Genomic DNA, 56592 nt, shown 5'->3' on the forward strand with positions numbered 1-56592 from the left:
CGGGCCAACGCCCACTGATCATGGGAAGCCTTCGTGATCGCCCCCGCCCACCGCGACGACGACTCCGACGTCAGCTCCCGCTTACGGTCCGCCCACGCCTGAGCCGAATGCCCCAGCCCCGCACGACAACGCACCGCCAGATCCCGCGAAGCCAGCACACCCAGATGCGCCCCCACCCGGCGCAACACCTGCTCATCGCGCGCCGTCAAACCCTTGAGCCGATCACGGACAGCCACCCCGGACGGCCCGGCAGCCACGAACGACGCCGCGATCGGCCGCAACGCTTCAGCCATGCCCTGCCCCTAGCGCCATATGGGCCCCCTGCACCACGCGGGCCGACAAACCCACCGGCCAGCGACCACAACGGTGGGCGGACCACGAGATCGGCAAATCCACGCCATCACCCCACCGACGCATCCGGATCATCCGCCACCCACCCCAGATCTTCACCGAAAGTGACCGCTAGATTACCAGAAGTTGACCTGCCGGGTCGAACATGTGAGCGATGCGCAGTCGACACCTCGACGCACACGACCCCATCCACATCCACAAGCGCGCACTTGCCATACGACCGAGTTCGCGGCCTCCGAATCCGACCCCCGACCGTCGACAGCGATAAGTAAGCTACCCATTGCTAATAGTGACTGTATGGCGCACGGGCAAAGCTTGTTCAAGGTTCGCGAGGTAATCTTCGAAGATCAGCTCTACGGGGGAGGGGTTGGGGCCGGTGCCGTTCACGCCCAGTCACATTGCGGCGGTGCTTCCCCTGGTGTCGTCGCCCCGGTTCCGGCGGCTGGCCAACCCATGGGCGCTGGCGATCGGCGCGATGGTCCCCGACCTGCCGATCTTCCTGCCGTTCCTGCCCGACTACACCGACTGGCACTCCTGGCGCGGCGTCGTCACCATCGACCTGGCCGCCGTACTCATCCTGCTGGCCCTGTTCCACCTCTTCTTCCGCGAGCCGCTGATCTCCCTGCTCCCACCCGCTCTCGCCGGCCGCGCCGCGACCCTGCTCCCGCCGCGTCTCCGCGACCTGCCGGCCATCCTGGCCGGCGCCCTGATCGGCGCCGCCTCCCACGTCTTGTGGGACTCCTTCACCCACTCCACCGGCCCCGGCGAGTGGGGCCCCTGGCTGGGGGTGTCGGTGTTCGGGGTGATCAGGCTGTTCCGCCTGCTCCAGTACACTTCCTCGGTGGTGGGCCTGGCCATCGTCGTGTGGTGGGCCTGGCGCGGCCTCACCCGGATGGGCGCCGCGACCGTCCCCGACCGGCTGCGGCTCCACACGGGCGTACGACGGGCGGTCCTTGCCCTGTGCATGGCCGGCACCGTCGCGGGCGCCTTCCTGTGGCCCATGATCGACGAGCCCATCCCCGAACTCGGCATTGCCAGCGTCATCACCAAGGTGGGCGCGGGCACGCTCGTGGGCCTCTGCCTGGTGCTCAGCTGCTATGCGGCGGTCTGGCAGGTCATGCGCCTCGTGGCAGTATCTGAAGGTGCCTGACTACGTAACGGACCCCGCCGACCCACGCCTGACCGACTACACCCGGCTCAGGGACGTGGACCTGCGCAAGAGCCTGGAGGCGGAGCGCGGCCTGTTCGTGGCCGAGGGCGAGAAGGTGATCAGACGCGCGATCGGCGCCGGCTACCCGATCAGATCGGTCCTGACGACCGCGCGCTGGCTGGAACCGCTGGCGGACGTGCTCGGGGACGCGACGGTGTATGTGGTGAGCGACGAGACCATGCTGGGCGTCGCCGGGTTCCAGGTGCACCGGGGGGCGCTGGCGTCGATGGAGCGCCTGCCGCTGCCGTCGGTGGAGCGGGTGCTGGCGGGCACGTCGCGCACGGTGGTCCTGGAGGATCTCGTGGACCACTCGAACGTCGGCGCGATCTTCAGGTGCGCCGCCGCGCTGGGGGTGGACGGGATCGTCCTGTCCCCTCGGTGCGCTGATCCGCTATATCGGCGGTCGGTGAAGGTCTCGATGGGCGCGGTGTTCTCCATCCCGTACGCGCGGATGGACAACTGGTACAACGGGCTGGAGCAGATGCGTGACGCGGGCTATCAGCTGCTCGCGTTGACCCCTGATCAGAGCGCCACGCCGCTGGACGCGGTCAAGATGACGGATCGGGTGGCGCTGCTGCTGGGCTCGGAAGGCGACGGCCTCTCGTCGCGGTGGTCGCAGGAGGCCGATGAGCCCGTGTGCATTCCCATGAGCCCGGCGGCCATGGCGGCCGGTGTGGATTCGCTCAACGTGGTGGCGGCGGCTGCGATCGCTTGCCACGGCCTCATGCGGGGCCGTCCCTCTCGAATGCTCTGACCAGGGCTGATCGAAAGATCGGTATGGCTACCGATGAACATACGTATTGGCACGCCTGATCGCAGCGCTTAGCGTCTGGCGGCAGCAAGGTCAACGGTTCGTCCGCTCAACCCGCTCCCTCACCCACCCCCCTTTCCCGGTCGGTTCCGCGGCCCAGGCGATCCCTGAGGCGGCGTGGTCGGCGTGCGCGCGCACGCCGCGGCGTCCGGGAAACGCCGAAAGGAGCACCACGCGTGAAACGCACTGCCTTAGCCGCCGCGGCCGTGGGAATCGCCACTGCCGCGTCGATGGCTCTCGCCGTCCCCACCGCGTACGCCGCCCCACCCGGAGCCGGCAAGCCGGACTCCGGCGCGCAGGCACGAGCGGCGGCCGACCCGGCCTCCCTCGCGGCGGCGGTCGCCGACAAGGCCGTCTCCAGCGGGCTCGACAAGCTGGCCAGGGGATCTGACGAGGCGTACAGCCGCGTGTCGGTCACCCGCGGCACCAGCGACATGTACTTCGTCGGCTACGAGCGCACCTACAAGGGGCTGCCGGTGGTCGGCGGGGACGCGGTCGTCGTCACCGACTCGGCGGGGCACGTCCGCGACACCGTCGCGGCCGGGCCGAGCGCCCAGGACGTGCGGACCACGGCCACGATCAGCGCGGAGCGGGCCACCGAGGTGGCGAAGACCCGGCTCTCGCGCGTCGACGACTCCGCCGCCCCGCGCCTGGTGGTGCTCACCTGGAGCGGCACACCCACGCTGAGCTGGGAGGCCGTCGTCAGCGGCCTGGTCAAGGGCCGGCCGAGCATCCAGCACGTGTTCGTGGACGCCCGCACCGGCAAGATCGCCGACTCCTACGACCTCGTACGTGAGGGCAGCGGCAACGGCTACTACTACGGCCAGGTCACCATCAACACGAGCGGTTCCGGCAGCTCGTACTCGATGACCGACACGACCAGGCCCGGCATCCAGTGCGGCGGGCAGGGCGGCACCGCCTACACCGGCACCGACGACGCGTGGGGCAACGGCAGCGGCACCAACCTGGAGACCGGCTGCGTCGACGCGCTCTACTCCGTCCAGCGCGAGTGGGACATGCTGCGTGACTGGCTCGGCCGCAACGGCATCAACGGCAGCGGCAGGGGCTTCCCCGCCCGCGTCGGCCTGGCCGACGTCAACGCCTACTGGAACGGCAGCTACACCAACTTCGGCCACAGCCAGGACAACGCCCGGCAGGCCACCAACATCGACGTGGTGGCGCACGAGTTCGGGCACGCCATCTTCCAGACCACGCCCGGCGGGGCCGGTTCCGGAAACGAGAACGGCGGCATCAACGAGGGCACCGGTGACATCTTCGGCGCCCTGACCGAGCACTACGCCAACAACCCCAACGACCCGCCGGACTACCTGGTCGGCGAAGAGGTGGACCTCGTCGGCGACGGGCCGATCCGCAACATGTACAACCCGAGCGCGCTCGGCGACCCGAACTGCTACTCCTCCTCGATCCCCAGCACCGAGGTGCACGCGGCGGCCGGTCCGCTGAACCACTGGTTCTACCTGCTGGCCGAGGGCAACAACCCCGGCGGCGGCAAGCCGTCCAGCCCGATCTGCTCCGGTGGTCCGTCATCGGTGACCGGCGTCGGCGTGCAGAAGGCCGGCCAGATCTACCTGGGCGCCCTGAACCGCAAGACCTCCAGCTGGCGCTACACCAACGCCCGCGCGGCCTCCGTCGCGGCGGCGATCGAGCTGTTCGGCGCCAACAGCGCCGAGTGCAACACCACCAAGGCGGCGTGGAGCGCGGTGAGCGTGGCGGCGGCGTCGGGCGAGCCCGCCTGCGGCACCCCCGGCAACGACTTCTCGCTCTCGCTCAACCCGTCGACCGGTAGCGCGCAGCCCGGCCAGCAGGTGACCACCACGGTCAACACGCAGACCACATCCGGCAGCGCCCAGACGGTCACCCTGACCGCGTCCGGACAGCCCACCGGTGTCACGGCGAGCTTCAGCCCGTCGTCGGTCACCTCCGGCAACTCCTCGACGCTGACCCTGTCCGTCGGCTCCTCGGTAGCGCAGGGCTCCTACCCGATCACCGTCACCGGTGCGGGTTCGGCCACGCACACCGCCGTCTACACCCTCCAGGTCGGCACCGCGACCCGCGACTTCTCGATGTCGGCCAACCCGACGTCCGGCACGGTGCAGGCCGGCTCCGCGGCCACGACCACCATCGGCACCACCACGACGGCGGGCACCGCGCAGACCGTGAACCTGGCCGCGACCAGCGGTCTTCCCACGGGCGCCACGGCCGCCTTCAACCCGGCCTCGGTGACCTCGGGCGGCTCGTCCACCCTGACGATCTCGACCGCGCCGACCACGCCCGCCGGCTCGTACACGGTGACCGTGACCGGCACCGGCGTGACGGCGACGCACACCACGACCTACGCGCTCACGGTGCAGAGCACCTCGGGCGGCAGGACGTTCACCAACGGCACCGACTACACCATCAACGACTTCAGCACCATACAGAGCCCGATCACCTCCACGGCGACGGGTACGGCGGTCTCGCCGGTCAAGCTGTCGGTCACCATCGCGCACACCTGCGCGGAGGATCTCGAGATCCGGCTCCGCGGGCCGAACGGCACGTGGTACTCGGTCGACAGTTCCGGCGGCACCAGCTGCACCTCGTACGGCACCAGGACGTACTCGGTCCCGGTGAGCCAGCAGGCGGCGGGCACCTGGGTGCTCGAAGTCTCCGACGACTACTTCCTTGACACCGGGCGCCTGGACACCTGGAGCATCACTCTCTGACACCCGACACCCTCTGACACACGACACCGAAGCCCTGGCCGGTCATCCGGCCAGGGCTTCGGCTCATGGAGGGAGAGCCACTTCGTTACGCGTGCGGACGCCGAGTTTCTGCAGCACCCGCGCCACATGGGTGTCGACCGTGCGGCGCGACAGGAACAGCACCTCGGCGATCTCCCTGTTGGTCCGGCCGAGCACGACCAGCCTGGCCACCTCGCTCTCCCTGGGCGAAAGCACCCCGCCGGCCGGCTTCCGACCCCGGCGCGGCCGGCCGCCCGCGCCGATCTCCCGCAGCAGATGGCGGCAGCGTGCCGCGTCGTGGGTGGCGCCGAGCGCGGTGTAGCGCTCGTCCGCGTGAGTGAGGATCTCCGCGGCGGCCGCCCGGTCGCCGAGCGCGAGCCGCGCGCCCGCCTCGGCCTCCGCCGCCCGAGCCGCCCCGTACGGCCTGGGCATCGCCTCGTAGGCGGCCCGCGCCCGGCCGTAGTAGCGGGCGGCCTCCTCGAACCGGCCGCCCGCTCCGGCCAGCGCGCCGCGCGCCGACTCCAGCGCCGCCTCGGCCGCCGGCGCGGTCGTGCCCGCGACGCCCGCCGCGAACTCGGCCACCAGCTCGGCGGCCTGGGCGCGGTGCTCGGCCCTGAGCAGCGCGGTGACGGCCGCCGGCACCACCTGTTCGCCCCACACCCACACGCCCTTGCGCCGCAGCCTGCTCACCGCGCTGTCGGCCGCCGACAGCGCGTCCTCCACCGAGTCGCGGGTCAGGTGCAGCTCGACCAGCCCGCCGGAGGCGGCCGCCGCGACCGGGAGGAAGGCCGAGTCCGGCTCACGCGGGCCGGCCGCCTCCAGGTGCTCGCCGGCCTCCTGCCACTCGCCCCTGGCCAGCGCCAGCATGCCCAGGACCAGCCGGGCGTCCACGCTGAGCAACGGCGTCTCGGGGGTCATCTCGACCGCCGCGAGCGCCCGCTCCCGCAGGCCGTCCCAGTGTCCGGTCAGCCAGTCGAGCTTGATCGACGACACCTCCACCAGGTAGGCGGGGTACAGGGCGCCGGTCTCCCCCGCGATCCGCCTGCCCTCGCGCGCGAACCGGCCGGCCGGGCCGTAGTGGCCGAGCGCGGTCGCCGCGTCACACAGGTTGGAGTAGCCGCGCGCGGCCTGCCTGCGTATCGCCGCCGACGGATCGCTCACGGGCAGCGTGTCGGCCAGCTCGAAGGCGTCGGGCGCGCCCACGAGCATGGCGAAGGTGACCTTGTTGACGTACACGGTCGCCGTCAGCTCGGGGTCCTCGTCGGCGACGGCGACGAGGAGGCTCTCGGCCTGGTCCATCCACTTCTTGTGGGTGGCGATCGGCTCGCCGCCCCAGGCGGGCATCGCCAGCAGGGCCAGTCCTCTGGCGGCGATGCCGGGCCGGCCGGTCAGGTCGGGGAGCGCGGCGAGGACCTCCTGGCGTCCCGCCGCGATGTCGCCCGCCTGGTTGGCCAGCAGTACGCCCAGGTTCAGCCTGGCCTCGCCGCGGACGTCCCCGGTCAGGAAGTCGTCCGACAGCATGCGGCGGAGCATCCGTACGGCGCGCCGATGGGAGAGCCCGATCGTCGCGAGCCGGCTGAGCTGGAGGGCCAGCGGGCCGCGGGCCTCGCGCGGCAGTTTGGGGTCGGCCAGCATGCCCTCCAGCAGCTCGACCACGAGCGGGACGTCGCCCAGCGCCGCCGCCTGGTCCGCGGCGGCGACGCCGTGCCTGCGCCACGCCTCGTACTCGCCCGCGCGCCTGGCGTGGTAGGCCAGTTGTACGAGCGGCGGGGGGTCCAGCGCGGCCAGTGCCGCCATGGCCCGTCTGTGGGTGAGCTGCCTGTCGGGGCCGGGGATCGCGTCGTAGACGGCCTGCTGGGCGAGGGCGTGGCGGAAGCCGTACTGGCCGTCGGGGTGCTCCAGCAGGACGCCGGCCTTGAGCGCCTCGCGCAGGGCGGCCCCGGCGGGCGCGATCGTCGGTTCTTCGGCGGTGCCTGAGACGGCGCTGCTTGAGATGGCGCTGCTTGAGATGGGGGTGCTTGAGACGGCGGCTATCAGCGGTTCGTCGGCGGGGAGCTTGAGCACGGCGGCGGCGTGCACCGCGCGCAGCGCGGGCGGCGACAGGTCCGCGAGCCGCTCCGCCATCGCCTCGCGGAGCAGCAGCGGCACCGCGACGCGGTCGAGCGCCTCCGGCTCCTCCACGCCGCCGGGGAACTGGCCGTCGCCGTCGAGCAGCGAGCGGACGACCTCCTCGATGAGGAACGGTACGCCGGCGGTCCGTTCGCGCAGCCTGGCGGCGAAGCAGGCCGTCACCTGGGGGCGGCCGAGCAGCGTGCTGGTCAGGGTCCTGACGGCCTCGACGTCCAGCGGCTTGAGCGAGATCACCACACTGTTGGCGCCCGGCGGATGCCGGTAGGCGTGGCCCAGCGGCAGTCCGGTCACGGGCAGGTCCTCCCGCCGGAAGGTCACCACCAGCGCCAGGCCCTCGGGCGGTTGCTGGGTGAGGAACCGCAGCAGGTCCCGGGTGCCATCGTCGGCCCAGTGCAGGTCCTCCACCACCAGGACGACCGGCGCCGCGGCGTCCAGCAGCGCGTGGACCGCGCGGAACAGGCGGTGCCGATCGGCTCGCGGGTCGTCGACCGGCGGGAGCGAGGGCGGCAGGTGCCCGGCCAACTCGGGGAGGTAGCCGCGCAGTGCCCCGGTCACCGGGTTGAGCGCCTCGGTCCCGGGCAGGGCGGCGGCGACGTGGCGCAGCGCGTCGAACACCGGGCCGTACGGGAAGGGCTCCCTGAGCTGGTGGCAGTGGCCGAGCAGCACGGTGCGCCCGCCGTCGCGCAGGACGTCGATGGCCGCCCGCGCCAGCCGAGTCTTGCCGATCCCCGCCTCGCCCTCCACCAAGGCCACGGCGGGCGGTCGGGTGATCGCGCCGAGGAGTGCTCGCAACGGCGCTTCGCGTCCGACCATCGCGGGACTGGCGACACTCGTCATCGGCGTCTCCGAGGGTCCGGGTTTGGTGCCCGTGCCGGAATACCGTTATCTACTACCAGTCATCTACGGTCAACCCTCGCTTTACTGACATATCATCCTTTAACGCTATAAAGCGGACGGGTTGGCGGGCACCGACGCTCGGCTCGGACGGCACGCTGAGGAGGCTGGGCGGGTCCCGATGAGCCGGGCCGCTGATCGCTCTGTCGGCCGAACCGCGCCGAAGCGGCGATCCAAGGATGTGTCCCAAGCTTCGGCCGCTGTCCCGGGCCGTTCGGGTGGCCGATAAAGGGCGCCAGGCGATCTCAGCGACATGGAGTGCTTGATGGCTGCATTTCTCTTCCGCGCAATGCTTCATCATTCAGCGCCAACTCGAATTATAGCGCCAGGCGTGATGTCGCGGCCACCCCCAAGTCTGGGTATAGGGGCTCGGTCGAATCCCTCCTAACTTTAAGGAGTCAGGAGCTCGTCACCCTAAAAAGGGGAACAGAAATGCGCGGTAAAGTCACCACCAGGCGCGGGATGCGCAGGCTCGGCAGTGCCCTCATCGCCACGGGACTGTTGTCGGCCGGCCTGATCGCATCCGCGGCCGGAGCGAGTGCGAGCGCCGCCTCCGCTCGCTCGTTCATCAGCTTCGAGGTCTTCCTGAGCAACAACACAGGTTGCGACCTGGTACTCGTCACGGCACGGCTCGACCACGGCGAGTGGAGCCGGCGGCCGCCGGGCCGGATCAAGTCAGGCAGGCTCGTCAGCTGGGAATCCGAGTCGAACGGGGTCGGCACTGGAACCGAAGGAGAGGCCGACTACATCACCGAGAACTGCGATCCCTCGAGCAACAACACCAAGAGGATCCATGCGCACTGGGACAACCCGTTCTCTGGTGGCAATTCCGGCGACGCCGCCGGAACGGATCCCGCCTTCCGTACCAATGTCGTGATCGGCGGCGGTAACCACGCGGGCGGGCAGTTCACCTACTTCCTGCCGGAGTAATCCAGCCCGGCCGCTGAAGTACCAGCGGACTCACCGAGCGGTGGGCGCGGGGTTCCCGCGCCCACCGCCTGCCACCGATGAGCCCACCACCGATGAGCTGGAGAGAGTCATGACCAGGAAGACGCTCGGCCGCGGGGTTCTCGCCGCCTGTTTCTCGGCGTTGACGATGACGGTGGGCCTGCCGGCTGTGGCCGTCGCGACCTCGACGACGGTCGTGGGGCCGGCGGGTGCCGTGACGACGGCCGTACAGTCGGCGGGCATCTCGACAACGGCCATACGGTCGGCGGGCGCCGCGACGGCGGTCCTAGAGTTGGCGGGCACCGCGATAGGGCGCGTGTCCGTCGAAGTCAAGCTGGCGAACGATCGGTCGAGCCTCTGCGACCTCAAACTCATGCGGATTCGTCTCGACCACGGCCTGTGGGTGTCCACTCCTCCCGACCTGATTCCGAAGGGTGTCACCGGAGTATGGCAATCCGAATCCAGCGATATTTTCGTGGGGACGGATGGGTCTGCCGAATACCTGACCCGCGACTGCCTGGACGGACGCCTGAACTCACGAAATGTGCGCGTTAACTGGTTCACCTCGTTCCTCGCCGCCACTTCCTATGACGCCGACGGCACCGATCCGGCCTTCCGGGTCGATATCAACGGCGATTCAGAAGAGCACGCGACCGTGCGGTTCACGCTGCGGACGGCATAGCTTCAGATCGGCAAGTTATTCGAAAACGATGGTCAAGATACGCCCTTGACGGCTTCCTGAGCCGAAGTTACTTTGTGCGCATGATCAAGAGGAAAAAACGGAAGCGTACGTTATGAGAGGGCCGTTCCGCAGTTGGCGGCACGTGCTCACCACCCTCTTACTCGTGGCGGCGACCCTGGCCATAGGCCAGGGCGCCGCGTACGCCGACTACCCCGGCAAGCTGTGCGACGAGGCGGCGCAGGACGACATCGTCACTGTCAGCGGCGAGACCTGGGAATGCGCCTACGACGGGGACATCGACGACTACATCTGGAAGCCCACGTTCGAGGAGTTGGGACCGCCCGACTACTGGATCTTCAGCTACGGCTGGGCCACGTCCACCACGGGCGGCTATGAGCACGGCACCCGGTCACGGGTGGAGTTCCTGCCGGATGGCGTTCACACCGGGGCCGACGGCTTCTCCTATCGCGACGGCAGCCGGTGGCGCACCACGCAGGTCAGTGAGAGCCTCCTCTACTACTGGGACGGTGGCGCCTGGGCGCAGTGCGGCGGCACCGGGCAGGTGTCGGGCTCGTCCTCCTTCACCTTCGCCCCGACCTGGGGCTGGGGCGGTGCCTGCGGCGAGGACCGCTACTACGCGACAACCGCCTGGTCGTGGCAGTGGACCGGCTCGGCGTGGAACGGCTCCTCGGCCTGGTCGGGCTTCCTCTGGGCGCCGTGCCGGGGCTGCCTGGCGGCGACGGACCCGCCACCGCCACCTACGGGACGGCCCGCGGCCGACCCGCCCGCACCGCCGATCGGGCCACCTGGCCGCCTGAAGCTGCGCCCATCGACGGGCACGACCCCGAAATCGATCCGGATGTGAGACCCGCTATGCAGAACGCCGCCACCCGGCGGGTGGCGGCGACCTCTTGGGCGAACCGGGCTCTGGCCTTCGCCCTTTCCATCCGGTCGAGCCTGAGCGGCTTGCCGGCCGCCCCGGGCGCCGTCCTTTTCGAAGACCTCGCAGACGGCTTCCTGTCCGCCGGAGCCGAGCCGTCCGCAGAGCCGGTGATCGCCCACCTGCCGGTCAGCTCCTCGGGCGAATGGTGCTTGAACCATCGAGCCCCCCGCTTTCGATGGAGGAAGCCACCACGCGCGCCTCGGGCCGCAGGTGGGATCCAGCGTAGATCGGGTGACGAGCCGGGCACCCCAGGGCCCGGCCAGGGGATAACCCTAGGACGGATCTTCGGGACGGTCCTTCGGGCACAGGCGGTCGAGCTGGTGGCGGAGCGCCGCCAGCGCATCGTCGGCCGAGCGCTGGCCCGCCAGCACGCCAGAGCTCAGCCCGGCCGACATGGCGAGCAGCGCGACCGCCTCCAACCGGGGTTCGGCGACGCCGGCCTTGCCGAGCTGCGTGGCGATGAACTCCTCCATCGCGTCGGGCGCCGTCAGGAACGGCAGGGCGGCCAGCGCCGGGTCCGTCATGGCGAGCACCGCGTAGGAGGTGTAGATCAGGTGGAACGTCCGGCTCTGCGCATCTGTCGGCAGCGCCTCCACCAGAACGGCCTCGACCACCTCGCGCGGAGTGGGGCTGATGGCCGCGAAGCGCTCCTTGAGCCGGTCGGCCATCCGGGCGACCAGTTGCTCCAGGGCGAAGGCCATCAGCTGCTCCTTGGTCGCGAAGTAGTGCTGCACGAGGTGCAGTGAGACCCCGGCCTCCGCGGCGACCGCACGCATCGTGGCCGCGTGCAACCCTCCTGTCCCGGCCACCCGAAGGAGGGCGTCCGCGATCTCACGCCGACGCTGCTCGCGGTCATCCTTGCGGGCCATCTCGGAACTCCTTCTAGACTTGGTACGACTGTACCCGATACGGTTGTACCAGGAGGCGTGAATGGCCGAAGGTGGTAGCCGCGGGCAGGTAGGCCGGTTCATCGACGCGGGGATCAGGGACGCGTTCCTGATCGCATACGAGGAAGCGATGGCCCTGTGGCCCGCCGAACGAGAACCTCTCGACGTGGAGACCCGGTTCGGCGCCGTCCGGGTCTACCGCCACGGCACCGGCTCCGGCGCGCCGATCGTCCTGCTCCACGGTCACGGGGCCAACGCCTCCACCTGGTACGGCCTGGTCGCGCGGCTCGGCGTACGGCATCCGGTCTACGCGATCGACATCATCGACGATCCGGGGGGCAGCGTGCAGCGGGTCCCGATCACGGGGGCTCGCGACGGCGCCGCGTGCCTTGAGGAGGTATTGGCCGGGCTCGGGCTGGAGCGGGTCCATCTGGTCGGGCAGTCGTACGGGGGCTGGCTGGCGCTCGGCCCGGCCGTGTACGGGTCGAGCAGGACGGGCGCGCTCACCCTGCTCGACCCGGGTGGCCTGGAGAAGGTGCCGCTTCGGTTCTTCCTCGCGCTGGTCGCGGCGCTGTTCGCGATGCGGGCGCCGAGATCCTGGAAGCCATGGCTGGCCCGGTTGCTGGCCGACCACGCGCTCGTCGAACGAGCCGAGATCATGGCTCCGGTCCTGCTCGGCGTCCGTGGCTTCCGCCCGCATCGCAGCCCCGCGGGGCCGTACACCGACGAGGAACTGCGGCGGATCACCGTGCCCACGCAGCTCATCCTGGGAGGTCGCAGCAGGCTGCTACGGCCGCGCCGCGCGCTCGCGCGGGCCCGGCGGCTGATCGCCACGCTCCGTCATGCGGAGATCGTGCCGGGTGTCGGGCACGGCGTGCCACAGGAGGTTCCCGAGCTGGTCGTCGAACGGATTCTGCGGTTTCACGGACGGGAGGGATCGCGTTGACGAGTAGAGCACTGGTTCTCGGCGGCGGCGCCGTCGTCGGGATCGCCTGGGAGGTGGGGGTCCTGGCGGGCCTCGCCGCCAAGGGCGTCGACCTGCGTGACGCCGATCTCGTTGTCGGTACGTCGGGCGGGTCTCTCGTCGGCGCGCAACTCGCCGGCGGGATGGGTGTCGAGGACATGTACGGCAGGCAGATCGCCCCTCCGGCGGGCGAGCCGATCCCGAAGGTGTCACCGTTCGGGGTGTTCCGCCTGGTGTGGCAGCTGAGCAGGGCCAAGAACGCCAAGGACTTCGGCGCCCGGATGGGCCGCATCGCGCTGGCGGCCAGGACCGGGTCTGAAGAGGAACGCCGGTCGCAGATCGCCAGGTGGCTCGGCGACGTGCCCGACTGGCCGCGGACCCGGCTGGTGATCACCGCAGTCGACGCCGAGTCGGGAGAGCCCGTCGACTTCGACGGGGGCAGCGGCGTGGACCTCGTATCGGCCGTCTCGGCGAGCACCGCGGCTCCGGGTGTGCGGCCTCCCGCGACCATCGGCGGGCACCGCTACATCGACGGCGGGTTGCGTTCGGCGGCCAACGTCGACCTGGCCACGGGGTACGACCGGGTCGTGGTCATCGCGCCGATGACCCGGGGCGGCGGTCGCGTCATGAAAGGCGTGACGGAGCAGATCGCCGGACTTGGCCGGCGGTCGCGCGTCACGTTGGTCGAGCCCGATCCGAAGACCTGGCGCTCGATCATCGGCCGCTCGGTCGGCAATCTGCTGGATCCGGCGCGTCGCGCCCCGGCCGCCCGGGCCGGCCGGGAGCGGGGCGTCGAGCTCGCCGCCGAGGTCGCGGCGGTGTGGAACGACTGACCGTCCGGCGTGGCGAGCCCGGTTGATCGGCAACCGCTGTGCTCCCTCGTACGGGCCGTGTTCTTCTAGAGGGGAGGTCCATCTCGATCGCCGATGGAGGCGCGATGCCCGCAGGATCGACCGACCACGACGTGATCATCATTGGTGGCGGATTCGCCGGCCTGTACATGCTCCACCGCCTGCGCGGCCTGGGCATGGCCGCCCGCGTCCTGGAGGCGGGCAGTGGCGTCGGCGGCACCTGGTACTGGAACCGCTACCCCGGAGCCCGCTGCGACGTCGAGAGCCTGCAGTACTCCTACTCCTTCGCCGAGGACCTTCAGCGCGAATGGACCTGGACCGAGCGGTACGCCGCCCAGCCCGAGATCCTCCGCTACCTCGATTACGTCGCCGACCGCTTCGACCTGCGCCCCGACATCCAGCTGGACACCCGCGTCACGGCCGCGTCCTGGGAGGCGCCCGGCGTCTGGAGCGTCGAGACCGGCGGTGGCGAGCGTCTGTCGGCCCGCTATCTCGTCACGGCGGTCGGCTGCCTGTCGGTGACCAACCTGCCCGCTCTGCCCGGTTCCTTCCGAGGGCCGAGCTATCACACGGGACGGTGGCCGGCCGAGGGCGTGGACCTGTCCGGGCGGCGGGTGGCGGTGATCGGCACCGGCTCGTCGGCCATTCAGTCCATTCCGGTCATCGCGGAGAGCGCCGAGCACGTGACGGTGTTCCAGCGAACGCCCAACTTCAGCGTCCCCGCGCACAACGGGCCGCTGTCGCCGGAGTACGACCAGTGGTTCAAGGCCAACCACCAGGACCTCCGCCGTCAGCTGCGTACCTCCCACAGCGGTCTCCTGGCCGGCCCGAACCCCGACTCCGCCCTGGCGGTGACGGACGAGGCGCGGAGGCAGGAGTTCGAGGCGCGCTGGGAGCGGGGAGGCCTGGGCTTCCTCGGCTCGTTCTCCGACCTGCTGACCAACGAGGAGGCGAACAGGACGGCCGCCGGCTTCGTCCACGGCAAGATCCGGGCCACGGTCCAGGACCCGGCCGTGGCCGAGCTGCTCCTTCCCGGCGGCCACCCCATAGGAAGCAAGCGGCTCTGCGTCGACACGGGCTACTACGCCACGTACAACCGCCCGAACGTCACCCTCGCCGACATCAGGACCGCGCCCATCCAGGAGCTCACCCCTGGCGGCGTGCGTACAGCTGAGCGTGAGCATCCGGTGGACGTGATCGTGTACGCGACGGGATTCGACGCGATGACCGGGCCGCTGCTGGCCATCGACATCCGGGGCGAGGGCGGGCTGTCGCTGCGGGACAAATGGCGGGCGGGGCCCCGGAGCTATCTCGGGCTGATGAGCGCCGGATTCCCCAACCTGTTCACGATCACCGGGCCGGGGAGTCCGTCGGTGCTGAGCAACATGATCATCTCGATCGAGCAGCACGTGGAGTGGATCGCCGAGTGCCTGGAGCGGCTGGACGGGCAGGTCATCGACGCGGATCCGCAGGCCGAGGACGCGTGGGTGGGGCAGGTGAACGAGATCGCGGCGCTGACGCTGTTTCCGCGGGCGAACTCCTGGTACATGGGGGCGAACATCCCCGGTAAGCCTCGGGTCTTCATGCCTTACGTCGGCGGTGTCGGCGTATATCGGGATAAATGCAGTGAGGTGGCTGACAAGGACTACCAGGGGTTCCTCCGCGGCTGAGGCGCCGCCCCACGGCCCCGCGGTCCCGGCCGCCTCGCCGCTCTCGTCGCTCTCGTCGCCTCGCCGCTCTCGTCGCCTCGCCGAGAGCGGGGCCGCCCGGTCGTACGCGAGGCCGGGTCAGACAGCGGGCGCGGCGGTCGAGCCGCGGACGATCAGCTCGTGCGCGAACAGCAATCGCCCGTCCTCGGCGAGTGGTGGCGGTTGCCCGTGTCCGGTGCCGGCCAGCAGCAGGTGGCCGACCGCCGCGCCCATCTCCTGCTGCGGCTGCCTGATCGTGGTAAGACCGGCCTGCTCGGCGGCGCTGTCGGAGAACCCGACGACCGACAGGTCGCGCGGCACGTCGAGCCCGAGGTCGGCCGCCGCGTCGAGGACGCCGAGCGCCAGCACGTCGGTGTTGGTCAGGACGGCGGTGGGCCGCGGGTCCCGGCCGAGCAGCGCGTGGCCCGCCTTCCTGCCCGCCTCCCGGGAGTTGCGGGCCAGTTCGTAGAACGGCACCCCGGCCCAGTCGATGCCCGCCTCCTCGCACGCCGCCTGGTAGCCGCATCGCCGCCCGCGCATGGCCTCGAACACCGCGCTCCGCTGCCTGGTGACGTCGGCCCAGCCGGTGTAGCCGTCGTCGTGCAGCCCGACCATGACCACGCCGACGCGCCGGTGCCCCAGGCCGAGCACGTGGCGGGCGGCCTGCGCCCCCGCCGCGGGCTCGTCGATCCCGACGAACGGATGGCCGCGCACATAGGGCTCGTCGACCACCACGACGGGCAGCTTCCTGCCCAGTACCTCGGCCAGCGCGGGATGCCCGTCGGGCAGCGAGACCACGCAGAACGCGTCGACCACGGCGTCGCGTACGGTCTCCGTCCGCCTGTCGCCGTGCGGCAGCGGCAGGATGAGCAGCCCCACGCCCGCGTCCTCCGCCGCAGTGGCCAGCCCTTGGAAGAAGCCGATGGCGTAGGGGTCGGCGAAGGCGTACGCGAGGGTCTCGCTGAACAGCAGACCCAGCGCCCCGGCCCGGCCCAGCCGCAGTGACCGTGCGGTCGGATTGGGCCCCGCGTAGCCGAGCTCGTCGGCCACCTCCATGATCCGCTGCCGTAGCCCGTCGCTGAGCTGGTCAGGCCGGGAGAAGGCGTAGGAGACGGTGGCCCGGGACACGCCCAGCCTGTCGGCGATCGTCTGCAGCGTGACTCTGGCCATCTGCCAACCGTATCGCCCGGCCTTGCCTGGCCCTTCTTAATCAATTAAGCTCTTAATCGATTAAGGAGGAAGTCATGGATGCCATGCAAGTCCTCGCGCACCAGACCGCGATGGGTCATGGACACACTCTGGAAGAGGCGCTCCCCGGAGCGCCGGTCAAACGGTCGCCCGACAGGGCCGGGGTCCGGCTACGGCTGGCGCACACCCTGCGCTGGACCGCCGATCGCCTCGATCCCGGCACCTGCCCCCGAGCGGTCGCGGCCCGGCGATGACCTGGCAGGTCGCCGCCGGGCCGGAGGATCAGGCGCCGGGCGGTGGGATCAGGCGCCGGGCCGTGGGATCAGCTGCCGGCGATCTGCTCGCCCGCGTAGTCGAGCAGCTTCTCGGCCGTGCTGAAGCGGCGCGCGTCCTGGTCACCGAGGAGCACGCCCACCACCTGCCTGCCGCCGCGCTCCGCCGCGAACAGCAGGCAGTAGCCCGCCGCGTTCGTGTAGCCGGTCTTGACCCCCAGCACGCCGTCAGCCTGCGTGAGCAGTTTGTTTGAGTTGCGCCAGGTGTGCGCCCGGTGCGCGGATGTCTTGGCCACCTTGTGCACCTCGCGCCCGACGACCGTCTTGAACGTCGTGTCGCGGAGCGCCGCCTGCGCCAGCTTGGTCTGGTCGACGGCCGTGGAGTAACCGCCGTTGCTGGGCACGGGCAGGCCGTCGGCGTTGGTGTAGCGGGTGTCGGCCAGGCGCAGCGTCTTGGCCGCGGCGTTCATCTTGGCGACGAATGCCGCGTTGCCCGGCCCGTACGTCCTGGCCAGCGCGTTGGCGGCGTCGGCCCCCGACGGGAGCATGAGCCCGTACAGCAGGTCCCTGACCGTGAGCCGCTCGCCCTTCTTCAGCGAGGCGGTGGTGCCGCCGTACTTGGTCGCGTGCTTGACGTCAGCCGCGGTGATGGTGATGGTGTCGCCCAGTTTGGCCTCGCGGAGCACCACGTACGCCGTCATCACCTTGACGAGGCTGGCGACCGGGACGCGGCTCGTCTCCCGCTTGTTGAAGTGGATCGTTCCCGCTGAATCGACCACATACGCTGATTTTGCCGCCACAACGGGCGGGTCCGCCGCCTGCGCGGCCGCTGCGGGCGACGAGATCCCCACGACCACGGCGAGTGCGGCGCCGCCGATGAAACCCCCAATATGCATGCCGACATGGTCGCAGGTGATCACTGTTTAATATGCCGAACTCTGTCCCAAGTTGACGACACTCAGGCGGCCAGCACCTTGTCCGCCCGCTTCTTCCGGCGCCACACGACGAACCCGACCACTCCGCCGACGAACAGCACCGCCAGGACCGCCGCCGTGATCGGCGACCGCGCGGCGACCTGGAGCCAGGCCCAGATCAGCGCGCTCAGGCCGAACCACCAGACGGGCGGCCAGGTCAGGCAGCCCAGCGCGCTGGCCACGAGGTACCAGGGATAGGAGACGCGTAGGGCTCCGGCGACCCAGGGCAGCGTGTGCCGGAGCATAGGCACCCAGAAGCACCCGTAGACCGCGAACGCGCCCCACTTCTCCACGACCCGCTCGACCTTCGCGATCCGCTCGCGGCCGAGGCGGACGCCGATGCGCGAGTCGTAGAGCTTCTCGCCGAGCCTGCGGCCGATCCAGTAGTACGCCTGGAACGCGCCGAACAGGGCGATGATCAGCACGATCAGCAGCCAGATCGGCCCCACGGGTTCGATGGTGGACGCCAGCTGTCGCATCAGGACCCCACACCCCCGTCGCGTGCTTTAGGTCAGCCTTACCTTAGTTGAAGGGGCAAGTCGTCGCCACAGCAGGGTGCAACTCATCGACAACCAGGGTTCAACCACCTTCGCGTACCACTGTAGGTAAGCAAGAAGGAGTGTTGATCATGGCAACGAGAAGCACCGCGGTTCTGGCCTCCGGCACGGCCAGCACGGCCAAGCTCTTCGTGGCGGCCCTCGCCTTCACCGGAGCCTATGTCGGTTTCTCGGCCTACGACACCGCCAACTCCGCGCCGCACCCGGCGCAGACGGTCACCCTGTCGGCCCGCGAGCTGCCCATCACCTCCCCGACCACCGCCCGGAGGCCCGAAGCCGCCAAGCCGGGCAAGATCAGCGTCAGCGCGCTGCCGGGCGAGGCCGGGTGCGTCAAGACGTTCGTGGCCCGCAGCGTGGTGGTCAACCCCGAGCCCGACCACACCGTGTTGTACGGCTGGGAGCTGTCCCGCTGGAGCCCCGGCAGCAACACCTGGCACTCCTACTTCGTCGACTACGACGGCTTCGCCGGCAACACGAAGACCGTCCGCTGGAACCCCAGCATCACGAACAACCCTGGCTGGTATCGCATCGAGCTCACCGTCGAGGGCGCCAAGACCATCAAGAGCGACCGCTTCCAGGTGAGTTGCTGACCGACCGCCGCGCCGCCTCCACCCAGCGCGGCACGCCGACCCGCTCGGCCACCTCCAGCGCCTTCTCGTAGTGGGCCCGCGACGCGTCCGGCTGACCCAGCCGAACCGCCAGGTCGCCGAGCGTCAGGGCCACCGGCCAGAGCGCCACGACCCCGGTGCCGGCGCCCGCGACGCGGTCGGCGAACGGCTTGAGCTTGTCGTAGCAGTCGATCATCCGTTCGCGGTCGTCGAGCAGCATCCCGGCCAGCGCCCGCCAGGTCATCGCCAGCTCGTACAGGAAGTCGGGCCGCACCGGCGGGCGTACGGCGGCCACGGCCTTGGCGTCGGCCACCCGACCCGCGGAGGCGAGCGCCAGCGCGTAGGCGTCGAGGGTCCACTTCGCGCCCCGCTGATGGGCCGCGGCGAGCAGCTCGACCGTCTCGGCCGCCCGGCCGTCGACCAGGTGCAGGCAGAACGTGGTGATCAGCGGCAGGTCCTGGCGGCCCTCCAGCATGCCCGCCCGCTCGGTCATCCTGGCCGCGTCGGCGTAGGCCCGCTCGGCGCCGCGGTAGTCGCCGGTGATCATCAGCCGCTGACCGGAATACCAGGCGCAGACGGCCGCCGGCGCCGACAGGTCGTACTGTCTGGCCAGCCGGTCGGCCGCGGCGGCGTGCTCGTCGGCGATGGCGAACTCGCCGCGGGCCGCCGCGCATTCGAGCAGCACCAGGTGGGCCAGCGCCTGCGTGGCCATCTGCCCGGAGCGCTGGGCGACCTCCAGCAGCTCGCGGCCGATGCTCTCGCGGGTGTCGACCGCCGGGATGTCGTAGGACTGCCGCAGCCGCCCGCTGAGGGCCGCCGCGAGCAGCGTCGGGTCGCCGCTCTGCCTGGCCAGCTCCAGCGCCTCCAGCGACGCCTGCCGCCCCCGCTCGGGCGAGGAGGAGCCCTCCAGCTCCAGCGCCAGCGTGGTGAGCAGGCTCGCGCGCAGCGTCTGCTCCCCTTCGGGGAGCTCCATCAGCGCCTTCTCGGTGACGTCGACGATCTCCCACGCGGTGCGGGTGAAGTCGCGGGCCATCCCCTTGTGCGGGACGGCGAGCGAGGCCGCCACCCGCGCGGTGATCTCCAGATCGCCCAGCGGCAGCGCGGAGTCCATGGCCTGGCGGCGCAGCAGCCGCGCCGCGGTCATGTCGCCGCACAGCGCCAGGGCCCTGATCTGGCGGAGCATGAGCTGCAACCGGTCCTTGGTGTCGCCGCCGGTGCGGTCGAACGCCGCGATGGCCTGCTCCCACAGCGTGGCCGCCTCGCGGTGGGCGAACCTGCGCTCGGCCTGCTCGGCGGCCAGCCCGGCGTAGTGGACGGCCTTCTCGGCGGCGTCGGCCAGGAAGTAGTGGTGTGCCAGCGCCGCCACGTCGGACGGCGTGCGCCGCTCGATGACCGCCGCGACCGCCGCGTGCAGCCGGGTGCGGCGCAGCCGGGAGGCGTCGGAGTAGATCGTGTCGCGCACCAGGTCGTGATCGAACCTGAGCAGCCCGGGCCCCGGCTCGGTCACCAGCCCGGCCAGCAGCGCCGCCTCGACCGCCTCCACCACGGCGTCCTCGTCGCCCGCCACGTCGACCAGCACGTCGACGTCGACGTCGCGGCCGATCACCGCCGCCTGCAGCAGGATCTGCTGGGCTCCGGCGGGCAGCCGGGAGATGCGCCGCCGCAGCACGTCGCGCACCCCGGAGGGCACCCGCGACAGCACCTCGATCGCGCTGGCCCGGTCGGCCGCCGCCTCGGAGTCGAGCAGGCGTACGGTCTCGCGCACGAAGAACGGGTTGCCGCCGGTGCGCTCGACGATGGACTCGACCGCGTCCTCGTCGATCTCGCGCACGCAGGTGGCCCTGACCAGCTCGCCCACGGCCTTGGGGTCGAGGCCGGACAGCCCGACCCGCACCGGGCCGAGCCGAGCCAGCGCGGCCAGCACGTCGGACTGGCGGTCGTCGAGCTCGCTCTCCCTGCAGGTGACCACGAGCAGCACCCGGCTGGTGGCCAGCAGGCTGGGCAGTGCGCGCAGCAGCGCCAGCGTCTGGTCGTCGGCCCAGTGGAGGTCTTCGAGCGTGAGCAGCACCGGCGCGCGCCGCGCCACTCCCGCGAGGTAGCCGCCGACCGCCCGGTGCAGCCGGAAGCCACCGGACGCCTCGTCGTCGTCGGGATCGGGGTCGGCGTCGTCGAGCAGCGGCGCCAGCAACTGGGCGTATTCGCCCGCGCCGGTCATCCCCACCAGCGCGCGCAGGATCTCCACCCACGCCCAGCCCGGCGGTGTCGCGCTGGAGTCGGGGCAGGCGCCGGAGGCGGTGATCCAGCCGTCCCCGGTGAGCTTGCCGTCGAGCTGGCGCAGCAGCGTGGTCTTGCCCGCGCCCGCGACGCCCGCGACGATCGCCACCTGGAACCTGCCGGTGCGGGCGGCGGCCGTGGTGAGTCTGGCCAGCTCGGCGTCGCGGCCGACGAACGGCTCGGGCTCCAGCGGCGGCGGCTCGATCGGGGCGGCGGGCCGGGGCGGCCAGGTGTCGGTGGGCCCCTGCACGGGCCTGGACGGCCGCGGTGCGACGCTCAGCTCCAGCTCGGGCGCCTGGGCCAGGATGTCGGACTCCAGCTTGCGCAGCGCCGGCCCCGGGTCGATGCCCAGCTCGTCGGCCAGGATGCCCCTGGCCCGGCGCAGCGCCGCCAGCGCGTCGCCCTGCCGGCCGCAGCGGTAGAGGCCGAGGCCGAGGAGCCGCCAGCCCTCCTCGCGCAGCGGGTGCTCGGTGGTGAGCGCCTCCAGGTCGGGCACGGTCTCGGCGGGCAGGCCGAGGCGCAGCCCGGTGTCGGCGTGCCGCTCGCGCGCCACCAGCCGCATCTCGGTCAGCCTGTTGACTTCCGCCTCCGCCCACTGCTGGTCGGCGAAGTCGGAATAGGGAGTGCCCCGCCACAGGCCGAGCGCCTTCTCCAGGCGGGCGCGCGCGGACTGCGGATCGCCCTCCTCGAGGTGCTCGCCCGCCGCCCTGACCAACTGCTCGAACTTGAGCGCGTCGACCTGGTCGGGCGCCACCCGCAGCGCGTAGCCGGAGGCGACGGTCACCAGCAGGCGGTTGGGCCCGCCCCGCGGACGGCCCGGCTCCAGCACCCGGCGCAGCCGGGAGATGTAAACCTGGAGCCCCGACTGGGCTCCCTTGGCCGTATCGTCATCCCACAAGTCGTAAAGGAGCGTGTCAACCGGCACGACCTGACCTCTGGCCACGAGAAGTCGGGCGAGGACGGCCCGCTGCCGCAACCCGCCGAGGTCGAGTTCGTCGTCGTGTTCGTACGCCTCGACTGGCCCCAGAACTCGGAACGCCACCATGTCAGCCGCCACGCTATGCGGGCTTCCGAATCAGGCACAAGGGCCGTGATTGATTAACGCCTGTTCGGTTTGGGATTGTCACTAGGGGGCCTTCGAGATCGCGGACGGGGGCTCCGCGTCGGCGTTCCTGGCGTTGCGCCTGCGCAGTAGCGCCCACGCGCCTAGAGCGAGGCCGCCGAACGGGATCTCGATAGTGTAAGTCCAGAAGCCGAAAAGCAGTGCGGTCGCCGTCGCCGGGGCGGGTGCCACGCCGAAGGCGTAGAGCAGCGCGGCCACGCCGCTCTCCATGATCCCCGCGCCGCTCGGCGTGACCAGCGCGCTGGTCAGCACGCGGGACAGGGCGAAGACGGCGATCGACTGGGCCAGCCCCGGATAGGCGCCGGTGGCGTGCATGCAGACGACCATGATCGCCCACTGGAAGCCTAGGAAGAAGATCATGGCCAGCGACAGGCCGATCGAGCGCGACCTCACGATCTCGGCGGTGTCCTTGCGCAGCCGCTCGAGCGCCTCGGAGGCGTGGAACTTCAGCCTGAGCAGGCGTACGAGGAAGTCGAGGCCCTTGCCCAGGAGGGCGGCGGCGCGGTCCCAGTAGAGGGCAGCGGCCACCACCAGGCAGAGCGCCAGGATCGACACCGCGCCCACCCAGCCGGCCTTGGCCACCGTCGGGTTGGGTGCCTTGCCGGCCGCCAGCAGCGCGATGATGCCGACGGCGGGCAGGATGAATCTGAACAGCGTGTTCCAGATGCCGCTGACCAGGGTCATCACCACGATCGAGCGGTTGGCGAAGCCCCAGCCCCTGGTCATCGCGAACGTCAGCGCCACCCCGGCCGCGCCGCCGAACGGCAGCAGGTTGCTCACCGCGCTGCCCGCCGCGTTGAGCGAGAGCGCCTGCAGGTTGTTGAGACCCGGCAGTGAGTTGGTGAGCACGAAGGTGTAGGCCAGCAGGCTCAGCAGCCAGGCCGCGGTCATCAGGGCGATGGTGCCGAAGCTGAGGCTGTGGAAGAGCGCGCCGATCTCGCGCCAGGACACGGGCTTGCCGGTCAGCGAGTGGACGATCTGCGGCAGGTAGACCACGAGGGCCAGGGCCAGCGCCAGGGAGAGCGCCGACAGCGTGATCTGGAGCCATCTGTTCTTCATCGCGGTACAGTCTGCCGCTCGCGGGGGCGGCTCGGATCATACTGGGGACTTATTTCGGCCATTGGTCCAGAGGATGATTGAGGCGGGTGCCGGGTGGGAGATCACGTCGTACGTACCACTCGGTGCCGAAGACGAGCCGGTAGAGCGGGCCGGGCACCTTGAGCATCACGGCCAGTGTGCGGTCGCTGTCGCCGCCGGTCGCCTGGGAGGCGTGCGCCGACATGGACGCCCGCTTCTGTTTCGCATATTTCCGGACATTTACCCGGTGGGTGATCGTCTCACTCGACGAGTAGGCGCTCTCGAAGGTCCGTACGTCGAACTCGGGCGGGAACCGGTAGAGCTTCCCCGCCAGCTTCAGCAGCCTGACCAGCGGGTCGCGGTTGACCGTCGCCTCCAGCACGACCGCCGTGCCGGCGATCTCCGCCGCCCGCCGCCCCACCCGGTGCACCTGGACATGGTCGGGATGGCCGTAGCCGCCCGCCGGATCGTAGATCGACAGCAGGTCGGCCCGCTCCTCCTCCAGGATGGCGGCCAGCTTTCCGGCGGCCTTCTCGGAGTCGGCGTCGATGAAGGCGTCGTCGGGCCGCTCCTCGGCGCTGCCGCCCTGCGGGCTCAGACCCGAGTCGCCGTAGCCGAGGCACTCGACGCGGGCGCAGCCGAGCAGGGCCGCCGACTCGTACAGCTCCTTCAGCCGGGTCGCGCGCAACTCCTCGCCCGGCCCCATCTCGGCCAGGCCGCGCTCGCCGGCGGTCGCCACCACGAGGACCACGCGGTGTCCCTCGGCCGCGAGCATCGCCATCGTGCCTGCCGTCAGCAGGGCCTCGTCGTCGGGATGGGCGTGGAAGAACACAGCGGTACGTGGAGGCACAACGCCCAGATTAGTCTGGGAGGGGTGCGGATCTTTCACGTGAGTGACTGTTACCTGCCGCGACTCGGGGGGATCGAGGTTCAGGTCGCCGACCTCGTGCGTACGCAGCGCGAGGCCGGCCACGCCGTCGAGGTGGCGACCGCGACCAAAGGAGAGGCGCTGCCCGGCGTGCACCGGATCGTCGCCAGGATGCCCTTCGACCTGCCGGTTCACCCGTTCGGAGTGGGACATCTCACGCGGCGGCTGACCTCCACGCGGCCCGACGTGGTGCACGTCCACATGGGCGCGGTCTCGCCGTTCGCCTGGATGGGGGTGCGGGCCGCGAAACGGGCCGCGATTCCCTGCGTCGTGACCGTGCACAGCATGTGGGATCCCGTCACGCGCGGCGTCTACCGGTTGCTGCGGCTGGTCTACGGCTGGCAGGACTGGGGGCTGGTGGCCACCACGGTCAGCAACGCGGCGGCGGCCCCGATCCGGTCGGTCGCGGGGGAGGGGGTGCCCGTGCACGTGGTGTCCAACGGCCTCGACCTGTCGGGCTGGCGGCTGTTCTCCGGGTCGCCGCCGGAGCCGCGCGAGGAGGTGCACGTCGTGGCCGTGGGCCGTCTGGCGCCGCGCAAGCAGCCGGTCCGGCTGCTCAAGCTGCTCGACATGGTGCGCTCCCGGGTCCCCGCGGGCATTCCGCTGCGCGCCACGGTGATCGGCGACGGCCCGGCGCGCGCCCAGATGGAGCGTTACCTGGCCCGGCACGGCATGACGGGCTGGGTCTCGCTGCCGGGACGCTACACCCGCGAGCAGATCGCCAAGGTGCTGGAGTCGGCCGATGTGTTCGTGGCGCCGGCGCCACGCGAGTCGTTCGGGATCGCCGCGCTGGAGGCCCGCGCCGCCGGGCTTCCCGTGGTGGCGCGGGCGCAGAGCGGGGTGGCCGACTTCGTCCGGCACGGCACGGAGGGGCTGCTCGGCCGCAGCCTTGGCGACCTGGCCGCCGCCGTGGCCCGCCTGGCCACGGATCCCGAGCTGCGGCAGCGCATGATCGCCCACAACCGCGCCGTCCCGCCGTCGGCGGGCACCTGGCCGACCGTCCTGGCGGGCTTCGACCGGGCGTACGCGGAGGCCATCGGATAAACCACCTGAGGCAGGGGGTCCGTCCTGCGCTGTCTTCGGATGTATATTGTTACCATGGTAACAGTTGATCGCACGCAGACCGGGTTGCGGCTCGAGCGCAACCTGCTCAAGGTGCTCAAGGGCTTGGCCGAATATCTGGACATGTCGCTGGGCGATCTGGTGGAGGGGATCGCCTTGCACGCCTTCGAGGGGCAGGCGCCCTTCACGCCCGAGACGCTGGGCAAGATCGAGCAGCTCAAGGCCGTCTACGGCCTCACGCTGACCGCGGCCGACGCGCACCGGATGGTGGAGAAGTGAGCGGGGCCCAGGTCCGGCTCAGCGGGCAGCTCGCGGTGGCGCTGCCGCCTGCCGAGGCGTTCCGGTTGTTCACGCCCCGAGGGGAGGAGGAGTGGGTGGCCGGTTGGCTGCCCCGCTTCCCCGTGCCCACCGCCGACGACAGCGAGCCGGGCACCGTGTTCGAGACCGACGCCCACGGCGAGCGGACCACCTGGGTGGTGCTCGGCAGGGAGAGCGGGCGGCACGTCTCGTACGCGCGGGTGACGCCGGGTTCGCGGGCCGGGACCGTCAGCGTGGCCGTGGGCGAGGGTCGCGGCGGCGGGAGCGCTGTGCGGGTCACGTACGAGCTGACCGCGCTCTCGCCGGAAGGGGAGCGGGAACTGCGGGAGTTCGCCGACGGCTATCCGGCCTTCCTCGCGTCATGGGAACGCGATATCGCCGCCCGCTTCGGACCGAGCGACACGTCACGTACGACGTAGCACCACATAACCATCGCGGTCGAACACCTTCGTATACCCCTCGGTCACCAGCCGGTCCACCTGGGCGCGCTGATCGTCGGGGGAGCCGAACGGGAACTGCCAGCGGGCCGTGTCGGCCGCCACCCACGCGGCGCCGCGCGGCTGCCCGGTCCAGAGCAGGACGGTGGTGCGGGAGGTCAGGGCCGGGCCGAGCGAGTTGGCGGCCTCCACGGTGACGCCCGTGGGCACCGCGGCCACCGCCGCGGCGGCCGATTCGGTCCTGATCTCCTCCGCCTTGTAGAAGGCCGGATGGTAGAGCTGGTCGAGGGCGAACTTCGGCACCAGGGTGAGCGCGACCACGAGCGCGCCCGCCGACCAGGCCAGCTTGAGCGAGCGGTCGTCGGCGCGCTTGATCCGGCGCAGCAGCCTGGACAGCCCGTCGACGCCCGCGAGGAGCAGGATCACCACCGTGAAGGCGTTGTACTGGAAGTCCGCCCGCCACCACGGTTCGCGGTCCGACAGCATGCGTTCGAGCACGTGCGGCAGCGCGACCAGCGACAGCGGCGACAGCAGGCAGAGCAGCAGCGTCGGCCAGGCCAGCAGGAACAGCGTGTCGACCTTGGTCTCCTCGCTGAACGGCAGCAGCAGCGCGTTCAGCGGGTCGCGCAGCAGCGTCAGGATCGCGCTCGGCGCGTCGGGCCCCAGGTGGCCGTAGGCCCAGAAGTCCTGGCTCTGGCCGCCGAGCAGCGAGATGAGCGCGCCCCGGGTGAGCATGACCCCGCCGAGGCCGATCGCGGCGCAGCACATCCCGCGGAACCTGTCGCCGGTGAGGAAGAGGTAGAGGCCGAAGCCGATCACAGTGAGGCCCATGTCCTCCTTGACCAGGAGGAGCGCGCCCATCGCCGCGAACGCGGGCAGCAGCCGCCCCGCGTGGTAGCGCTCGATCATGATCGCGGTGAGCAGCGGGACGAACATCACCTCGTGCGCGTCGAACGCGATCGCCTGCGCGACGGGCCACGACAGCGCGTAGGCCACGGCGACCAGGTAGGCCGGGGCAGTGCCCAGCATCCGCCTGGTGAACAGCCAGATGAACGGGATCGCGGCGGCGAACAGCAGCGCCTGGGCCACGATCAGCGAACCCGGGCCGTCATGGATCCAGTAGAAGGGCGCCAGCAGCGCGTAGATGGGCGAGAAGTGGTCGGCGAGCTGGAGGTAGTCCAGCCCCCGGTCGTGGAAGGCGCCGACCATCGGGATGTACGGCGGCCGGAAGTGCGCGTAGTTGCGCACGGCCTGGTCCACGATCACCAGATCGAACGTGCTGGCGCGAAAGGTGGCCAGCTTGACCAGGCCGAGCACGGCATAGACGGCGGCCGAGACCACGACGATCAGCCCGACGCGCAGGCGGTTCGGCGTGATCCGGGCCGTCCAACGGGCAGCGCCTGCTGCCAGAGCTTCCCCCGTCACGGGCAGCAAGCGTAGACCGATTCCCCCTGATCGCGTTCGCGGAAAGTTCCCCCTGGACCGCGTACGCGACAAGGCCGCCGCGCCGAGCCGCCCCCCGCGGCCGGTGCGGCATGCCGGCAGAAGCGTCAGGTGCAGGCGCTCTGGATCTTCGTTACGAAGCTCTGCAACTTCTGGACAGAGTCCATCGAGCCGGTGGGGTCCTTGGCATCGATCTTGATGCCGTCGAGCCCGGTGGCAAGGTCATTGAGCGCGGCGGCGAGGTCGCCGTCGTACTTGCCGGCCAGCGTCTTCACCTTGGCGGCGGCCTCATCGCCGGCCTTCTCGAAGGCCTTGGGATCGGTCGCGGCCGAGGTCATGCTGCCGTTGAAGTCAGTCATGATCTTCGTGACTTCGCTGCCCATCTGGTTGCAGTCGACAGCGTTGCCGATGGCACCACAGGCGGTGGTGAGGCCGGCAAGAGAAAGCGTCGCGATCGCGATGGCGATGCGACGACGAGGGGGTGTCATTTCCGTGCCCTTCGTTGCGTTTAGCGACGAAGCGACATTATGGAGTAAACCTTGACAGGTGCTTGCACCCCACTAGCACCATCAGTATCAAGTCGTTGTAAAGCGGACTGCGAGCGGACCCAGCCCGGTATGTCGTCACGCGCCTACCGGGCGGGCGGGGTCCTGGTGCCGAGCGAGCACCACATCTCGATCTTCCATCAGTGGGTGAACCAGCGCTTACGCGGATAACGGATCACCAGACTCCCGTACTTCGCCTGGCCGCTGACCACCACATAGAGGGCTCCCGGCTGAGGTCGGCCCGGCACCTCCGACGTCACGGTGTTGCCCCACTCCGTGCGGAACCTGTCGATGTCGGCCGCGGCGCCGTCCGGCAGCACGATCTTGGCCGAACCGTACTTGAGGTCGAGGTCGATCTCGACGACCGGATGGGAGATGACCGCCTCCGACAGGTCGAGTTCGATGCCGCCGTACTTGGAGGCGACCCTGAGCCGGCGGGGGACCGCCCAGTCGCCTGATCGCTTGATGGCGCCGTTCTTGGACTCCAGTTCCACCACCTCGTCGGCCACGGGCCCGTCCACCGCGGGCCCGTCAGCCGGCAGGTCGGCGGTCAGGCCAGCCAGATCGCCGTATGTTCGTGCCGTGAGGGCCAGTTCGAGCCGGTCCTCCAGCTCCAGCTGGGTGAGACGGCCTTCCATGAACGCTTCCTGCAGCTTGCGCGCGCCACGCTCACGGTCGGCATCTGAGACGCGCATCTGTAAATCCGACATGTTCCGAGCATAGGTTCGCCCGCTTCAGAACGGGAGGCGTCGGCCGGAGGGCGTACGCAGATCGAGAGGGAGCGGCCGGGGGGAGGGCTTCGTCGGCCGGACGATCTGGAGTCTCTTCATAACACATGGATACCCAACGGATTGCCGTAAAGACCTCATGGCGGGGTAGCTTGAAGTGTGATGGCGGCAGACCCCTTCGTACACCCGGCCCTCTTCTACCGAGGCGACCGGGAATATGTGGCGGCTACCACGGCTTTCGTCCGCGAAGGGCTAGATTCGGGAGAGCCCGTCGCCGTCGCGGTTCCGCCCCGGAATCTCGCCCTGATCGAGGCCGGTCTGGGGCGCGACGCCGACGAGGTGCTCCTGCTCGACATGACCAGCGCCGGGCGCAATCCAGGACGCATCATCCCCGCCGTGCTCCGCGAGTTCGCCGACCGCCACCCTGTCGGTCACGTACGGATCATCGGCGAGCCCATCTGGCCGGGCCGCACGGTGACGGAATATCCCGCCTGCGCCCAGCACGAGGCCCTGATCAACTACGCCTTCACCGGGCGCCACGTCACGATCCTGTGCCCGTACGACCTCGACGGGCTCGACCCCGAGGTCATTCGTGAGGCCGAGCAGACCCATCCCGTGCTGCGCGACGGCTCCGGCGAGTGGCACAGCGGCGACTACGCGCCCCAGAAGGTCGTCGACGGGCACAACCAGCCGCTGGACGAGCCCGCCGACTTCCTCTCGCTCCGCTTCGACCACACCAACCTGGCCGCCGCGCGCGGGCTGGCCGCCGGGCGGGCCGCCGAGCTCGGGTTCAGCCGGGCCAGGCTCGACGACATCCGCCTGACGATCGCCGAGCTGGGCGCCAACAGCCTCGATCACGGCGGCGGCGCCGGGCTGATCAGGGTCTGGGCCGAAGCCGACCGGCTGGTGTGCGAGGTCAGCGACTCGGGCCACATCATCGACCCGCTGGCCGGGCGGACGCCGGTCGATCCGCGCACTCCCGGTTCGCGCGGCCTGCTGATCGTCAATCTGCTCAGCGACCTGGTCCGCGTGCACACGCGAGCGGGCGCCACCGTGATCAGGGTCTACTTCGACCTCCCCGCGGTGGTATAGCTGGCCCTACCTACCCTGAGGCGGCGGGCTAGACCCAGGGGTGGGTTCCCGCAGGTCAGCGGGCCGGTATCCGAAGTGCTACGACCTAGGTATTAAGGGGCGCTTCAGGGCCTGTTCGGGTCGATCTCCGATACTCCGGAAGCCCGTATTCCACGACCTTTGAAGCATGAAGGCATTGCTTGTCAGTGGATTCGCGGCCATCGGAACCGGCGCCGGCGCCATGCTCACCTTGCACGCGGAATCGGGGCTGGACCCCATGCACAGCGTGATCAGTGAGTACGCCTTTCAGCCCTTGGGATGGCTGCTGCCGACCTCGCTGACGCTGTTCGCGGTCGGCTCGGCACTGATCGCCGAGTCGCTGCGCCGGGCGGGCGCGAGCGTCTGGGTCGTGCTGCTGCTGCTGGCGTGGGGCGGGAGCATGTTCCTGATCGGTGCCTTCCCCACGGACCGTCCGGGGGTGCCGCTTTCGCTGTCGGGCGGCATTCACAGATATGCCGCCTTCGCCGCCTTCCTGGTGATGCCGGCCGCGGGGATGCTGCTGGCCAACGCGCGAGTGCGGTACGCCAGGGCCGTCCGGGTCCTGAGCGCGGTGGCGCTGGGCGCGCTGTTGCTCGTCGTGGTCCCGTACGTCGTGCGGATGTTCGGCATCGAGTTGTCCAACGACGACATCCCCGCCGGGCTCACCCAGCGGGTCGTGGTCCTCACCGAGATCGGGGTGCTGGCCCTGGCCGGGATGTCGCTGCTCAAGCCTTCGGTTCAGCGCTCCCAGGGTGGCGTGTCGCCCATCTTGGCGTAGTACTTGGCCAGGTTCTTCTTGACCCTCTCGATGTCGCCCTGCGGGATCTTGACCCCGCCCCTGGCACCGTCCACGACCGCGGCGGCGGCGATCACGGCCCGTGGGACGACTTTCAGCTCACCACCGACGACGTCGGCGATCGGCAGCTTGTAGGCGCCGAACTCGTCGGCGTCGTCGCTGTCGTACCAGAGGAAGGCCTGGCGGTACTTCTCGTCGGGCTTCTTCTCGGCGTCCGCCCACTTACGCACCCGCTTGTCGGCCGCCGCCGCGTCCCATTCGCGGTCACGGTCGGCGAGAGGCAGGTCCCGGAACTGTGTGACAGTCATACCCGCTGGCTACCCGGCTCCAGGGCGTGAAACGGGCTGATCTGGAAAGAGCTCGCCTATGGAAGCAACTGAGCAGACCATTCTGATCGCGTACGACGGCTCCGACGACGCCAAGGCGGCGATCGCCTTCGCGGGCACGCTGATGCCCGGCGCGCGCGCCGTCGTACTGACCGTGTGGGAACGCCTGGCGCTGGCCTCGGCGCGGGCGTCGGCCGGGCTGATGATGACCATCGACGATTCGCCCGTCGAGGACGAGGCCGTCGGGCAGGCCATGCGGGAGCTGGCATCGCAGGGCGCGGAGCTGGCCAGACAGGCGGGGTTCGACGCTTCGCCGCGGTGTGAGCCGGACGCGCTGTCCGTGTGGTCGTCCATCGTGGACGTGGCGAACGAGATCGGGGCCACGTTGATCGTCACCGGGACGCGGGGGCAGGGCGGGGTGAAGTCACTGCTGCTCGGGAGTACGTCCGACCGCGTGCTGCACCACGCGCGCCGGCCGGTGCTGGTGGTGCCCACGCCGGAGTAGCTGTGGCGGCGGCGTGGTGCCCAGATTTCCGGATGCGCCGGTTGCATCCGGAACACTACGATGAGCGCATGACGTCGCGACTGGTGATGATGGCCCCGTAGGGGGCTTCCACCGACGACTTCTTGTTCGAGGCCCTGCTAGCGGGGCCTCGCATCGTGTCCGGGGCCCTCGGGAGACACACGATGTACATCACGACCACCATCCCGTACGTCAACGCCCGCCCGCATCTGGGGCACGCGCTGGAGTTCGTGCAGGGCGACGTGCTGGCCCGGCACTACCGGTCGCGCGGCGAGCCCGTACGCTTCCAGACCGGCACCGACGACAACTCACTGAAGAACGTGCTGGCCGCCGAGGCGGAAGGCGTCCCGGTGCGCGAGCTGGTCGATCGCAACGCGGCCGCCTTCGAGGGGCTGCGTGAATCGTACGACCTGTCCTTCGACTCCTTCATCCGGACGAGTCACCATCCGGGGCATCGCCCGGGAGTCGAGCGGATCTGGCGGGCGATCGACGGCGATCTCTACCAGCGGCACTACGAGGGGCTCTACTGCGTCGGCTGCGAGCAGTTCTACAACGAGGGGTCCTGCCCCGAGCACGAGGCGCCATTGCAGCACATCTCTGAGCGGAACTGGTTCTTCCGCCTCTCGCGCTACCAGGACGCGCTGCTGGACCTGATCCGCGGTGGGCGCCTCAGGATCGAGCCGGCCGCGCGGCGCAACGAGGTGCTGGCGTTCATCGAGGCGGGTCTGGCCGACATCAGCGTCTCGCGCGCCGCGGATCGGGCCCGCGGCTGGGGCATACCCGTGCCGGACGATCCCTCGCAGGTGGTGTACGTGTGGTGGGACGCCCTGGCCAACTACGTCACCGCGCTGGACGGCGGCGACTACGACCGCTGGTGGGTCGCGGAGCCGCGCAAGGTCCATCTGATGGGCAAGGGCGTGATCCGCTTCCACGCGGTGTACTGGCCCGCGATGCTGCTCGCGGCGGGCCTGCCCCTGCCCGCTGAGATCTTCGTGCACGACTACCTGACCGTCGGCGGCCGCAAGATCAGCAAGTCGGCCGGAACGCCCGCCGACGCCGAGGCGATCGCGCGGGCCTACGGCGCCGACGCGGTGCGGTGGTGGCTGCTGCGCGAGGTGCCGCGGGTCGGCGACGCCGACTTCACCGTGGAACGGCTGGTCGCCAGGGCCGACGAGGATCTGGCCAACGGCGTCGGCAACCTGGTCAACCGGGTCGTCACCATGGTGCACCGCTTCCAGGACGGCGTGGTGCCCACTGTCGCCGTCGACGGGGAGGCCGGACGTGGGCTCGTCGACGCCTGCGAGAGCGCGCCGGGGCGGGTGCACGAGGCGCTGGAGGATTTCGACTTCCGCCGCGCCGCCGCCGCGGTCTGGACGATCGTCGAGGAGGCCAACAAGTACGTCGAACGCGTACAGCCGTGGCGTCAGGAGCCCGGTGACAGGGAGACCTCGCTGGCGACGCTCGTCCACGCGTGCCGGGCGCTGGCCGGACAGCTGGCGCCTTTTCTGCCCACCGGGGCGGCGCGGGTGGCGGCGGCGGTGAGCGGGGAACGGCTGCCCAGGCCCCAGCCGCTGTTCCCGAGGCTGGCTGGTTGTTGACGGGGGGTAGGGGGCGGCCTAGGTTGGCGGCACCGACCAGCCGGTATGGAGGCGCTCATGCCCACCGTCAACACCGTTCGCGGCCCCGTCGATGTCGATGAGCTCGGTCAGACCCTGATGCACGAGCACATTTTCGTTCTCTCTACCGAGTTTCTCGACAACTACGGCAAAGGCGCTTGGTGGGACGAGGAGTTCCGGGTCACGGACGCCATCGGCAAGCTCAAGGCGGTGGCGGCGAAGGGTGTGCGGACGATCGTGGACCCGACGGTGTGGGGCCTCGGACGGTACATCCCCCGCATCCAGCGCATCGCCGCCGAAGTGCCGGATCTGCACATCATCGCCGCGACCGGCATCTACAGCTTCGAAGAGCTGCCCCACCAGTACGACTACCGCGGCCCCGGCCTGCTCCTGGACATGCCCGATCCGATGGTCGACGACTTCGTCCGCGACCTCACCGAGGGCATCGCCGACACCGGGGTCAAGGCGGCGTTCCTCAAGTGCGTGGTCGAGCAGAAGGGCCTGACGCCCGGGGTCGAGCGGATCGGCCGGGCCGTCGCGCGGGCGCACGCGCGTACCGGCGCGCCGATCACCGTCCACACGAACTCCTTCACCCAGAGCGGGCTGACCGCGCTCGACCTCTTCGCCAAGGAGGGCGTGGACCTGACGAAGGTCGTCGTCGGGCACGCGGGCGACACCAACGATCTCGACTACCTGATGCGCCTGGCCGACACGGGCGCCACGCTGGGGATGGATAGATTCGGGTTGGATGTCTACAATGCGACGTCCGACCGGGTGGCCACCATCGCTGCCCTCTGCCAGCGGGGATACGCTGATCGGATGGTCCTCAGCCACGACACCGCCTGCTTTATGGACTACTTTGTGGAGTCTTGGGATGACGCACTACGCACGATGGCGCCCAACTGGCGCTACGATCACATCCACGATGAGGTCTTGGCCGCACTGCTGGACTCGGGTGTGACCGGCGATCAGATCGAGCAGATGCTGGTGTCCAACCCAAGACGCTACTTCTCGTAAAGTGGTGACATCGGGCGAGCAATGCGGGTAGGTGGAACTGGGTGACTTCGGAGCAGGCCTTGTCGATCAGCCTCGGCCTCCAGGGACCGTGTGTCATCGCCAGGCTCACGGGAGACTTCGACTTCGGGTCCGCGGCCGAGGTGCGTGATCGCGTCACCAAGGCGCTCGACCTGACTCAACCACCCTTACTGGTCATCGACATGCAGGCGGTCAGCGTCTGCGATTCTTCCGGGCTTTCCGTGCTCGTTTATCTGCACAAGGCGGTGACCGCCTCCGGCGGCCGGCTGTTGCTTTCCGGGCTGAATGGCAGGTGTAAGCACCTTTTCGCGATCACCGCCCTCGACAAGTTCTTCGACATCCGCACCACCGCCGAACTCGCCATCGCGGAACTCAATGAACCGGGGAGTTCGCCGCCGTTTACCGGGTAGTCGCATTGGTATGTCGGCCGAAGAGCCCGACCTGCTCGGCATGTATCTGGAGCAGATCGGAAAGACACCATTGCTCTGCGCCGCGGACGAGGTGGACCTGGCACGACGGATCGAGGCGGGGCTCTACTCGGGCTACCTGATCAGCCGTGGCGAGGGCACACCGGAGCTCGAACACGTCCGCCGCGACGGGCAGCGTGCTAAGGACCTGCTCATCAGGTCCAATCTCCGGCTGGTGGTGGCCGCCGCCAGACGCTACGCCTTTCGTGGGCTCCCACTCCTCGACGTCATCCAGGAGGGCAATCTCGGGTTGATCAGGGCCGTGGAGAAGTTCGACTACAAACGTGGCTACAAGTTCTCCACCTACGGGATGTGGTGGATCCGCCAGGCCATCGAACGCGGCATCCACGACAAGAGCCGCACCATACGGCTGCCCACGCATGTCGCCGAAGAGCTGGCGCGACTGAGCAGAATCGCCCGGCAACTGGCCGCCGACCTGGGGCGCGAACCCCGGGAGGCGGAGCTCGCCAAGGCCGCCGAGCGCTCGCTCCGCCACGTCGCCGTGCTCCGGCGGCTCGCCCAGGAGACGGTCAGCCTGGACGTGCCGGTCGGCGAGAACGGCGAGGGGAACATCGGCGACATGATCCCCGACGAGGACGGTCTCCAGGTGCAGGAGTTCACCGAGCGCCGCGCGTTCAACGCCGAACTGCACCAGGTGCTCACCTCACTCCCGCCGCGAGAGGCATTCGTCCTCAGGCTCAGGTACGGCCTGGCGGGCAATGAAGCCCGCAGCTATACCGAAATCGCGGATCGTCTCGGGCTCACCAGAGAGCGCATCAGGCAACTGGAGAAACAGGCGTTGAAACGCCTGCGACAGCTGCGTCCATTGCTCGCCTGGGCTTCGTAAATGCCCGGAAATGCCGACTAGTGGGGTAATAAGTATGTAGTGCGAACAACGATTGACCATGCCGTTTTTCTGATGGTTAATCGGGGGCCTGATGTCGCTTTCAACAGGGGGAAGCGGCAGTACGTCGTTGCTATGGGGGCAACATGGTCAAGGGTCTCGTCGGCGCGCTCTTACTGGCCACTTCGGTCGTGGCGGTGTCCGCGGCGCCGTCCGCCGCGTCTCCCGCGGTGGTGGCCACGAACACGACAGCCACCCTCTCCGGCACCGCGAAACCGCACCTGATCAAGTACAAGATCTACTGGGGCTGGTGCAAGGACACCTGCCGCATCAAGGTGCGGATCACCAACATCTCCCGCCAAACCCTCTACTCCGTCAGCCTGAACGCCCGGCTCAAGATCAACGGAAAGAGGGCTGGGTCGTGCTTCGACTATGTCGGCACCATTCGGGCCAAGCACTCCCGCTGGGGAGGGTGCACCGTCAGGTCTCGCACCCTCTCGACCCTGTGGAACCGGTGGCTCGACGGCGACATCCGCTACGACCGTGACGTCAGCACGGTCGTGCACTACGAGTATTACCGCTGACCGGGGCGCCAGGGGCCGCACCCGGTCCGGCCCCCGGCTGTCAGGAGGTGACCATCAGGGCGAGGCCGATGAGGACCACGACCGGGACGAGCCAGACCACGGCCTCTGCGGCGAACTCCTTATACATTACGTTGATCTCCCTTGAGACGCCCGTGCGGGGGCGGCGGTAAAACGTCCAGTGCGCAGCATAGCCGCCCGTACCTACTACTCCAGTTGTAGATCGTGATGTTCGTGGTCACTGCTGCGACTTGCCGCTGGTAGCGGACTTGCTCGGGGTGCCCGTTCCGTCTCGCCCTCTGAGAAGGGCGTGGCCGCCTGTGGTTACCGGTCGTTCTGGGCCACCTCGGGCCGCAGGTCCGATACGCGCACGATCAGGGCTCTGGCGAGGGTGTATTCCAGCGTGTGGCGGTCGGTCAGTGGGACGTCGTGGAGAGTCGGTGGCCCGGAGGGGGAGATGCATCGTGCCACTGGGCGCCCCGCTGAAGGTCCCGCCCGGAGTCGGCTTCTGGATCTACGACGATCGCCAAGTGGTCACCGAGACATGGCATGCCGAACTGTGGCTCGACGATGCGAGCAGCGTCGAGGCCTACCGGCGCACCTGGAAGACGCTTCAGGAGTCCGCGGTGTACGGCGCCGACGCCCACAGCGTGATCAATGCAGCGCGACGGGCGCTCGCCTCACGCTGAGGCTGCCTGGTTCTCCGTGTATTGACGGGCCATCCAGCTAAGCCTGGACGGTGAAAAGCGGCCAAATGATGAGCCCAGGCCGTAGCCCCGCGTCATCGTTGGCTTTGGGCAATGCGTTTGCGGAGGCCCGCCAGCGACTCGTCCGCCATCAGCGCGGGCAGGCGCGGCGCGTCGGCCTCGATCTGCTGGAGCACCTCCGGCTCAGCTCCGTGGAAGCGGCTCCAGGCGCGGACCACCTCGGGCATGGCCGAGACGGCCGCCTCGGTCAGGATCGCCTCGCGGGGCAACCACGAGGTGAGGAACCGTGAGACCCGGGCCGGACTCCACCACAGGGGCCGATCACCCACGAACTCGACCAGCTTCTCGAACGCCTCCTGCGCCCCTGGCAGGTCCGGCAGATCCAGGAACCGGGACAAGGTGTCATCGGGCGCCTGCCGTACCGGATCGGGGACGGTCCGCGCGCGGGCGAGCGCCAGCGGGCGGACGGCGGGCAGGCTCTCGGCGATCGGGGCGCCCATCACCATGTCCGTCATCTCGAACGCGTCCAGCACCCGCCCCGCCACCACCGCCGGATCCGCCGGCCGCAGGTCCAGGTCGTCGAGGAACTTCGGCTCCTCGACCGTAGCATCGACCGCCAGCCCGCCGTTGACCTGGTCGATGCCTACGATCAGGACGTGCGGCTCCTTGTCGTCGGGGTAGCGGAAGCGCAGGGCGGCCAGGGTCTGCTCGCCGTAGCGGTCGGCCTTGCCGTACCACGCCTGCTCGCACTCCACCTGCCCCATCCGCCCGACCCACTCGGGCAGCTCCCGCGCGGCCTGCCTTCCGGCCTCCCGCAGAGTCTCCCGAAGCGTCTTGTCTCCTCCCGGTTCCTGCCCGGCCGGCCGCTCCGTCTCGCCGCCCAGAAGTGCGGTCTCGACGTCGCCTGGAACTGCGGTCTCCTCGCCGTCCTGGGTTGCGGTCTCGACGTCGTCCAGGGCGGTCTCTGCGGCTTCCAGAGCTGCGGGCTCCACGGTGGCCAGGGCGGCGAGGGTGAGACGGGCCTCCGGGCTGCCGTCTTCGGTGAGCTGTCGTACGAGTGGCTGGACCTCCGCCGGGCTCAGTGTGGCCGTGAGCCGGGCCGCCCAGAGCTCGGTGCGCAGTGGTGAGCGCCACCTGAGCAGGTCGCGGGCCTGGGTGATCGCCGTGGTGTACGCAGTTGTGCTCACCCTTCGACCGTATCGCCCCAGCGGGCCTGGCCGACTCGCCGAAGTTCCGCCAGCAGCGGATCACCTGACAGCGGGAGTCAGCCGCCGTCTCCGGTCGATCCTGACAACGGCCATCCGAAAAGCCGGATAAGTTCCGAATGCCTTAGTAAGATCGCCCGCATGAAAAAGACGATCATGACCCTGATGATGGCCGCGACCGTCGCGACGGTCATACCCCTCGCGCCGAGCCCTGCCCTGGCCGAGCCGCCGCCCACCGGCTGCCACAGCGGCATTTACTACCAGAACTACAAGACCTGGGCCAGCTGCGACAGGGGCTCAGGGTACGTACGGGCCGTGGCCACGTGTCCCACCGGCAAGGTGCGCGGCACGTGGAAGGTCGTCAGTTCGGCCATTGAGGGGCAGTCTGTCGCCACCTGCCCCGGCAAGCGCAAGGCCACCGGCCACGACTGGGAGATCAAGATGTACTGACAGACCCTCGTGAGGTGCGGCCACTGGGCGGACCCAGCGGTCCAGTGCCGTGTATTCCTCCGCTACCGGCAGCGGACCACCTCGACGGCGGGTGGCCCTTGGCCCGGTGTGCGGCGAGGCCGTGCTGCTCGTCCACGACCCAGGCCTAAGGAGCGGGCACGGTGGGCGGTGAGGTCGTGCTGTCCGTCCACGGCCCAGGCCTAAGGAGCGGGCACGGTGGGCGGTGAGGTCGTGCTGTCCGTCCACGGCCCAACCAAGAGGGCGGGCACGGCGTGTGGTGGCGCCGTGCCCGCTGCCCGAGGCGCAGGTCGAGGGCGGGAGTTACTGGTCGTCTCCGGTCAGGCCGGCCTTGCGGAGGGCTTCGGCCATGGCGCCTGAGGGAGCCGGGCGGCGTGCGCCGCCGCGACCGCCGTCCCCACGACCCCGCTGGCCGCCGTCACCGCGCTGACCGCTGTCGCCCCGCCCGCGCTGACCGCCATCTCCGCGACCGCTGCCACCTCGTGCGCCGTCACCGCGTCCGCCATCCCCACGTGTGCCGTCCCCACGACCACCGGGCCCGTCACCGCGTCCGCCGTCACCCCGCGAGCCGCCTCGGGGTCCGCCGTCGCCACGACCGGCCGTCGCTCCACGTCCGCCGTCTCCGGCGGCCCCACGGCCCGCCGCGCCGCGCCCGCCGTTTCCGCCCGACGCGCCGCCACGGGCACCGCCCGCGCCGCGGCCGCCGTCTCCTGCCGAGCCCCGGCCCGAGTCTCCGGCTGAGCCCCGGCCGCCGTCTCCTGCCGCGCCACGGCCCGCGCCGCCCTGGCCGCGGGAAGTGCGGCCCTCGGAGGTGGTCTCGTCGTCCAGGCGCAAGGTCAGGGAGATGCGCTTGCGGGGGATGTCGACCTCGAGGACCTTGACGCGGACGATGTCGCCGGGCTTCACGACCTCTCGGGGATCTTTCACGTAATTTCGGGACATGGCGGAGACGTGGACCAGGCCGTCCTGGTGTACGCCGACGTCCACGAACGCGCCGAAGGCGGCCACGTTCGTCACCACGCCCTCCAGGATCATCCCGGGCAGCAGGTCGGAGATCTTCTCCACGCCCTCCTTGAAGGTCGCGGTCTTGAACGCCGGCCGCGGGTCACGGCCGGGCTTCTCCAGCTCGCGCAGGATGTCGGTGACCGTGGGCAGGCCGAACGTGTCGTCCGTGAACTCCTGTGGCTTGATCGCCCGCAGCGTCGCCGTGTTGCCGATCAGCGACTTGAGGTCGGTCTGGACCGAGCTGAGGATGCGCCGGACCACCGGGTAGGCCTCGGGGTGCACGCTGGAGGCGTCGAGCGGGTCGTCGCCGCCCGCGATGCGCAGGAAGCCCGCGCACTGCTCGAACGCCTTGGGCCCGAGCCGGGCCACGTCCTTCAGGGCCGCGCGGGTCTTGAAGGGGCCGTTGGAATCGCGGTGGCGCACGATGCTCTCGGCCAGGGTGGCGCCGATGCCCGACACGCGGGTGAGCAGCGGCGGCGACGCTGTGTTGACATCGACGCCCACGGCGTTGACGCAGTCTTCGACCACCGCGTCGAGCGAGCGGGACAGCTTGGTCTCGGCGAGGTCGTGCTGGTATTGGCCGACGCCGATCGACTTGGGATCGATCTTGACCAGCTCGGCCAGCGGGTCCTGGAGGCGGCGCGCGATGGAGACCGCGCCACGGATCGACACGTCGAGGTCGGGCAGTTCCGCGGAGGCGTAGGCCGAGGCGGAGTAGACGGACGCGCCCGCCTCCGATACGACGATCTTGGTCACCGACGGCATGTGCTTGACCAGCTCGCCGGCCAGCTTGTCCGTCTCGCGGGAGGCGGTGCCGTTGCCGATGGCGATCAGCTCGACGCCGTGCTTCTGCGCCAGCGCGCCCAGGACGGCCAGCGACTGGTCCCACTGCCGCTTCGGCTCGTGCGGGTAGATGGTGGCGGTGTCGACGACCTTGCCGGTCGCGTCGACCACCGCCACCTTCACGCCGGTGCGCAGGCCCGGGTCGAGGCCCATGGTCGTGCGGGTGCCGGCGGGGGCGGCCAGCAGCAGGTCGCGCAGGTTGGTGGCGAACACCCGCACCGCCTCGTCCTCGGCCGCCTGCCACAGCCGCATCCGGATGTCGATGCCCAGGTGCACGAGGATGCGGGTGCGCCAGGCCCAGCGTACGGTCTCGTTGAGCCAGCGGTCGGCCGGGCGGCCCTGGTCGGAGACGCCGAAGCGGGAGGCGATGCGCATCTCGTATTCGGGGCTGTCGTCGGGCTCCAGCGTGACGGAGAGGATCTCCTCCTTCTCGCCCCGGAACATGGCCAGGATCCGATGCGAGGGCAGCTTGGTGAACGGCTCCCCGAACTCGAAGTAGTCGGAGAACTTCGCCCCCGCCTCCTCCTTGCCCTCACGGACCGTGGAGATCAGCCGGCCGCGGCCCCAGAGCTGCTCGCGCAGGCCGCCGATGAGGTCGGCGTCCTCGGCGAAGCGCTCGATGAGGATCGCCCGCGCGCCTTCCAGCGCGGCGGCTCCGTCGGCGACGCCATCGTTGGCGCCATTGGTGACGAACGTCTCGGCCAGCGCGGCCGGGTCGAGGGAGGGATCGGCGAGCAGCTGGTCGGCCAGCGGCTCCAGGCCCAGCTCGCGGGCGATCTGCGCCTTGGTGCGCCGCTTGGGCTTGTAAGGGAGGTAGATGTCCTCGAGTCGGGCCTTGGTGTCGGCCGCCATGATCTGGGCGCGCAGCTCGTCGTCGAGCTTGCCCTGAGACTCGATGGACTCCAGGATCGCCGTCCTGCGCTCCTCCAGCTCGCGCAGGTAGCGCAGCCGCTCTTCGAGCGTGCGCAGCTGGGCGTCGTCGAGGGCGCCGGTGACCTCCTTGCGGTAGCGGGCGATGAACGGCACCGTCGCGCCGCCGTCGAGCAGCTCGACGGCCGACAGAACCTGCCCGTCGCGTACGCCGAGCTCTTCCGCGATCCGCTGGTGAATAGAGAGCACTTGCCTGCCTTTCGATGGTCCCGCCGGTCAATTGTGCAGGACGGTGCCGTCTTTCATGACCAGAGTGCGCGCCGGGTGCGTGATCACGGCCTCGGCCGCGCCGCTCGCGGGGACGACGACTAGGTCGGCCCGGTCGCCGGGAGCCAGCCCGTAGGCGTCGAGGCCGAGCACCCGCGCGCCACCGTAGGTGGCCGCCTCCAGGGCGAGCTCGATGTCCTCGTCCCTGCGGAACGTGCTGCGGTAGGCCAGGTGCATGGCGCGCTCGAGCATGTCGCCGCTGCCATAGGGGCCCCACAGGTCGCGGATACCGTCATGACCGCACGCCACCGTGACGCCTGCGGCCCGGAGCTTCTTGATCGGCGGCACCGGGAAGCTGTAGACGGCGGCCGTCGCCAGCGCCACCCCGGCCTCGGCGAAGCCCTGGGCCAGGCGGTCCTGGTAGGCCTCGTCGACCTGGCCGAGCGCGTAGGCGTGGCTGACCGTCACCCTGCCCGCCAGCCCGAGCACCCTGGTGCGCTCGGTGATGAGCTCCAGCTCCCAGGCACCGAGCGAGCCGCCGTCGTGGAGGTGGATGTCGAGCCGCGCGCCGTAGCGCTCCGCCAGCCCGAACACGATGTCGAGGTGGCGCACCGGGTCGCGGTCGATGCCCGCCGGGTCGAGCCCGCCGACCGCCTCGACGCCGCTCTTGAGCGCCCCTTCGAGCAGCTCGGCCGTGCCGGGGTTGGTGAGCACGCCGTGCTGCGGGAAGGCGACCTGGCGTACGTCGATGGGCGAGCCCGCCGCCGCCTCCCGCACGGCCTCCACGCCGCGCAGGCCGACCAGCGGGTCGATGTCGGTGTGGGTACGGACGTGAGTGGTGCCGTAGGCGCTCATCCGCGCCAGCAGCGCGGCGACGCGTTCGACGCTCGGCACGCCCAGCTCGGCGCGGCGGCCCAGGTCGTTGCCGATGCGACCGGCCAGCGTGTCGGCGGCCGAGTGGGGCACCCAGGGCCCTCCGTAGAGGGTCTTGTCGAGATGGCAGTGAGCCTCGACGAGGCCGGGCAGCACGAGGCCGCCGGTGATGTCGAACGAGCGCGCGGCGGGCGCGTCGATCCCGGCCGCGACCCGCTCGATACGGCCGTCACGGACGAGGATGTCGGCAGGCGCCTCGTGACCCCACGGCCGCCCGCCGTGGAGGAGCACATCCGTCATGCCCAGCACCCTAAAGGGCGGCACCGACGTTTCCGCGATTCCGCCCAAGGTCATTTCCCGTACGGCGGGGCGTTGTCAGATTGTGTCGAGGTGGGAGACGTTCGCCTGGTCCGTGGCGTCCGTGCTCGGTACACCGGCCAGCCAGGCGTCGAGGATCTCGTCGAGCACCACCTCGGAGGTCAGCCGCAGGCTCAGCGCCAGCACGTTGGCGTCGTTCCACTTGCGGGCCCCGCCGGCCGTGTAGGCGTCGACGCAGAGCGCCGCCCGTACGCCCGGCACCTTGTTCGCCGCGATCGAGGCGCCCGTGCCGGTCCAGCAGCACACGACGGCCTGGTCGGCGCGTCCCTCGCTCACGTCGCGGGCTGCGAGCTCGGACGCCCATGCCCAGTCGTCGCGTTCCTCCGGGTTGAGCGCGCCGTGCGTGACCACCTCGTGCCCGCGTGTACGCAGCAGCTTCACGACGCGCTCGGCCACGCCGTCCAGGCTGTCGGTCGCCACCGAAATCCGCATGCTCGCTCACCTTTCCGGATATGTCGGGACGGCACCCATACCGCCGCCACCGCAGGTATGCCCGCCATGAGCTTCGCCGCGCGGAGCCGGATCGCGCAATCGGATCACGCACTCGGTTTGCCGGTTCACAGACCCGAGTTGGTCCTCGTAACGCCGACCTGACTGGCGCAATGAGTGGCTATGTGCTTGGTTGTGTCGCCATATGACCATCGACATCAGTGACATTCCCGCCCTCGCCCGGGGATGCGCCGTGCTGGGCACCGGAGGCGGCGGGGACGTGCGTACCGGGTCGCTGGCGGCCATCCGGGCGATCCAGACGTACGGGCCGGTGCCGCTCATCGAGCTCGCGGACCTGCCGGCGGACGCGCTGGTCGTGCCGCTGTCCGGCATCGGGGCGCCGACCGTCAGCCACGAGATGATCCACGGCGAGGACGAGCCCAAGCGGATCGCGGAGGAGATCGAGCGGATCTTCGGCCGTCCGCCGGCGGCGGTCATGTCGTCGGAGATCGGCGGGGCGAACGGCGTCGCGCCCGTCGCCTGGGCCGCCCAGCTCGGCCTGCCGCTGCTCGACGCCGACGGCATGGGGCGGGCGTTCCCCGAGGTGCAGATGGTGTCGATGTACGTGGCGGGGCTGCCGGCCGACCTCGTCATCATGTCCGACATCGTGGGGAACATCGTGACGATCCGCCCCATCGACGGCCTCTGGTCCGAGCGTCTGGCGCGCGCCGTCTGCGTGGCGGCGGGCTCGCACGCGCTGATGGCCGACTACGTGCTCACCGCCGCACAGGCGCGCGGCGCGGTCATCGAGGGTACGGTCACCCGCGCGCTGGCCGTCGGCCGGGCCACCGAGGGCGCGGCGGAGCCGCTGCGCGCCCTGGCGGCTCGGCTCGGCGCGGCCCGGTTGATCACCGGCAAGCTGACGGACGTCGAACGGCGCACCACCGGCGGGTTCGTCAGGGGTACGGCCACGATCGAGGGCACCGGTGACGACCGGGGTCGCACGCTCACGCTGGAGCTCCAGAACGAGAACCTCGTCGCCCTCGAGAACGGCCGTCCCAGGGCCATGGTGCCCGACCTGATCACCGTGGTCGACACCGAGACGGCCGCCGCCGTACAGACCGAAAGTCTGCGCTACGGCCAGCGCGTCACGGTGCTCGCCTGGCCGTGCGACCCGCTCTGGCGGACGCCCAAGGGGCTGGAGACGGCGGGGCCGCGCGCGTTCGGTTACGACCTGGAGTACGTGCCGATCGAGGAGCTGGCGAAGGGGGAGCCGCGTGACTGAGGGCGCGCTGCGGATCGGGATCGACGTCGGCGGCACGAACACCGACGCCGTCGTGCTGGACGCCGCCGACCGAGTGGTGGCGAAGGCCAAACGGCCGACGACGCCGGACGTGACCGAGGGCTTACGGGCGGCCCTGGACGCGGTGCTGGCCGACGTGGCCGCGTGGGAGCGGATCACCCGGGTCATGCTGGGCACCACGCACGCGACCAACGCGATCCTGGAGCGTAGGAACCTCGGCCGGGTGGCCGTGCTCCGGCTCGGCGCCCCCGCGACCACCGCCGTGCCGCCGCTCTCCGACTGGCCGGACGACCTGCGCAAGACCGTGTCCGCCGGTGAGGTCATCGTGCCGGGCGGACACTATGTCGACGGCCGCGAGATCGGCCCGCTCGACCTCGGCGCGATCCGCCGGTTCCTGGACGGCGTACGGGCCGACGCCGTGGCGGTGACCGGGGTGTTCAGCCCGGCCAGCGCCGACCACGAGCGGGCGGTCGAGGAGCTGGTCCGGAACGAGTACGGGCTGCCCGTCTCGGTGAGCCATGAGATCGGCTCCCTCGGGCTGCTGGAGCGGGAGAACGCGACCGTGCTCAACGCCGCCCTGTACGGCGTGGCGGCGCATGTGACCGAGGCCCTGGTGACGGCGCTGGCCGAACGAGGGCTGGGAGCGCGGCCGTACCTCGCCCAGAACGACGGCACGCTCATGACGGTGGCGCACGCCGCCCGGCTGCCGGTGTCCACGATCGGCTCCGGACCGGCGAACTCGCTGCGCGGGGCGGCGTTCCTGTCGGGGGTACGTGACGCGATCGTGGCCGATGTGGGCGGCACCTCCACGGACCTGGGCGTGCTCGTCGGCGGCTTCCCGAGGGAGTCGGCGGCGGCGGTGGAGATCGGCGGGGTGCTGACGAACTTCCGGATGCCGGACATCCTGGCCATCGCGCTCGGCGGCGGAACCGTGGTCCGGCCGGGTGGGGCCGGTGTGCGGGTGGGGCCGGATTCGGTGGGGTACCGGATCGCGGAGGAGGCGCTGGTCTTCGGCGGCGCCACGACGACGGTCACCGACGCCGCCGTGGCGGGCGGCCGCGTCCCGGCGAACGCGGCCGACTGGCGCGACCGGCTCGAAGCCGCCGCCCACGCCGCCACAGCCGCGAAGCCCACGGGAACGGCGGCGTACGGCGCGGGCGACATGTCGGAAACTTTCCGCGACACTCTGCAAAGCGCGCTGGCCGTCGCCGACGCCATGGTGATCGACGCCGTGGACCGGATGGCACTCGGCCGGGCCGACCGTCCGCTGGTGGCGGTGGGTGGCGGGGCCTTCCTGCTGCCAGCCGAGATCCCCGGCGTGAGCGGCGTCATCCGGCCCGAGCACGCCGAGGTGGCCAACGCCGTCGGTGCGGCCATCGCCCTCGCGAGTGGCAGAGTCGATACGATCTTGCCTGCGGGCGAAAGCCGGGCAAAAGCGATCGAAAGAGTCAAAGAGGAGGCGGCGGCTCGTGCCGTGGCGGCGGGTGCGGACCCGGCCAGGGTGGAGATCGTCGATCTGCTCGAGGTGCCGCTGAGCTATCTCTCAGAACCCGCGGTGCGGGTACACGTCAAAGCCGCCGGACCTCTGTCCCGGTGACAGATCGAAAGGACTCCCCACCCATGCGCTGGCACAAGCGTTTGCTCGTCGCCGGGGTCACCGGGGCCGTGGCCATGACCGCAACCGCGTGCGCGGGCGGCCAGGTACGCGGTGCGGACCGGACACCGAAGCTGAGCGCCACGACGAGCGAGTCCGCCGTCGCCGCCACCAAGGCCAACGACGCCACCTTCGTCTACGCGCCCAACCTCGACGTGGTCACCGACTGGGACCCGGCGACCTCGTACTCCAACGAGATCATCGCCATGTCCAACATCTACGAGGGCCTGACCAGGTACAACACCCAGTCGCAGAAGCCCGAGCCGCGGCTGGCCACCGAGTGGACGTCGGCGGACGGCGGCAAGCAGTGGACGTTCAAGCTGCGCCAGGGCGTGAAGTTCCACACCGGCGCCCCCATGGACGCCGAGGCGGCCAAGAAGGCCATCGAGCGCACGATCAAGATGAACGCGGGCGCCGCCTACATCTGGGGCTCGGTCAAGACGATCGAGACGCCCGACCCGGCGACGCTGACGTTCAAGCTCAAGTACGCGGCTCCGCTCGACCTGATCGCCTCCTCCGGCTACGCCGCCTACATCTATGACACCGCCGCCGCCGACAAGCTCAAGGACGGCAAGACCGACGCCGGCACCGGCCCGTACACCATCGACACTTGGCAGAAGGGCAAGGAGACCGAGCTCACACTGAAGGCGTACGAGGACTACTGGGGCGGCTGGAAGCCCGAGCAGTACAAGAAGATCGCCTTCCGGGTCACCCCCGAGATCACCACCGCCTGGCAGCTGGTGCGGAAGGGCGAGGTGAACTTCGTTGAGCGCCTCAACCCGCAGCTCTTCGAGCAGGCGAGCGCGACCCAGGGCGTACAGACCTCGCAGACGCCGTCCTTCCAGAACCTCCTGCTGCTGTTCAACACCGCCACCGGCCCGATGAAGGACGTCAAGATCCGGCAGGCGCTCCAGCTCGCGCTCGACTACGACGGCCTCGTGGCGGCGCTGAAGGGCGCGGGCAAGAAGAGCACCGGCCTGGTGCCGCAGGGCCTCATCGGCTACACCGCCAACATGGAGCCCAAGCAGGACCTGCCCAAGGCGCAGGCGCTGCTGGCCGAGGCGGGTTACGGCCCCGACTTCCCCGAGCTGAAGCTGAAGATGACCTACGCCCAGGGCGACGAGGACCAGAAGCTCCTGGTGACGCTGCTCAGCTCGGCGCTGAAGCAGCTCAACGTGAGCCTGGAGGCCAAGCCGATGGCCTGGAACGCGCAGTGGGACCAGGGCAAGAAGCAGGGCCAGGACATCTTCGTCATGTACTGGTATCCGGACTACGCCGACGCCTACTCGTGGTTCCTCAACGTGTTCAGGAGCGCGGACAAGCCGCAGTTCAACCTCTCCTACCTGAAGAACGCCGAGATCGACAAGGAGATCGACGCGCTGCCGCAGCTCACGGCCACCGACAAGTTCGCCGCCGAGCAGTCGTACGCGACCATCCAGAAGCAGATCATCCAGGACCAGGCCGCGGTGGCGGTGCCGTACGTGCAGACCTACCAGCGCGCGCTGACGGCGGACGTGCAGGGGTACGTCGACAACCCGGCCTATCCCAACGTGGTCTTCTTCTACGATCTCAAGCCCGCAAGCTGAGCCGTGCCGCGCTATCTGGCCCGTCGCCTCGGCCAGGCCGTCCTGGTCGTGGCCGGGGTGGTCGTGCTGACGTTCGCCATCATGCGGCTGGTGCCCGGCGATCCGGCGGTCGCGTTCGCCGGGCCGAAGGCGACGCCCGAGGAGCTCGCCGCGGCCCGGCTGCGGTTCGGGCTGGACGACGCGATCCCGGTGCAGCTCTGGAACTACGTCAGGGACCTGGTCACGGGCGACTGGGGCACCAGCCTGCGGACGCGGCAGCCGGTCCGTGACGACCTGCTGCTCGCGTTCCCCGCCTCTCTGGAACTGGTCGGTACGGCGCTGCTCATCGCGATCGCGGTGGGCATTCCGGTCGGCGTGCTCGCAGCCCGCTATAAGACGAAATTTCCGGACTTTGGGGTGCGGGTCGTCAGCATGCTGGCCGTCTCGGTCCCGGTGTTCTGGCTGGCCCTGACGCTGCAGACGGTGTTCGCCAGCAACCTCGGCTGGTTCCCGGTCGCCGGAGAGTACGACTCCACGCTCGACACCACCAGCCCGCTGACGCTCTGGACCAACATCACCATCGTCGACGCGCTCATCACCGGCAACTGGTCGATCTTCACCAGCACGCTCGAACACCTGGTGCTCCCCGCGCTGGTCGTGGCGGCCTACCCGGCGGGCGTGATCGCGCAGATGACCAGGGCGGCGCTCATCGAGGAGTCTGGGCAGGACCACGCCCGGCTGGAGCGGGCGCTCGGCTTCGGGGAGACGTCGATCCTGACCAGATTCGCGCTGCGGCCCGCGCTGAACCCGGTACTGTCCCTGATCGCCCTGGTGTTCGCGTACGCGATCGTGAACGGGTTCCTGGTCGAGGCGGTGTTCAACTGGCCGGGGCTGGGCCGCTACGCCGTCGAGTCGATCCACAGCCTCGACACCCCGGCCATCGCGGGCGTCACGCTGCTGGTCGCGATGGTCTATGTGCTGGCCAACCTGGTCGTGGACCTCCTCCAAGGCGTGGTGGACCCGAGAGCGAGGGCCCGATGAGCATGGGTCCGACGAGCCAGGAGGACCGCTTGGAGCCGCGCCCCGAGGACGCTCCGGAGCCGGTGCGGCTGCGTCGTACGCTGCCGAAGATCACCGACCGGTTCGCCGCCGCCGGGGCGGTGCTCATCGTGCTCATCCTGCTGGCCACGATCCTGGCGCCGTGGCTCGCGCCGTACCCCGTGGACCGGCTCGCGCCCGTCGACGCGCTGCTCCCGCCGAGCGGCGCGCACTGGTTCGGGACCGACAAGGTCGGGCGGGACGTGCTCACGCGGGTCCTGTACGGCGGGCGGACCTCCCTGACCATCGCCGTGGCCGTCCTGGCGGTGTCGGCGGTCGTGGGCGTCACGCTGGGCGTGGTGGCGGGCTACGCCGGCGGCTGGGTGCGGGACGTCATCATGCGCGTCACCGACGTCTTCCTGGCCTTCCCCGCGCTGCTGCTGTCACTGGCCCTGGCCGTGGTGCTGCAGCCCAGCGTGACGACCGCGATCGTAGCCATCGCGGCGACCTGGTGGCCCTGGTACGCCCGGCTGTCCGCCTCCGTGGCGGCCTCCATCTCGACGCGTGGGTACGTGGACGCGGCCCGCTGCCTGGGCGTGCCCGCGCCCATGATCGTCCTGAGACACGTCCTGCCGAACTCCCTCACCCCCGTCCTGGTCCAGATCTCCCTCGACGCGGGCGGGGTGATCCTGACCGCCGCCGCGCTGTCGTACCTGGGGCTCGGCGCGCAGGAGCCGACGGCGGAGTGGGGGCTGATGGTGGAGCAGGGACAGACGCTGTTCACCACGAACTGGTGGGTCGTGACCTTTCCCGGGCTGGCGATTCTGGTGACGGCGTTCGCCTTCAACGTGCTGGGGGAAGGGCTGCGCAACGCCCTGGACCCGCGAAGGGTCGTGAAGTGATCGAGGTCAGGGATCTTCAGGTGCGGTACGGCGAGCGTCTGGTCGCCCACGTGCCGGAGTTGGACGTGCGCGCGGGAGAGTGCGTGGCGATCGTAGGGGAGAGCGGATCGGGCAAGTCGACCACGCTGCTGTCGCTCCTGGGTCTCACCGAGGGCGCCCACGTCTCCGGAAATATCCGGGTCTGTGGGGTCGAGGTGCTCCAGGCTCCGGAACGGCGGCTCCGCGAGATCAGGGGCGCCAGGGTGGCGCTCGTGATGCAGTCACCCCAGGCCGCGCTCAGCCCCACGACCCGCCTGGGCACCTTGATGCGCCGCGCGCTGAAGCTGCACGGCCGCGGCGGCGACCAGGGGGCCGAGCAGGAGGCGGGGCGGGAGGTCAGGCAGGGGAAGGTGCGGCGGATCATGGTGGAGGCCGTCGAAGCGGTCATGCTCGATCCGGGCATCCTGCGTCGCTATCCGCACGAGATCTCCGGCGGTCAGGCGCAGCGGTTCGCGATCGCGCTGGCCATCGCGCTCGGCGCCGAGGTGATCCTGGCCGACGAGCCCACCAGCGCGCTCGACGTCACCGTGCAGGCCGAGGTCGTCGGCGTACTGCGGCGACTGCGCACCGAACGCGGCCTGGCCCTGCTGCTCGTCTCCCACGACCTGGCCCTGGTCTCCACGATCGCCGACCGGGTGCTGGTCATGAAGGACGGCGCGGTCGTGGAGAGCGGCCCGGCCACCGAGGTGCTCGCCGAGCCGTCCCATCCGTACACCCGTGAGCTGCTGGAGGCGCTGCCGTGACGATGCTCAGGGCGGAGGGGGTGACGCTGGGGTACGGCAAGACGCCGGTCGTGCACGACGTCACGCTCGACCTCACTGATGGCGGCGTCGGCCTGATCGGGGAGAGCGGCTCGGGCAAGACCACGCTGGCGCGGGCCTTCCTGGGTCTGCTAACCCCCACATCCGGAAATATCTGGTACGGCCAGAAAACCCTGAAAAAAGCGGACATGAGGGCGTTTCGCAGAGACGTCCAACCGGTCTTCCAAGCCGAAGCCCTCGACCCCAGGATGCGCGTCGGCGCCTCCATAGCCGAAGCCCTCCCCAGGAACGCCAGGCACCGCGTCCCCGAGCTCCTGGACCAGGTCGGCCTCTCCCCGGACCTGGCCACCAGGCGCCCGCACCAGCTCTCGGGCGGCCAGCGCCAGCGCGTGGTCATCGCCAGGGCGCTCGCGGTCGGCCCACGGCTGCTCATCCTCGACGAGCCCACCAGCGCGCTCGACGTGACCGTCCAGGCCAGGATCCTCGACCTGCTGGCCGGCCTCGACACGGAACATCTGCTCATCACGCACAACCTGGCCGTGGTCGGCCGGCTCTGCCGCACCTCGCACGTGCTGTTCGCGGGGCGCGTCGTGGAGTCGGGGCCGACGGCCGACATTCTGGCCAGGCCCGCGCATCCGTACACACTGGCGCTGCGTGACGCCGTACCGAAGCTCGGCGGAGAGCCGCCCGTGGCCAGGGGCAGGACGGAGGCGCGGCCCGCCGAGACGGGCTGCCCGTTCCAGCTGCGCTGCCCACTGGCCGTGAAGGAGTGTGAAACGGCGCCCGCGCTCAGGGAGGTCGAGGGCCGCCAGGTGGCCTGCCACCGCGCTGAGGACGTGCTGGGCTGAGGGCGCTTACCTGAGGGAACTGCCCGCCAAGCGGCTCTGCAGGTGTACGCACAGGTCGTCGGACAGTTTCGACAGCAGCCGTCCCAGATCGGCCCGCTCCGCCTCGGGCCAGTCGGAGATCGCGGCGCCGAACCACTCGACGGTGACGCGCCGGCACCTCGCGGCCGCGTCGGCGCCCTCCTCCGTGAGCGCGATCTGCCAGGCGCGGCCGTCGTCGGGGTCCTTGACCCGGGTCAGCAACCCCCGCCGCTCCAGCGACGCGACGTGCCGGGTCACGTGCGGGCTCTCCACCTGCAAACCCTCGGCGATCGCGCCGACCCGGCGCGGACCGCCCGCGTCGAGCAGGTGGACAAGGATCTGCACGTCGGGCCGGTCGAGCTGGACACCTGCCGCCTCGGTCAGCATGCCGTGGGTCTTGGCGCGGTTGATCGTGGTCACCAACTGCCTAAAGGCCGCCACGGTCTTGCTGAGATCTTCGTCCATCTGTTTGCTTACCTAACTTAGGTATGTATCATCGTCACTTGGTTACTTACCCAAGTTATCTAAAGGAGCCGTCATGGCGACAGTTGTCGCTCCTCCAACGCGCGAGACGCCGGTCAGGAGCCCGTGGCCCGCGGTGGTCGCGCTCGCGTTCGCGGCCTCCATCGCCGCCTTGCAGAACACGGCCGTGGTCCCCTTGCTTCCCGTGCTTCAGCGCGAGCTGCACACCTCGCTTTCCGCCGTGAGCTGGACGCTCACGCTGAGCCTGCTGGTCGGCGCGGTGTCCACGCCGTTGCTGTCCAGGTTCGGCGACATGTACGGCAGGCGGCCGATGATCCTCGGCGCGCTGGCCCTCCTGGTGATCGGCTCTGTCATCGGGGGACTGGCCACCTCGTTGCCGTGGCTGCTGCTGGGCCGGGTCTTGCAGGGATTCGTGGCGGCGCTGGTGCCACTGGCGATCGGGGTGGTCCGCGACCTGCTGCCCAGGCAGCAGCTGGCCACCGGCATCGGGGTGCTCAGCGCCACCATGGGGTTCGGCAGCGGGGGCGGGATGATCCTCGCGGGGCTCGCCTCGGGTGACTACCACGCCGTGTTCTGGATCACCGGCGCGATCACGGTGGTCGCCGCGGTGATCGTCGCCTTCCTGGTGCGCGACCGGGCTCCGGGCCGCGGCGGGCGGCCGGACCTGGCCGGGGCGTTCCTGCTGACCGTGTGGCTGGTCGCGCTGCTGCTGGCCATCAGCGAGGGCGGATCGTGGGGCTGGGGCTCGCCGGGGGTGCTCGGGCTGTTCGCGGTCGCGGTGGTGGTCGCGGTGGTGTGGGTGGCCGTCGAGCGGCGGGTGGCCGAGCCGCTGGTGCAGATGTCGATGCTGGTGCAGCGCGGCACGATCGGCGCGACGGTCGCCTCGATGCTGCTCGGGTTCGCCTTCTTCACCGTCATGACGGGCATCTCGGGGTTCACCCAGGCGCCGGCCTCGGGGCTGGGGGCCTCCACCTTGCAGGTGGGGTTCTACCTGCTGCCCAGCACGCTGTTCATGCTGGTGATCTCGCTGTTCGCCGGGCGGTTCATGCGCAGGTTCTCGGCCTCGTCGATGGTGGCGGCCGGCGCCGGGGTCGTCGCGCTCGCGGCGATCTGGCTGGTCTTCGCGCACCGCACCGGGGGCGACATCTACGTGGCGACGTCCCTGCTGGGCATCGGGCTCGGGGTGGGCTACGCGGCTCTCGGCACCATGGCGGTCGAGCACGTCGCCCCGGACAAGACGGCGCTGGCCGCCGGGGTCAACGCGCTGGTACGCATCGTGGGTGGCAGCACCGCGGGCGCGGTCATCGCCGCCGTCCTGGCCGCTCAGCCGGGCGTACTCGGATATCAGTGGGTCTTCGGGGTGGCCGCCGTCGCGGGCGGGGTGGCGGCGGCCTTCGCCGCCGTGTTCGGCCTGCTCAACCGCCGTGTGACAGTCGTGGCAGCCTGAACACGACAGCCCGTGCGGCCTGAGGGCGCTCTCAGAGCGCCTTCAGGCCGTTGATCACCTCCAGCAGCACCGTGGCGTCGGGCGCGGGGCGCGGCGGCTCGACCTGGACGAGCTGCTGCGCGTGCAGGTCGCCGACGAGCACCCGGACCACACCGATGGGCAGGTTCAGCTCGGCGGCCACGTCCACGAGCCGGGTCGGTTTCGTGCACTTCTGCATGATGATCAGATGCTCGGGGCCGAGACCGGCGGGCGGCGTCAGGCCGCCGGCCGTGATGATCACCGCGATGAGGTCGATGGCCTTGCTCGCGGGGACGGTCCGGCCCCTGGTCAGTAAGTAGGCGGGGACGATAGGACCAGCGTCCTCGTCCAGCCACCGCTCGTCATTCACTGGGCACCACCCGCATGGGCCGGGCGGCGGGCTCCTTGGCGCGGCTCTCCGGCTCGGCCGGCGGGTCGCTCACGTGTTCTGCCGGGATCAACACGATCGCGGTGGTCCCTCCATATGGTGAACCGCGTAACGTGACGCGGATGTCATGCCTGGCGGCCAGGCGGGAGACGACGAAAAGGCCGAGCTCGTCACTGTCGGCCAGGTCGAACTCCGGTGGGCTGGCCAGGCGCTCGTTGCACTCGGCCAGCTTCTCTTCGCTCATCCCGAGACCGCGGTCCTCAACCTCGAAGACGAAGCCGCGGGCCGCCGCCTCCCCGCGCACGACGACCGTGGTGTGCGGAGGGGAACTGACGGTGGCGTTCTCGATGAGCTCGGCGATCAAGTGAATCACATCTCCGACGACCGGACCGGCCAAGCGCTGCCCGGGCATCGGCTCGACGGTGACGCGCTGGTAGTCCTCGACCTCGGCCGCCGCGCCGCGCGCCACGTCCAGCAGCGGCACGGGCTTGCTCCAGCCGCGGCCGGGGGTGGCGCCCGACAGGATGATCAGGCCCTCGGCGTGCCGGCGCATGCGGGTGGTCAGGTGGTCGAGGCGGAACAGGTCGTCGAGGGCGTGCGGATCCGTCGTACGGTGCTGCATTCCCTCAAGCTGGATCCGCTGCCGGTGCAGCAGCGTCTGGCTGCGCCTGGCCAGGTTGCGGAAGACGTGGCCGACACCGTCGCGCAGCTGCGACTGCCCGACCGCGGCCTCCACGGCCGTCTGCTGGACGGTGGAGAACGCCTGGCCGACGTCGGCGATCTCGACGGTCGTGCTCGCCACCGACAGCTCGGGCACCTCGACCTTCTCACCCTTGCGCAGCTTGGCCACCACCTGCGGCAGCCGTTCCTGGGCCACTTCGAGCGCGGCCTGCCGGAGCCCGAGCAGTTCCTTGGACAGCCGCGTACCCATCCGCAGCGAGAAGGCGATCGACACGATCACCAGGACGAAACACGTCCCCGCCAGCACGAACGACTGATAGAGCACCGAGTCCGCCACCGGCTCCGCCCGCGCGGAGAGCATCGTGCTCGCCTGCATCTGGGCTTCCTGGAACGACTTGGCCAGCGTGTCGGCCGTGGTCAACCAGGACCTCGGGGCGCCGCCCGCGATGATCTGGTCCTCCATGAGCCGCATCCGCTGGTAGGCGGCCGAGGTGATCAGCGACACCTGGGTGTCGCGCAGGCGTGGGTCGAGCTCGCCGAGCGCCTGGTCGATGAGGAAGCGCCGGTTGCCGACCCACTGGGTGAACAGCCTGCGCTGGGCGACCGTGGTCGGCCCGACCGCGATGGCCTGCTCCCGGGTGAGCAGCTCCTTGGCGTACCCCATGTCGATGACGATGCGCGACTGCTCGTAGATGGGGATGTCGTCGATGAACGCCACCCGCCGGTGCAGGCCGAAGAGCGCGTCGGTCATCGCGTTGTAGGACTCGACCGCGCGCAGGCGGTCGGACAGGCCCGCGTCGATCTCGGCCCTGACCGCGTCCAGCCGGTCCATCTGCGTGAGCACGGAGTCGACCTGGGTCCGGATCGTCTCCGAGGAGTTCATGGACAGGCTGGAGAGCTTCTTGAAGTCCGCGTCGGCCACGTCGGTCTTGGTGCGCTGCGCCGCGGTGGCCGACCGGTCGGCCGAACTCCCCGTACGCAGCAGCTTCACCGAGGCCAGGCGCTCGCGCTGGATCTCGTTGATGAGCTTGTACGCGGGCAGCCGCAGGTTGGTCCAGAGCGTCTTGTACTGGCGCAGTTCCAAGCTCTGGCTCGCGCTGACGGCGGTGATGACACCCCACAGCACCACCATCGAGGCAAGCGGAACCAGCAGTAGGCCGATGATCTTCATGCGGATCGTTCGGCTACGACCCATGGCACCTCATTCCGGTCGGTCCCCTGCTGGCAACCCCGGACGGGACAAGCCCAGAGGATAGCAATTCGATCTCTGGATTGGCTAATTTTTCGGGACTTTTGGACTTTTGGCGGGCATCGTGCAGTAGGTTTCGGCGTACATCCGTCACAGAGGGAGATGCGTTGCGCCGTCGTCTCGCAGCGGTCGCCGCGCTGGTGCTCTCCATCGCCGCGTGTTCGACTCCTACAGAGGTACGGCAGGCACCGGCCGGAGAGTCGCCGTTCGTGTACGTCCAGAATCTGGACGTGATCACCGACTGGGACCCCAGCCGCTCGTACTCCAACGAGATCATCGCCCTGCAGAACGTCTACGAGACGCTGACCGTCTGGAACCCGGTGACCAAGAAGTCCAGCCCCCGGCTGGCCACCGCGTGGCGCTCGTCGCCGGACGGCAAGACGTGGACGTTCACGCTGCGTTCGGGAGTCACCTTCCACACCGGCCGGCCCCTGGACGCCGCGGCGGTGAAGGCGTCGATCGAGCGGACCATGAAGGGTGCGACCGGGGCGTCCTACATCTGGGACGCGGTGTCCGGCATCCGGGCCGACGACGCGGAGACCGTGACGTTCACCCTCAAGTACCCGGTCCCGCTGGACCTGGTCGCCTCCTCCGGCTACGCCGCCTACATCTACGACACCCAGGCCGCGCCCGATCTCGGCAAGTGGTTCCAGGAGGGCCGGGACGCGGGCTCGGGCCCGTACACGGTCGCGAGCTGGCGCAAGGGCAAGGAGAAGGAGCTCACGCTCAAGTCGTACGACGGCTACTGGGGCGGCTGGAGCCAGCCCCACTACCGCACGGTCGAGTTCCGCGTCATCCCCGACCCCGAGCGGGCCTGGAAGATGCTGCTCCGCGGCGACGTGAGCTTCGTGGACCGGCTCAACCCGCGCCTGTTCGCCAGGGCGTTGGTCACGCCGGGCCTGCGCACGTCCGAGCGGGCCTCGTTCCAGACGATGATGCTGCTGTTCAACACGGCCGCGGGCCCCATGGCCGACGTACGGGTACGGCGCGCGGTGCAGAAGGCCGTCGACTACCAGGGCATCATCCAGGCGCTCAAGGGCGCCGCCTCACCGACCAGCGGCATCGTGCCGGAAGGGCTGCCCGGCCACACCCCGGGACGAGCGCCGAAGCAGGACCTCGTGGAGGCCGCGCGGCAGCTCCAGCTGGCGGGCTACGGCCCCACCGGCCGGCCTCTGCGGCTGCGGCTCACCTACGCCGAGGGCGACAACGACGAGCGACTGC

General features: G+C 70.2%; 52 protein-coding genes and 2 pseudogenes (1 of these 54 only partly in view). 34 read left to right on the forward strand and 20 right to left on the reverse strand.

The genetic code is table 11. The annotated features are described in order from the left end of the window. A pseudogene (locus AB0J16_RS27065) lies at positions 1-293 on the reverse strand (IS200/IS605 family accessory protein TnpB-related protein); the annotation flags it as partial. Between the two features lie 434 nt (positions 294-727). Between AB0J16_RS27065 and AB0J16_RS27070 the strand changes: the two are divergent. The 3 genes from AB0J16_RS27070 (at position 728) to AB0J16_RS27080 (ending at position 5095) form a co-directional block, all read left to right on the forward strand. After that, positions 728-1501 carry a DUF4184 family protein gene (locus AB0J16_RS27070; RefSeq protein ID WP_358544479.1) on the forward strand — a complete coding sequence of 258 codons (774 nt, stop codon included), beginning with the start codon at positions 728-730 and terminating at the stop codon, positions 1499-1501. After that, entirely contained in the window at positions 1449-2315 is an 867-nt protein-coding gene (locus AB0J16_RS27075; RefSeq protein ID WP_358544480.1) for an RNA methyltransferase, read from the forward strand. Before AB0J16_RS27070 ends, AB0J16_RS27075 begins: the two co-directional genes overlap by 53 nt. Before the next feature lie 233 nt (positions 2316-2548). Beyond that, on the forward strand, positions 2549-5095 hold the full coding sequence (locus AB0J16_RS27080) for a M4 family metallopeptidase (RefSeq protein ID WP_358544481.1): 2547 nt from the start codon (positions 2549-2551) through the stop codon (positions 5093-5095). Between the two features lie 63 nt (positions 5096-5158). Here AB0J16_RS27080 and AB0J16_RS27085 read toward each other — a convergent pair whose 3' ends face one another. Then, the gene (locus AB0J16_RS27085) at positions 5159-8080 is read right to left on the reverse strand and encodes an AAA family ATPase (RefSeq protein WP_358544482.1); all 2922 of its coding nucleotides are present in this window, start codon (positions 8078-8080) and stop codon (positions 5159-5161) included. A gap of 489 nt (positions 8081-8569) precedes the next feature. On the opposite strand from AB0J16_RS27085, the gene AB0J16_RS27090 reads away from it, so the two are divergent. The 3 genes from AB0J16_RS27090 (at position 8570) to AB0J16_RS27100 (ending at position 10632) form a co-directional block, all read left to right on the forward strand. Next, on the forward strand, positions 8570-9067 hold the full coding sequence (locus AB0J16_RS27090; RefSeq protein ID WP_358544483.1) for a hypothetical protein: 498 nt from the start codon (positions 8570-8572) through the stop codon (positions 9065-9067). A gap of 109 nt (positions 9068-9176) precedes the next feature. After that, positions 9177-9767 (forward strand): hypothetical protein, encoded by a 591-nt coding sequence (locus AB0J16_RS27095; RefSeq protein WP_358544484.1) that lies wholly within the window; start codon positions 9177-9179, stop codon positions 9765-9767. A gap of 163 nt (positions 9768-9930) precedes the next feature. Next, a complete protein-coding gene (locus AB0J16_RS27100) occupies positions 9931-10632 on the forward strand; it encodes a hypothetical protein (RefSeq protein ID WP_358544485.1) in 702 nt (233 codons plus the stop codon). A 350-nt stretch (positions 10633-10982) separates the two neighbouring features. On the opposite strand, the gene AB0J16_RS27105 is transcribed toward AB0J16_RS27100, so the two are convergent. Continuing rightward, positions 10983-11579, reverse strand: a complete 597-nt coding sequence (locus tag AB0J16_RS27105) for a TetR family transcriptional regulator (RefSeq protein WP_358544486.1) — start codon at positions 11577-11579, stop codon at positions 10983-10985. A 61-nt stretch (positions 11580-11640) separates the two neighbouring features. Between AB0J16_RS27105 and AB0J16_RS27110 the strand changes: the two genes are divergently transcribed. From AB0J16_RS27110 to AB0J16_RS27120, 3 genes are all read left to right on the forward strand, one after another. After that, on the forward strand, positions 11641-12543 hold the full coding sequence (locus tag AB0J16_RS27110; protein WP_358544487.1) for an alpha/beta fold hydrolase: 903 nt from the start codon (positions 11641-11643) through the stop codon (positions 12541-12543). Next, complete coding sequence (locus tag AB0J16_RS27115) at positions 12540-13394, forward strand: patatin-like phospholipase family protein (RefSeq protein WP_358544488.1); 855 nt, start codon at positions 12540-12542, stop codon at positions 13392-13394. Before AB0J16_RS27110 ends, AB0J16_RS27115 begins: the two co-directional genes overlap by 4 nt. Positions 13395-13498: 104 nt before the next feature. Then, a complete protein-coding gene (locus tag AB0J16_RS27120; protein WP_358544489.1) occupies positions 13499-15082 on the forward strand; it encodes an NAD(P)/FAD-dependent oxidoreductase in 1584 nt (527 codons plus the stop codon). Positions 15083-15199: 117 nt separating this feature from the next. Here AB0J16_RS27120 and AB0J16_RS27125 read toward each other — a convergent pair whose 3' ends face one another. Beyond that, a complete protein-coding gene (locus tag AB0J16_RS27125) occupies positions 15200-16270 on the reverse strand; it encodes a LacI family DNA-binding transcriptional regulator (protein WP_358544490.1) in 1071 nt (356 codons plus the stop codon). A gap of 74 nt (positions 16271-16344) precedes the next feature. Here AB0J16_RS27125 and AB0J16_RS27130 point away from each other — a divergent pair, with 74 nt between their 5' ends. Further along, the gene (locus AB0J16_RS27130; protein ID WP_358544491.1) at positions 16345-16542 is read left to right on the forward strand and encodes a hypothetical protein; all 198 of its coding nucleotides are present in this window, start codon (positions 16345-16347) and stop codon (positions 16540-16542) included. A gap of 68 nt (positions 16543-16610) precedes the next feature. On the opposite strand, the gene AB0J16_RS27135 is transcribed toward AB0J16_RS27130, so the two are convergent. Together AB0J16_RS27135 and AB0J16_RS27140 are read right to left on the reverse strand one after the other, a co-directional pair. After that, positions 16611-17456, reverse strand: coding sequence for a serine hydrolase (locus tag AB0J16_RS27135; protein WP_358544493.1), 846 nt, complete (start codon positions 17454-17456; stop codon positions 16611-16613). Positions 17457-17518: 62 nt separating this feature from the next. Further along, a complete protein-coding gene (locus tag AB0J16_RS27140; RefSeq protein WP_358544495.1) occupies positions 17519-18013 on the reverse strand; it encodes a VTT domain-containing protein in 495 nt (164 codons plus the stop codon). A 149-nt stretch (positions 18014-18162) separates the two neighbouring features. On the opposite strand from AB0J16_RS27140, the gene AB0J16_RS27145 reads away from it, so the two are divergent. Continuing rightward, complete coding sequence (locus AB0J16_RS27145) at positions 18163-18681, forward strand: hypothetical protein (RefSeq protein WP_358544496.1); 519 nt, start codon at positions 18163-18165, stop codon at positions 18679-18681. Here the strand turns inward: AB0J16_RS27145 and AB0J16_RS27150 are convergent. The 3 genes from AB0J16_RS27150 to AB0J16_RS27160 form a co-directional block, all read right to left on the reverse strand. After that, on the reverse strand, positions 18650-22018 hold the full coding sequence (locus AB0J16_RS27150) for a BTAD domain-containing putative transcriptional regulator (RefSeq protein ID WP_358544498.1): 3369 nt from the start codon (positions 22016-22018) through the stop codon (positions 18650-18652). The two genes, AB0J16_RS27145 and AB0J16_RS27150, sit on opposite strands and share 32 nt — an antisense overlap. Before the next feature lie 81 nt (positions 22019-22099). After that, positions 22100-23155 (reverse strand): lysylphosphatidylglycerol synthase domain-containing protein, encoded by a 1056-nt coding sequence (locus tag AB0J16_RS27155; protein WP_358544499.1) that lies wholly within the window; start codon positions 23153-23155, stop codon positions 22100-22102. A gap of 49 nt (positions 23156-23204) precedes the next feature. Then, positions 23205-24023 (reverse strand): PIG-L family deacetylase, encoded by an 819-nt coding sequence (locus AB0J16_RS27160; RefSeq protein ID WP_358544501.1) that lies wholly within the window; start codon positions 24021-24023, stop codon positions 23205-23207. Between the two features lie 39 nt (positions 24024-24062). Here AB0J16_RS27160 and AB0J16_RS27165 point away from each other — a divergent pair, with 39 nt between their 5' ends. The 3 genes from AB0J16_RS27165 to AB0J16_RS27175 are packed head-to-tail and all read left to right on the forward strand — an operon-like array spanning position 24063 to position 25900. Further along, entirely contained in the window at positions 24063-25145 is a 1083-nt protein-coding gene (locus AB0J16_RS27165; protein WP_358544502.1) for a glycosyltransferase family 4 protein, read from the forward strand. 54 nt (positions 25146-25199) lie between these two features. Further along, positions 25200-25442 carry a hypothetical protein gene (locus AB0J16_RS27170; RefSeq protein ID WP_358428133.1) on the forward strand — a complete coding sequence of 81 codons (243 nt, stop codon included), beginning with the start codon at positions 25200-25202 and terminating at the stop codon, positions 25440-25442. Next, complete coding sequence (locus tag AB0J16_RS27175) at positions 25439-25900, forward strand: hypothetical protein (protein ID WP_358544503.1); 462 nt, start codon at positions 25439-25441, stop codon at positions 25898-25900. The genes AB0J16_RS27170 and AB0J16_RS27175 overlap by 4 nt, the downstream gene beginning before the upstream one ends. Here AB0J16_RS27175 and AB0J16_RS27180 read toward each other — a convergent pair. Together AB0J16_RS27180 and AB0J16_RS27185 are read right to left on the reverse strand one after the other, a co-directional pair. Next, entirely contained in the window at positions 25886-27343 is a 1458-nt protein-coding gene (locus tag AB0J16_RS27180; RefSeq protein ID WP_358544505.1) for a DUF2079 domain-containing protein, read from the reverse strand. The two genes, AB0J16_RS27175 and AB0J16_RS27180, sit on opposite strands and share 15 nt — an antisense overlap. Positions 27344-27468: 125 nt before the next feature. Next, complete coding sequence (locus tag AB0J16_RS27185; protein WP_357955966.1) at positions 27469-27849, reverse strand: hypothetical protein; 381 nt, start codon at positions 27847-27849, stop codon at positions 27469-27471. A gap of 108 nt (positions 27850-27957) precedes the next feature. On the opposite strand from AB0J16_RS27185, the pseudogene AB0J16_RS27190 reads away from it, so the two are divergent. Further along, a pseudogene (locus AB0J16_RS27190) lies at positions 27958-28077 on the forward strand (SRPBCC family protein); the annotation flags it as partial. On the opposite strand, the gene AB0J16_RS27195 reads toward AB0J16_RS27190, so the two are convergent. Next, positions 28047-28616, reverse strand: a complete 570-nt coding sequence (locus AB0J16_RS27195; protein ID WP_358544506.1) for a DUF1707 domain-containing protein — start codon at positions 28614-28616, stop codon at positions 28047-28049. The pseudogene AB0J16_RS27190 and the gene AB0J16_RS27195 overlap by 31 nt on opposite strands. A 180-nt stretch (positions 28617-28796) precedes the next feature. Between AB0J16_RS27195 and AB0J16_RS27200 the strand changes: the two genes are divergently transcribed. Further along, positions 28797-29726, forward strand: a complete 930-nt coding sequence (locus AB0J16_RS27200) for an anti-sigma factor RsbA family regulatory protein (protein ID WP_358544508.1) — start codon at positions 28797-28799, stop codon at positions 29724-29726. Between the two features lie 166 nt (positions 29727-29892). Beyond that, positions 29893-30522: a DUF998 domain-containing protein gene (locus AB0J16_RS27205; RefSeq protein ID WP_357955961.1), complete on the forward strand. Its 630-nt coding sequence runs from the start codon at positions 29893-29895 to the stop codon at positions 30520-30522. On the opposite strand, the gene AB0J16_RS27210 is transcribed toward AB0J16_RS27205, so the two are convergent. Beyond that, positions 30483-30848 (reverse strand): hypothetical protein, encoded by a 366-nt coding sequence (locus AB0J16_RS27210; protein WP_357955959.1) that lies wholly within the window; start codon positions 30846-30848, stop codon positions 30483-30485. The genes AB0J16_RS27205 and AB0J16_RS27210 overlap by 40 nt on opposite strands. 58 nt (positions 30849-30906) lie before the next feature. Here AB0J16_RS27210 and AB0J16_RS27215 point away from each other — a divergent pair, with 58 nt between their 5' ends. The 7 genes from AB0J16_RS27215 (at position 30907) to AB0J16_RS27245 (ending at position 36621) form a co-directional block, all read left to right on the forward strand. Continuing rightward, positions 30907-31371, forward strand: a complete 465-nt coding sequence (locus tag AB0J16_RS27215; protein ID WP_358544509.1) for a universal stress protein — start codon at positions 30907-30909, stop codon at positions 31369-31371. A 182-nt stretch (positions 31372-31553) separates the two neighbouring features. After that, positions 31554-32987: a methionine--tRNA ligase gene (locus tag AB0J16_RS27220; RefSeq protein ID WP_358544510.1), complete on the forward strand. Its 1434-nt coding sequence runs from the start codon at positions 31554-31556 to the stop codon at positions 32985-32987. Positions 32988-33044: 57 nt separating this feature from the next. Continuing rightward, positions 33045-34022, forward strand: a complete 978-nt coding sequence (locus AB0J16_RS27225) for a phosphotriesterase-related protein (protein ID WP_358544511.1) — start codon at positions 33045-33047, stop codon at positions 34020-34022. 41 nt (positions 34023-34063) lie between these two features. Beyond that, on the forward strand, positions 34064-34450 hold the full coding sequence (locus AB0J16_RS27230; protein WP_219530398.1) for an STAS domain-containing protein: 387 nt from the start codon (positions 34064-34066) through the stop codon (positions 34448-34450). 10 nt (positions 34451-34460) lie between these two features. Further along, on the forward strand, positions 34461-35354 hold the full coding sequence (locus AB0J16_RS27235) for a sigma-70 family RNA polymerase sigma factor (protein WP_358544513.1): 894 nt from the start codon (positions 34461-34463) through the stop codon (positions 35352-35354). A gap of 143 nt (positions 35355-35497) precedes the next feature. Further along, complete coding sequence (locus AB0J16_RS27240) at positions 35498-35935, forward strand: hypothetical protein (RefSeq protein WP_358544515.1); 438 nt, start codon at positions 35498-35500, stop codon at positions 35933-35935. 461 nt (positions 35936-36396) lie between these two features. Further along, entirely contained in the window at positions 36397-36621 is a 225-nt protein-coding gene (locus AB0J16_RS27245; protein WP_358544516.1) for a Scr1 family TA system antitoxin-like transcriptional regulator, read from the forward strand. A 92-nt stretch (positions 36622-36713) separates the two neighbouring features. Here the strand turns inward: AB0J16_RS27245 and AB0J16_RS27250 are convergent, their stop codons facing one another. Next, positions 36714-37826 carry a hypothetical protein gene (locus AB0J16_RS27250; protein WP_358544517.1) on the reverse strand — a complete coding sequence of 371 codons (1113 nt, stop codon included), beginning with the start codon at positions 37824-37826 and terminating at the stop codon, positions 36714-36716. Between the two features lie 159 nt (positions 37827-37985). On the opposite strand from AB0J16_RS27250, the gene AB0J16_RS27255 reads away from it, so the two are divergent. Further along, a complete protein-coding gene (locus AB0J16_RS27255; protein WP_358544518.1) occupies positions 37986-38294 on the forward strand; it encodes a hypothetical protein in 309 nt (102 codons plus the stop codon). A gap of 321 nt (positions 38295-38615) precedes the next feature. Here the strand turns inward: AB0J16_RS27255 and AB0J16_RS27260 are convergent, their stop codons facing one another. From AB0J16_RS27260 to AB0J16_RS27270, 3 genes are all read right to left on the reverse strand, one after another. After that, a complete protein-coding gene (locus AB0J16_RS27260; RefSeq protein WP_358544519.1) occupies positions 38616-41279 on the reverse strand; it encodes a Tex family protein in 2664 nt (887 codons plus the stop codon). Positions 41280-41306: 27 nt separating this feature from the next. After that, positions 41307-42470, reverse strand: a complete 1164-nt coding sequence (locus tag AB0J16_RS27265) for an amidohydrolase (RefSeq protein WP_358544521.1) — start codon at positions 42468-42470, stop codon at positions 41307-41309. A 75-nt stretch (positions 42471-42545) separates the two neighbouring features. Then, positions 42546-42980 carry an RpiB/LacA/LacB family sugar-phosphate isomerase gene (locus AB0J16_RS27270; RefSeq protein ID WP_358178117.1) on the reverse strand — a complete coding sequence of 145 codons (435 nt, stop codon included), beginning with the start codon at positions 42978-42980 and terminating at the stop codon, positions 42546-42548. Between the two features lie 202 nt (positions 42981-43182). On the opposite strand from AB0J16_RS27270, the gene AB0J16_RS27275 reads away from it, so the two are divergent. Genes AB0J16_RS27275 through AB0J16_RS27305 form a run of 7 tightly spaced genes read left to right on the forward strand, consistent with a single transcriptional unit; the run spans position 43183 to position 51087 of the window. Next, positions 43183-44262, forward strand: a complete 1080-nt coding sequence (locus AB0J16_RS27275) for a DUF917 domain-containing protein (RefSeq protein WP_358544522.1) — start codon at positions 43183-43185, stop codon at positions 44260-44262. Then, entirely contained in the window at positions 44255-45877 is a 1623-nt protein-coding gene (locus tag AB0J16_RS27280) for a hydantoinase/oxoprolinase family protein (RefSeq protein WP_358544523.1), read from the forward strand. Before AB0J16_RS27275 ends, AB0J16_RS27280 begins: the two co-directional genes overlap by 8 nt. A gap of 23 nt (positions 45878-45900) precedes the next feature. Next, positions 45901-47520 carry an ABC transporter substrate-binding protein gene (locus tag AB0J16_RS27285; protein ID WP_358544524.1) on the forward strand — a complete coding sequence of 540 codons (1620 nt, stop codon included), beginning with the start codon at positions 45901-45903 and terminating at the stop codon, positions 47518-47520. A 3-nt stretch (positions 47521-47523) separates the two neighbouring features. Continuing rightward, complete coding sequence (locus tag AB0J16_RS27290) at positions 47524-48540, forward strand: ABC transporter permease (protein ID WP_358544525.1); 1017 nt, start codon at positions 47524-47526, stop codon at positions 48538-48540. Beyond that, positions 48537-49439, forward strand: a complete 903-nt coding sequence (locus tag AB0J16_RS27295; protein WP_358544527.1) for an ABC transporter permease — start codon at positions 48537-48539, stop codon at positions 49437-49439. Before AB0J16_RS27290 ends, AB0J16_RS27295 begins: the two co-directional genes overlap by 4 nt. Beyond that, positions 49436-50221, forward strand: coding sequence for an ABC transporter ATP-binding protein (locus AB0J16_RS27300; RefSeq protein WP_358544529.1), 786 nt, complete (start codon positions 49436-49438; stop codon positions 50219-50221). Before AB0J16_RS27295 ends, AB0J16_RS27300 begins: the two co-directional genes overlap by 4 nt. 2 nt (positions 50222-50223) lie before the next feature. Then, the gene (locus tag AB0J16_RS27305; RefSeq protein ID WP_358544875.1) at positions 50224-51087 is read left to right on the forward strand and encodes an ABC transporter ATP-binding protein; all 864 of its coding nucleotides are present in this window, start codon (positions 50224-50226) and stop codon (positions 51085-51087) included. A gap of 6 nt (positions 51088-51093) precedes the next feature. Here AB0J16_RS27305 and AB0J16_RS27310 read toward each other — a convergent pair whose 3' ends face one another. Beyond that, positions 51094-51570, reverse strand: a complete 477-nt coding sequence (locus tag AB0J16_RS27310; protein ID WP_358544531.1) for a MarR family winged helix-turn-helix transcriptional regulator — start codon at positions 51568-51570, stop codon at positions 51094-51096. Positions 51571-51643: 73 nt separating this feature from the next. Between AB0J16_RS27310 and AB0J16_RS27315 the strand changes: the two genes are divergently transcribed. After that, on the forward strand, positions 51644-53035 hold the full coding sequence (locus AB0J16_RS27315) for an MFS transporter (protein WP_358544533.1): 1392 nt from the start codon (positions 51644-51646) through the stop codon (positions 53033-53035). A 31-nt stretch (positions 53036-53066) separates the two neighbouring features. Here the strand turns inward: AB0J16_RS27315 and AB0J16_RS27320 are convergent, their stop codons facing one another. Together AB0J16_RS27320 and AB0J16_RS27325 are read right to left on the reverse strand one after the other, a co-directional pair. Beyond that, positions 53067-53423, reverse strand: a complete 357-nt coding sequence (locus tag AB0J16_RS27320) for a DUF742 domain-containing protein (RefSeq protein ID WP_358544535.1) — start codon at positions 53421-53423, stop codon at positions 53067-53069. Next, positions 53416-55317 (reverse strand): nitrate- and nitrite sensing domain-containing protein, encoded by a 1902-nt coding sequence (locus AB0J16_RS27325; RefSeq protein WP_358544537.1) that lies wholly within the window; start codon positions 55315-55317, stop codon positions 53416-53418. The genes AB0J16_RS27320 and AB0J16_RS27325 overlap by 8 nt, the downstream gene beginning before the upstream one ends. A gap of 161 nt (positions 55318-55478) precedes the next feature. Between AB0J16_RS27325 and AB0J16_RS27330 the strand changes: the two genes are divergently transcribed. Further along, a protein-coding gene (locus tag AB0J16_RS27330; protein ID WP_358544539.1) for an ABC transporter substrate-binding protein crosses the window boundary here: on the forward strand, positions 55479-56592 show its 5' portion. The gene runs 449 nt beyond the window's last position; the window shows 1114 of its 1563 coding nt (coding positions 1-1114); it begins with the start codon at positions 55479-55481; its stop codon lies off the right edge, out of view.

Origin of the sequence: Nonomuraea sp. NPDC049750 (assembly GCF_040659625.1) — a bacterium.
GTDB lineage: Bacteria > Actinomycetota > Actinomycetes > Streptosporangiales > Streptosporangiaceae > Nonomuraea.

Coding starts and splice junctions, on each gene's coding strand:
- AB0J16_RS27265 (WP_358544521.1), bottom strand. CDS start 42,470: ATGACGGATGTGCTCCTCCACGGCGGGCGGCCGTGGGGTCACGAGGCG.
- AB0J16_RS27255 (WP_358544518.1), top strand. CDS start 37,986: ATGAAAAAGACGATCATGACCCTGATGATGGCCGCGACCGTCGCGACG.
- AB0J16_RS27205 (WP_357955961.1), top strand. CDS start 29,893: ATGAAGGCATTGCTTGTCAGTGGATTCGCGGCCATCGGAACCGGCGCC.
- AB0J16_RS27170 (WP_358428133.1), top strand. CDS start 25,200: ATGGTAACAGTTGATCGCACGCAGACCGGGTTGCGGCTCGAGCGCAAC.
- AB0J16_RS27270 (WP_358178117.1), bottom strand. CDS start 42,980: ATGCGGATTTCGGTGGCGACCGACAGCCTGGACGGCGTGGCCGAGCGC.
- AB0J16_RS27145 (WP_358544496.1), top strand. CDS start 18,163: ATGGCAACGAGAAGCACCGCGGTTCTGGCCTCCGGCACGGCCAGCACG.
- AB0J16_RS27185 (WP_357955966.1), bottom strand. CDS start 27,849: ATGACACCCCCTCGTCGTCGCATCGCCATCGCGATCGCGACGCTTTCT.
- AB0J16_RS27225 (WP_358544511.1), top strand. CDS start 33,045: ATGCCCACCGTCAACACCGTTCGCGGCCCCGTCGATGTCGATGAGCTC.
- AB0J16_RS27090 (WP_358544483.1), top strand. CDS start 8,570: ATGCGCGGTAAAGTCACCACCAGGCGCGGGATGCGCAGGCTCGGCAGT.
- AB0J16_RS27295 (WP_358544527.1), top strand. CDS start 48,537: ATGAGCATGGGTCCGACGAGCCAGGAGGACCGCTTGGAGCCGCGCCCC.
- AB0J16_RS27085 (WP_358544482.1), bottom strand. CDS start 8,080: ATGACGAGTGTCGCCAGTCCCGCGATGGTCGGACGCGAAGCGCCGTTG.
- AB0J16_RS27200 (WP_358544508.1), top strand. CDS start 28,797: ATGGCGGCAGACCCCTTCGTACACCCGGCCCTCTTCTACCGAGGCGAC.
- AB0J16_RS27150 (WP_358544498.1), bottom strand. CDS start 22,018: ATGGTGGCGTTCCGAGTTCTGGGGCCAGTCGAGGCGTACGAACACGAC.
- AB0J16_RS27315 (WP_358544533.1), top strand. CDS start 51,644: ATGGCGACAGTTGTCGCTCCTCCAACGCGCGAGACGCCGGTCAGGAGC.
- AB0J16_RS27220 (WP_358544510.1), top strand. CDS start 31,554: ATGTACATCACGACCACCATCCCGTACGTCAACGCCCGCCCGCATCTG.
- AB0J16_RS27210 (WP_357955959.1), bottom strand. CDS start 30,848: ATGACTGTCACACAGTTCCGGGACCTGCCTCTCGCCGACCGTGACCGC.
- AB0J16_RS27325 (WP_358544537.1), bottom strand. CDS start 55,317: ATGGGTCGTAGCCGAACGATCCGCATGAAGATCATCGGCCTACTGCTG.
- AB0J16_RS27095 (WP_358544484.1), top strand. CDS start 9,177: ATGACCAGGAAGACGCTCGGCCGCGGGGTTCTCGCCGCCTGTTTCTCG.
- AB0J16_RS27235 (WP_358544513.1), top strand. CDS start 34,461: ATGTCGGCCGAAGAGCCCGACCTGCTCGGCATGTATCTGGAGCAGATC.
- AB0J16_RS27120 (WP_358544489.1), top strand. CDS start 13,499: ATGCCCGCAGGATCGACCGACCACGACGTGATCATCATTGGTGGCGGA.
- AB0J16_RS27105 (WP_358544486.1), bottom strand. CDS start 11,579: ATGGCCCGCAAGGATGACCGCGAGCAGCGTCGGCGTGAGATCGCGGAC.
- AB0J16_RS27110 (WP_358544487.1), top strand. CDS start 11,641: ATGGCCGAAGGTGGTAGCCGCGGGCAGGTAGGCCGGTTCATCGACGCG.
- AB0J16_RS27195 (WP_358544506.1), bottom strand. CDS start 28,616: ATGTCGGATTTACAGATGCGCGTCTCAGATGCCGACCGTGAGCGTGGC.
- AB0J16_RS27310 (WP_358544531.1), bottom strand. CDS start 51,570: ATGGACGAAGATCTCAGCAAGACCGTGGCGGCCTTTAGGCAGTTGGTG.
- AB0J16_RS27275 (WP_358544522.1), top strand. CDS start 43,183: ATGACCATCGACATCAGTGACATTCCCGCCCTCGCCCGGGGATGCGCC.
- AB0J16_RS27130 (WP_358544491.1), top strand. CDS start 16,345: ATGGATGCCATGCAAGTCCTCGCGCACCAGACCGCGATGGGTCATGGA.
- AB0J16_RS27075 (WP_358544480.1), top strand. CDS start 1,449: ATGCGGCGGTCTGGCAGGTCATGCGCCTCGTGGCAGTATCTGAAGGTG.
- AB0J16_RS27135 (WP_358544493.1), bottom strand. CDS start 17,456: ATGCATATTGGGGGTTTCATCGGCGGCGCCGCACTCGCCGTGGTCGTG.
- AB0J16_RS27155 (WP_358544499.1), bottom strand. CDS start 23,155: ATGAAGAACAGATGGCTCCAGATCACGCTGTCGGCGCTCTCCCTGGCG.
- AB0J16_RS27305 (WP_358544875.1), top strand. CDS start 50,224: ATGCTCAGGGCGGAGGGGGTGACGCTGGGGTACGGCAAGACGCCGGTC.
- AB0J16_RS27285 (WP_358544524.1), top strand. CDS start 45,901: ATGCGCTGGCACAAGCGTTTGCTCGTCGCCGGGGTCACCGGGGCCGTG.
- AB0J16_RS27240 (WP_358544515.1), top strand. CDS start 35,498: ATGGTCAAGGGTCTCGTCGGCGCGCTCTTACTGGCCACTTCGGTCGTG.
- AB0J16_RS27125 (WP_358544490.1), bottom strand. CDS start 16,270: ATGGCCAGAGTCACGCTGCAGACGATCGCCGACAGGCTGGGCGTGTCC.
- AB0J16_RS27215 (WP_358544509.1), top strand. CDS start 30,907: ATGGAAGCAACTGAGCAGACCATTCTGATCGCGTACGACGGCTCCGAC.
- AB0J16_RS27140 (WP_358544495.1), bottom strand. CDS start 18,013: ATGCGACAGCTGGCGTCCACCATCGAACCCGTGGGGCCGATCTGGCTG.